This window comes from Actinoallomurus spadix, from assembly GCF_024055725.1.
Lineage (GTDB): Bacteria > Actinomycetota > Actinomycetes > Streptosporangiales > Streptosporangiaceae > Actinoallomurus > Actinoallomurus spadix.
The window spans coordinates 1-57671 of sequence record NZ_JAMXMX010000031.1; the positions used below are offsets into that span (position 1 = coordinate 1).

Annotated in this window: 45 protein-coding genes (1 of these 45 running past the window's edge); 23 read left to right on the forward strand and 22 right to left on the reverse strand. The window is 71.7% G+C overall.

Features of this window, described 5'->3' with window-relative positions; all coding sequences use genetic code 11:
- Positions 1-41: 41 nt before the first annotated feature.
- The 3 genes from NE235_RS32260 to NE235_RS32270 are packed head-to-tail and all read right to left on the reverse strand — an operon-like array spanning position 42 to position 2882.
- Entirely contained in the window at positions 42-851 is an 810-nt protein-coding gene (locus NE235_RS32260; protein ID WP_252809711.1) for an ATP-binding cassette domain-containing protein, read from the reverse strand.
- Complete coding sequence (locus tag NE235_RS32265; RefSeq protein ID WP_252809713.1) at positions 848-1858, reverse strand: ABC transporter permease; 1011 nt, start codon at positions 1856-1858, stop codon at positions 848-850. The genes NE235_RS32260 and NE235_RS32265 overlap by 4 nt, the downstream gene beginning before the upstream one ends.
- Positions 1859-1862: 4 nt before the next feature.
- Positions 1863-2882, reverse strand: coding sequence for a sugar ABC transporter substrate-binding protein (locus tag NE235_RS32270; protein WP_252809715.1), 1020 nt, complete (start codon positions 2880-2882; stop codon positions 1863-1865).
- Between the two features lie 165 nt (positions 2883-3047).
- On the opposite strand from NE235_RS32270, the gene NE235_RS32275 reads away from it, so the two are divergent.
- A complete protein-coding gene (locus tag NE235_RS32275; RefSeq protein ID WP_252809717.1) occupies positions 3048-4088 on the forward strand; it encodes a LacI family DNA-binding transcriptional regulator in 1041 nt (346 codons plus the stop codon).
- 68 nt (positions 4089-4156) lie between these two features.
- Here NE235_RS32275 and NE235_RS32280 read toward each other — a convergent pair whose 3' ends face one another.
- The gene (locus NE235_RS32280) at positions 4157-5440 is read right to left on the reverse strand and encodes an extracellular catalytic domain type 1 short-chain-length polyhydroxyalkanoate depolymerase (RefSeq protein ID WP_252809718.1); all 1284 of its coding nucleotides are present in this window, start codon (positions 5438-5440) and stop codon (positions 4157-4159) included.
- A gap of 241 nt (positions 5441-5681) precedes the next feature.
- Here NE235_RS32280 and NE235_RS32285 point away from each other — a divergent pair, with 241 nt between their 5' ends.
- Positions 5682-6149, forward strand: coding sequence for a MarR family winged helix-turn-helix transcriptional regulator (locus NE235_RS32285; RefSeq protein ID WP_252809720.1), 468 nt, complete (start codon positions 5682-5684; stop codon positions 6147-6149).
- 170 nt (positions 6150-6319) lie between these two features.
- Positions 6320-6652 (forward strand): carboxymuconolactone decarboxylase family protein, encoded by a 333-nt coding sequence (locus tag NE235_RS32290; protein ID WP_252809724.1) that lies wholly within the window; start codon positions 6320-6322, stop codon positions 6650-6652.
- A 98-nt stretch (positions 6653-6750) separates the two neighbouring features.
- Here the strand turns inward: NE235_RS32290 and NE235_RS32295 are convergent, their stop codons facing one another.
- Positions 6751-7092 carry a DNA glycosylase AlkZ-like family protein gene (locus NE235_RS32295; protein ID WP_252809725.1) on the reverse strand — a complete coding sequence of 114 codons (342 nt, stop codon included), beginning with the start codon at positions 7090-7092 and terminating at the stop codon, positions 6751-6753.
- Positions 7093-7109: 17 nt separating this feature from the next.
- On the opposite strand from NE235_RS32295, the gene NE235_RS32300 reads away from it, so the two are divergent.
- Complete coding sequence (locus NE235_RS32300) at positions 7110-8069, forward strand: helix-turn-helix transcriptional regulator (RefSeq protein ID WP_252809727.1); 960 nt, start codon at positions 7110-7112, stop codon at positions 8067-8069.
- A gap of 53 nt (positions 8070-8122) precedes the next feature.
- On the opposite strand, the gene NE235_RS32305 is transcribed toward NE235_RS32300, so the two are convergent.
- The 3 genes from NE235_RS32305 to NE235_RS32315 form a co-directional block, all read right to left on the reverse strand.
- Complete coding sequence (locus NE235_RS32305) at positions 8123-11479, reverse strand: error-prone DNA polymerase (protein ID WP_252809728.1); 3357 nt, start codon at positions 11477-11479, stop codon at positions 8123-8125.
- A gap of 65 nt (positions 11480-11544) precedes the next feature.
- Positions 11545-13155 (reverse strand): DNA polymerase Y family protein, encoded by a 1611-nt coding sequence (locus NE235_RS32310; protein ID WP_252809730.1) that lies wholly within the window; start codon positions 13153-13155, stop codon positions 11545-11547.
- Positions 13156-13286: 131 nt separating this feature from the next.
- Positions 13287-13949, reverse strand: a complete 663-nt coding sequence (locus NE235_RS32315; RefSeq protein WP_252809732.1) for a hypothetical protein — start codon at positions 13947-13949, stop codon at positions 13287-13289.
- Positions 13950-14579: 630 nt separating this feature from the next.
- On the opposite strand from NE235_RS32315, the gene NE235_RS32320 reads away from it, so the two are divergent.
- Together NE235_RS32320 and NE235_RS32325 are read left to right on the forward strand one after the other, a co-directional pair.
- Positions 14580-16688, forward strand: coding sequence for a multicopper oxidase family protein (locus NE235_RS32320; protein ID WP_252809734.1), 2109 nt, complete (start codon positions 14580-14582; stop codon positions 16686-16688).
- A 373-nt stretch (positions 16689-17061) separates the two neighbouring features.
- Entirely contained in the window at positions 17062-17301 is a 240-nt protein-coding gene (locus tag NE235_RS32325) for a GNAT family N-acetyltransferase (protein WP_252809735.1), read from the forward strand.
- On the opposite strand, the gene NE235_RS32330 is transcribed toward NE235_RS32325, so the two are convergent.
- Positions 17282-18733: a sensor histidine kinase gene (locus tag NE235_RS32330; RefSeq protein ID WP_252809737.1), complete on the reverse strand. Its 1452-nt coding sequence runs from the start codon at positions 18731-18733 to the stop codon at positions 17282-17284. The genes NE235_RS32325 and NE235_RS32330 overlap by 20 nt on opposite strands.
- Entirely contained in the window at positions 18730-19431 is a 702-nt protein-coding gene (locus tag NE235_RS32335) for a response regulator transcription factor (protein ID WP_252809739.1), read from the reverse strand. Before NE235_RS32335 ends, NE235_RS32330 begins: the two co-directional genes overlap by 4 nt.
- Before the next feature lie 108 nt (positions 19432-19539).
- On the opposite strand from NE235_RS32335, the gene NE235_RS32340 reads away from it, so the two are divergent.
- Positions 19540-21690: an MMPL family transporter gene (locus NE235_RS32340; RefSeq protein WP_252809744.1), complete on the forward strand. Its 2151-nt coding sequence runs from the start codon at positions 19540-19542 to the stop codon at positions 21688-21690.
- Between the two features lie 234 nt (positions 21691-21924).
- Positions 21925-22485 carry a GtrA family protein gene (locus NE235_RS32345; RefSeq protein WP_252809746.1) on the forward strand — a complete coding sequence of 187 codons (561 nt, stop codon included), beginning with the start codon at positions 21925-21927 and terminating at the stop codon, positions 22483-22485.
- Positions 22486-22487: 2 nt separating this feature from the next.
- Here NE235_RS32345 and NE235_RS32350 read toward each other — a convergent pair whose 3' ends face one another.
- Together NE235_RS32350 and NE235_RS32355 are read right to left on the reverse strand one after the other, a co-directional pair.
- On the reverse strand, positions 22488-24731 hold the full coding sequence (locus NE235_RS32350) for a molybdopterin oxidoreductase family protein (RefSeq protein ID WP_252809748.1): 2244 nt from the start codon (positions 24729-24731) through the stop codon (positions 22488-22490).
- Positions 24732-24906: 175 nt separating this feature from the next.
- The gene (locus tag NE235_RS32355) at positions 24907-27876 is read right to left on the reverse strand and encodes a M36 family metallopeptidase (protein ID WP_252809751.1); all 2970 of its coding nucleotides are present in this window, start codon (positions 27874-27876) and stop codon (positions 24907-24909) included.
- Between the two features lie 315 nt (positions 27877-28191).
- Between NE235_RS32355 and NE235_RS32360 the strand changes: the two genes are divergently transcribed.
- Both NE235_RS32360 and NE235_RS32365 read left to right on the forward strand, forming a co-directional pair.
- Entirely contained in the window at positions 28192-28890 is a 699-nt protein-coding gene (locus NE235_RS32360) for a response regulator transcription factor (protein WP_252809753.1), read from the forward strand.
- A gap of 123 nt (positions 28891-29013) precedes the next feature.
- Entirely contained in the window at positions 29014-30381 is a 1368-nt protein-coding gene (locus tag NE235_RS32365; RefSeq protein ID WP_308206185.1) for a sensor histidine kinase, read from the forward strand.
- On the opposite strand, the gene NE235_RS32370 is transcribed toward NE235_RS32365, so the two are convergent.
- The 4 genes from NE235_RS32370 to NE235_RS32385 are packed head-to-tail and all read right to left on the reverse strand — an operon-like array spanning position 30329 to position 35808.
- On the reverse strand, positions 30329-31873 hold the full coding sequence (locus tag NE235_RS32370) for an MFS transporter (RefSeq protein WP_252809755.1): 1545 nt from the start codon (positions 31871-31873) through the stop codon (positions 30329-30331). The genes NE235_RS32365 and NE235_RS32370 overlap by 53 nt on opposite strands.
- On the reverse strand, positions 31870-33231 hold the full coding sequence (locus NE235_RS32375) for a cytochrome P450 (RefSeq protein ID WP_252809764.1): 1362 nt from the start codon (positions 33229-33231) through the stop codon (positions 31870-31872). Before NE235_RS32375 ends, NE235_RS32370 begins: the two co-directional genes overlap by 4 nt.
- Complete coding sequence (locus tag NE235_RS32380; protein ID WP_252809766.1) at positions 33225-34262, reverse strand: alpha-hydroxy acid oxidase; 1038 nt, start codon at positions 34260-34262, stop codon at positions 33225-33227. The genes NE235_RS32375 and NE235_RS32380 overlap by 7 nt, the downstream gene beginning before the upstream one ends.
- A gap of 10 nt (positions 34263-34272) precedes the next feature.
- A complete protein-coding gene (locus NE235_RS32385; RefSeq protein WP_252809768.1) occupies positions 34273-35808 on the reverse strand; it encodes an NAD(P)-binding domain-containing protein in 1536 nt (511 codons plus the stop codon).
- 163 nt (positions 35809-35971) lie between these two features.
- Between NE235_RS32385 and NE235_RS32390 the strand changes: the two genes are divergently transcribed.
- Complete coding sequence (locus NE235_RS32390; RefSeq protein ID WP_252809770.1) at positions 35972-36445, forward strand: hypothetical protein; 474 nt, start codon at positions 35972-35974, stop codon at positions 36443-36445.
- Here the strand turns inward: NE235_RS32390 and NE235_RS32395 are convergent.
- Entirely contained in the window at positions 36396-36653 is a 258-nt protein-coding gene (locus NE235_RS32395; RefSeq protein ID WP_252809772.1) for a hypothetical protein, read from the reverse strand. The two genes, NE235_RS32390 and NE235_RS32395, sit on opposite strands and share 50 nt — an antisense overlap.
- A 51-nt stretch (positions 36654-36704) precedes the next feature.
- Here NE235_RS32395 and NE235_RS32400 point away from each other — a divergent pair, with 51 nt between their 5' ends.
- The 4 genes from NE235_RS32400 (at position 36705) to NE235_RS32415 (ending at position 47737) form a co-directional block, all read left to right on the forward strand.
- Entirely contained in the window at positions 36705-37328 is a 624-nt protein-coding gene (locus NE235_RS32400) for a class I SAM-dependent methyltransferase (protein WP_252809775.1), read from the forward strand.
- A gap of 87 nt (positions 37329-37415) precedes the next feature.
- A complete protein-coding gene (locus tag NE235_RS32405) occupies positions 37416-38264 on the forward strand; it encodes a hypothetical protein (RefSeq protein WP_252809777.1) in 849 nt (282 codons plus the stop codon).
- Positions 38265-39134: 870 nt separating this feature from the next.
- Entirely contained in the window at positions 39135-46259 is a 7125-nt protein-coding gene (locus tag NE235_RS32410) for a type I polyketide synthase (protein WP_252809779.1), read from the forward strand.
- Positions 46256-47737, forward strand: coding sequence for a flavin-containing monooxygenase (locus tag NE235_RS32415; protein WP_252809781.1), 1482 nt, complete (start codon positions 46256-46258; stop codon positions 47735-47737). The genes NE235_RS32410 and NE235_RS32415 overlap by 4 nt, the downstream gene beginning before the upstream one ends.
- Before the next feature lie 107 nt (positions 47738-47844).
- On the opposite strand, the gene NE235_RS32420 is transcribed toward NE235_RS32415, so the two are convergent.
- The 3 genes from NE235_RS32420 to NE235_RS32430 all read right to left on the reverse strand — a co-directional run bounded on the left by NE235_RS32420 (position 47845) and on the right by NE235_RS32430 (position 49496).
- Entirely contained in the window at positions 47845-48750 is a 906-nt protein-coding gene (locus NE235_RS32420; protein ID WP_252809783.1) for a TIGR03619 family F420-dependent LLM class oxidoreductase, read from the reverse strand.
- Between the two features lie 69 nt (positions 48751-48819).
- On the reverse strand, positions 48820-49176 hold the full coding sequence (locus tag NE235_RS32425) for a hypothetical protein (RefSeq protein ID WP_252809785.1): 357 nt from the start codon (positions 49174-49176) through the stop codon (positions 48820-48822).
- Between the two features lie 17 nt (positions 49177-49193).
- A complete protein-coding gene (locus NE235_RS32430; RefSeq protein ID WP_252809787.1) occupies positions 49194-49496 on the reverse strand; it encodes a hypothetical protein in 303 nt (100 codons plus the stop codon).
- Here NE235_RS32430 and NE235_RS32435 point away from each other — a divergent pair.
- The 6 genes from NE235_RS32435 (at position 49485) to pip (ending at position 53817) form a co-directional block, all read left to right on the forward strand.
- Positions 49485-50423, forward strand: a complete 939-nt coding sequence (locus tag NE235_RS32435; protein WP_252809789.1) for a helix-turn-helix domain-containing protein — start codon at positions 49485-49487, stop codon at positions 50421-50423. The genes NE235_RS32430 and NE235_RS32435 overlap by 12 nt on opposite strands.
- Positions 50414-50509, forward strand: a complete 96-nt coding sequence (locus tag NE235_RS32440; protein ID WP_252809792.1) for a DUF397 domain-containing protein — start codon at positions 50414-50416, stop codon at positions 50507-50509. The genes NE235_RS32435 and NE235_RS32440 overlap by 10 nt, the downstream gene beginning before the upstream one ends.
- Positions 50506-50604 carry a DUF397 domain-containing protein gene (locus NE235_RS32445; protein ID WP_252809794.1) on the forward strand — a complete coding sequence of 33 codons (99 nt, stop codon included), beginning with the start codon at positions 50506-50508 and terminating at the stop codon, positions 50602-50604. Before NE235_RS32440 ends, NE235_RS32445 begins: the two co-directional genes overlap by 4 nt.
- 171 nt (positions 50605-50775) lie before the next feature.
- On the forward strand, positions 50776-51240 hold the full coding sequence (locus NE235_RS32450) for a hypothetical protein (protein WP_252809796.1): 465 nt from the start codon (positions 50776-50778) through the stop codon (positions 51238-51240).
- Between the two features lie 698 nt (positions 51241-51938).
- Positions 51939-52742: an alpha/beta fold hydrolase gene (locus NE235_RS32455; protein WP_252809799.1), complete on the forward strand. Its 804-nt coding sequence runs from the start codon at positions 51939-51941 to the stop codon at positions 52740-52742.
- Positions 52743-52854: 112 nt separating this feature from the next.
- Complete coding sequence (pip, locus tag NE235_RS32460) at positions 52855-53817, forward strand: prolyl aminopeptidase (RefSeq protein ID WP_252809800.1); 963 nt, start codon at positions 52855-52857, stop codon at positions 53815-53817.
- A gap of 72 nt (positions 53818-53889) precedes the next feature.
- Here the strand turns inward: pip and NE235_RS32465 are convergent, their stop codons facing one another.
- Complete coding sequence (locus NE235_RS32465; protein WP_252809801.1) at positions 53890-54213, reverse strand: hypothetical protein; 324 nt, start codon at positions 54211-54213, stop codon at positions 53890-53892.
- A 156-nt stretch (positions 54214-54369) separates the two neighbouring features.
- On the reverse strand, positions 54370-55929 hold the full coding sequence (locus NE235_RS32470) for a nitrilase-related carbon-nitrogen hydrolase (RefSeq protein WP_252809803.1): 1560 nt from the start codon (positions 55927-55929) through the stop codon (positions 54370-54372).
- Between the two features lie 199 nt (positions 55930-56128).
- On the opposite strand from NE235_RS32470, the gene NE235_RS32475 reads away from it, so the two are divergent.
- Positions 56129-57325 (forward strand): sensor histidine kinase, encoded by a 1197-nt coding sequence (locus tag NE235_RS32475; protein ID WP_252809805.1) that lies wholly within the window; start codon positions 56129-56131, stop codon positions 57323-57325.
- Positions 57322-57671, forward strand: partial view of a response regulator transcription factor gene (locus NE235_RS32480; RefSeq protein ID WP_252809807.1) — the 5' portion only. Its footprint extends 346 nt past the window's final position; only the first 350 of its 696 coding nucleotides appear in the window; the start codon lies at positions 57322-57324; its stop codon lies off the right edge, out of view. The genes NE235_RS32475 and NE235_RS32480 overlap by 4 nt, the downstream gene beginning before the upstream one ends.

Here is a 57671-nt window from a genome sequence, read left to right on the forward strand (position 1 = left end):
CGGGCCGGTCGGATGGTTCCGGCGCCGTTCGCGGGCACCGGTCAGATCGTCACGTCTCCGTTCGCGGCACCGTCCAGGTTGCCCGGCGCCGCTCCCGTCATGATTGCAACCGTCTCGGCCATGTCCGTCTCCGAGGGGCGTACGACCGCCACCCGCCGGCCCAGGCGCTGGATGTGGATCCGGTCGGCGACGTCGAAGACCGCGGGCATGTCATGGCTGATCAGAATGACCGGCAGCCCGCGGTCGCGTACCTGCCGGATCAGCTCCAGCACCATGCCCGACTCCTTGACGCCGAGCGCGGCCGTCGGCTCGTCCATGATGACGACGTGCCGGGCGAACGCCGCGCTGCGGGCCACCGCGACGCCCTGCCGCTGCCCGCCGGACAACGTCTCCACCGCCTGTCTCGTCGACGTGATGCCGATCTTCAGGTCCTTCATGTGACCGTCCGCCTCGGCCTGCATCCTCTTGTGGTCCAGCAGCCGGAACACCCGGCCGAGGACGCCCTTACGCCGGATCTCCCGCCCGAGGAACATGTTGCTCGCGATGTCCAGCGCCGGTGCCACCGCCAGGTCCTGGTACACCGTCTCGATCCCCGCCCGCCGGGCGTCCGCCGGGCTGTGGAAGCGCACCGGCCGGCCGTCCAGCAGGATCTGTCCCTCGTCCGGGACCAGCGCGCCGGACAGCGCCTTGATGAGGCTGGACTTGCCCGCGCCGTTGTCGCCGATCACGGCCAGGATCTCGCCGGGCAGGAGCTCGAAGTCCGCGCCCGCCAGCGCGGTGACGTGGCCGTACCGCTTCACCAGGCCGTGCGCCTCCAGCACCGGGCGCGCGTTGTCCTCCACGGTGCTCACGCGCGCCTCCTTCGGGCCAGCTGGTCGACGCTCACGGCGAGGATGACCAGGATGCCGGTGATGAGGACCTGGTAGATGGACGGGACCCCGGTCAGCTGCAGGCCGTTGCGGATCACGCCGACGATGAGCGCGCCGCACAGGGCGCCGATGATGCTGCCCCGCCCGCCGAACAGGCTGACGCCGCCCAAGACCACCGCGGTGATGCTGTCGAGGTTGTCCGTCTGCCCGGCCTGGGGATCACCGACGGACGTGCGCCCGACCAGGAGGAGCCCGGCGAGGCCGTAGATCGCCCCGGCGGCGGTGTAGACGGTGAGGAGCAGGCGGCGGTCCGGGATGCCGGTCAGGCGGGCGGCCTCACGGTCGTCGCCGACCGCGTACACGTGCCGGCCCGCCGCCGTCTGGCGCAGGACGTACCAGGCCACCGCGAACAGCGCCAGCATCACGACCGAGCCGTACGTGACGTCGGTGCCGCCCAGCGGGAACGTCCGGCCGAGGAAGGTCAGCGACTTCGGCAGCCCGGTGATGGTCTGCTCGTTGGAGTAGACGTGCGTGAGGGCGAAGGCGATGTTCCACGTGCCCAGCGTCACGATGAACGGCGGGAGCTTCGCCATCGTGACCAGCGTGCCGTTCAGCACGCCGAACGCCGTGCACACCGCGACGCCGATCAGGATCGCCCAGACGCCCGGAACCCCGCCGCTGACGGCGAGCCTGGTCATGAAGATCGTGCCCAGCGCCATCACCGCCCCGTTGGACAGGTCGATGCCGGCGGTCAGGATGACGATCGTCTGGCCGGCGGCGAGCGCGCCGACCACCATGACCTGCTGGACGATGAGGGACAGGTTCGCGCCGGTGAGGAACCGGTCGGTGCGGACGGTGAAGTAGACGCAGGCCAGGAGGAGGGCGAGCAGCGGGCCCACGGCCGGCAGGGCGAGGAAGCGCGCGGCGCGGGCCGGCAGGCCGCGTCCTCGCCCGGCCTCGGCGTGGTCGGTGGCGGTGACGGTCGACATCGGCTCAGCCCCAGCAGTTGGCCAGGCCGAACTGGACGTCCTTGGAGTCCACGCCGGGCTGCGCCTTGTTCGTGACCAGGGTGACGCCGGTGTCGGTGTAGCCGCTCGTCTTCTTGCCGCTCTTGGCGAAGTCGACGATCGCGTCGACGCCCTGCGTGGCCATCTTCAGCGGGTACTGCTGCGAGGTGGCCGCGATCTGCCCGGACTGCACGGCCCGGACGCCGGTGCAGCCGCCGTCGACCGACACGATCATGACGTTCTTCTCCTTGCCGGCCGCCTTCAGCGCGGTGTACGCGCCGAGCGCCGCCGGCTCGTTGATCGTGTAGACGAGGTTGATGTCGGGGGCCTTCTGCAGGCAGTTCTCCATCGCGGTCTGGCCCTTGGCCTGGTCCCCCTGGGTGTTCTGCGCGCAGACGACGCTCGGGTCGCCCTCCTTGACGCCGAAGCCCTGCAGGAACCCGTTGTGCCGGAGCACGCCGACCGTGATCCCCGGGTTGAGGTCGAGCATGGCGATCTTCGCCGGTTTCGAGCCGAAGGCGGCCTTGGCGTACTTGCCGATCAGGATCCCGGCGTTGAGGTTGTTCGTGGCGAACAGCGCGTCGGAGGCGCTCTGTGGGTCGGTCGGGGTGTCGAGCGCGATCACCTCGATGCCCTTGGCGCGGGCCTTCTCGATGCTGGGCACGATGGCCTTGGTGTCGCTGGGGACGATCAGGATGCCCTTGACCCCGGCCGCGACCATGTTCTCCATCGCGGTGACCTGGCTGGCGTTGTCACCGTCGAACTTCCCGGCCGCGGTCATCAGCTTCACGCCCTTGGCCTGCGCCTCCTTCTGCGCGCCCTCCTTCATCTTGACGAAGAACGGGTTGGTGTCGGTCTTGGTGATGAGGCCGACGGTGATCTCACCGCCGGAGGCGGAACCCTTCGCGCCCTTGCCGCAGCCGGCCGCCACCAGCGACAGGGCGGCGACGGCGACGATCGCGCCGGTACGGCGACGGTGGCCCGAAGCCCGGACGTCACGCTTCATGCTGTTTCCTCCAACCGCCGTGGACCATGCCGCGGCAGATGACCGAGCGATTCCCCCGACGTTTCGGAAACGTTTCCTGGAAACGTTTCCGAGAATGTAAGACCCCGGCGTACGGTCTGTCCAGAGCCGCGGGCACAATCGACCGGGGCGTGAGGGGGAGGACCGGTGACACCGATTCCCGGCGGTGAGCGGCGGCGCGGCAAGGTGACGATGCGGGATGTCGCCGACCGGGCGGGCGTCGGCCTCGCGACCGTCTCACGAGTGATCAACGGTAAGCCCGGCGTCGCCGCCCACCTGGCCGAACGCGTGCGCGACGCCGCCCGGGCCCTCGGCTACCGGCACGACGTCACCGCCAGCAGCCTGCGCCGCGCCGACCGCCGTACCGGGACGATCGCCCTCGTCCTCGAGGACGTCGCCAACCCGTTCTCGTCGGTCCTGCACCGCGCCGTCGAGGACGCCGCACGTGCCGAGAGCATGCTCGTGCTGACCGGCAGCAGCGACGAGAACCCCGAGCGCGAGCGGGAGCTCATCGACACGTTCACCCTGCGCAGGGTGGACGGTCTGATCGTGATCCCCACCGGCCGCACCGACGCCGAGCTGGCGGCCGTACGGCGGCAGGGCACGCACGTCGTCTGCGCCGACCGGCTCGTCGAACTCGACCAGGTCGACACCGTCACCGCGGACAACCGGGAGGGCACCCGGGCCGCCGTACGGCGGCTGCTCGACCTGGGGCACCGGCGCGTGGCGTTCCTCGGCGACATGGCGTCGATCTGGACCGCCCGCGAGCGGCACGCGGGCTACCTCGAGGCGCACGCCGGACGGCGGATCGACGAGCGGCTCGTCCGCCGGGAGATCCGCAGCGCCGACGCCGCCGAGTGCGCGATCCACGAGCTCCTCGACGGGGACGACCCGCCGACGGCCGTCTTCACCGCGCAGAACCTCCTCACCATCGGCGCGGTCCGCGCCCTCCAGCGCCGCGGTCTGCAGGACCGCGTCGCGCTGATCGGTTTCGACGACTTCCCACTGGCCGACATGCTGCGTCCCGGCATCTCGGTCGTCGCCCAGGATCCCGCCGAGATCGGTTCCATCGCCGCGCGGCTCCTCCTCGGCCGCATCGCCGGCGGCGGCGACCGGCCCGCCCGGCACGTCGTCGTGCCGACGACCTACCTCGCCCGCGGGTCGGGCGAGATACCGCCCCGGCGGTGATCCGCCGCCCGCGGACGGCCGGGTGAACCCCGGGCCGTCCGCGGGTCCCGCCGCCCCGGACCGGCGGATCAGGTGACGATGGTGCAGGCGCCGCCGTTCAGGGCGAACCCGGCCGGCGCCGTGTTGGTGCCGCTGTAGGTGCCCTGGAAGCCGAAGCTCACCTGGGCCCCGGGGGCGATCGTGGCGTTGAAGGAGACGTTGCGGGCGGTGACCTGGGCGCCCGACTGGGTGATGGTCGCGTTCCACATGCCGGTGATCTGCTGGTTGCCGGGCCAGGTCCAGGTGACGGTCCAGCCGTTGATCGGGCTCGTGCCGTGGTCGGTGATCGTGACGTTTCCGGTGAAGCCGTTGTTCCAGGTGTTGGCGGTGTAGCTGATCCAGCAGGCGGAGTCCCCAGGCGGGGGAGTCGGAGAGGTGGGCGGTGTCGGGCCGCCGGAGTCGAGGCCGAAGAAGTGGATGGCGGCGGCGGCCATGCCGCTCATCGGGAGGCTGTGCCCGGCGCCGGAGACGCTGATCGCCTCGACCTGGACGGCGCCGGAGGAGTCGGCGAACCGCTGCCGGGTCCAGCCGGACTGCGGCGTGTCCGTGGAGGTGGGGGTGGTGCTCAGGCCGTGGACGTTCGTCCACTGCTTGACCTCTTCGGCCAGCTCGGCGTAGGAGACCACTGTGTCGGCGGTGCCGTGCCACAGCTGCATTCGCGGCCACGGCCCCTGATAGGAGGGGTTCGCCTGGCGCACCACGTCACCCCACTGCTGCGCGCTCTTGTTCACGCAGGGGGCGGAGTTGCCTCCCGGGTTGTAGGACCCCTCGTTGGGGAAGCAGGTGAACGGCACGCCCATGAACGCCGCGCCGGCCTTGAAGACCTCCGGGTAGAGAGCGGCCATGGCATTGGTCATCATGGCGCCGGAGGAACTCCCGGTCACGAAGACCCGATCGGGATCACCGTGGTATTGCCGTTCCACGTACGTCACCATGGACATCAGCGATACCGGGTCGGTGCGGCCGCCGCGCACTTTCGAGGCGTCGGACCAGTTGTCGAAGCAGTTCATCTTCTTGGACGCCGACGGGAAGATCACGATGAAGCCGTACCGGTCGGCCAGTGAGGCGAACTCGCTGGAGGAGTAGAACCCCGGCCCGGAGCCGCCGCACGGGTGCATGGCCAGCACGATCGCGGGTGCGGCGGGTGCCTGGTCGGGCCGGTAGACGTACATCTGCAGGTTGCCCGGGTTGTCGCCGAAGTCGGTGACCTGGACCAGCCCGGCCGCGGTGGCGGGGCGGGAGAGGACCAGGGCCATGACGGCGCACAGCAGCGCGGCGCAGGCGCCGGCCAGGATCGCGGTCAGTCGTTTCATTCGCCCTCCTTCGAATGGCATCGGAGGCGCGGCCGTAATGGCGCGCGCCGCATCGCCATCGGTCGCTGGAAGGTAAGGCGGCGATGAGCGGCGGTCAATGTTCTGCGCCCTCCTCGGTTGGCGGAGAGCGGCAGGAATTCGCTCCCGCCCTGCTTATCAAGGCACTTGCTATCAAGATCCTTGATATGCGCCGAGAAAGTTACATCGCGGCCGTCGCGGCCGGCCGCGATATCGTCTCCCGGTGACCGACCGCCGTAACCCCTCGGCCGCCCCGGCCGCGTCCCCGCCGCGGGTCAGCTATCTGGTCTTCCGCCTGGAGCGCCGGATCCGGGCCCGCCTGGACGAGGCGCTCGCCCGGCACGGCGTCACGACCACCGAGTACATGGCGCTCAGTGAACTCCGCCTGCGCGACGGCCCGTCGTCGGCGGAGCTCGCGCGCATCGCCTTCGTCACGCCGCAGGCGATGAGCCTGGTCGTCCGCGACCTGGAGAGACGCGGGCTGGTGCGCCGGGAGCCGCACCCGGACGGTGGCCGGGTGCTGCGCACCCGCCTCACCGCGAAGGGCCTGACCACACTCCGGAGTTGCGACCGATCGCTCGACGACATCGAGGCGGTGATGCTGGCCGGCGTCGACGACGCCGCCCGCAAGGCGCTCGCGGAGAGCCTCATGGGCTGCGCGGGGGCCCTGCGCCCCGACGCACGAAGATGATCTACAACGTAAAGGTGACCCGCTTCGACCCTCGTGGGCGCGGAGCGACCGAACCCGGATGAGTGGGTAGGGCAGAACTCGAGCACGACCGGATCGGCAGGGCCAGGCGCCCATCGCCTGATCGGCCTGGTCGACCCGCTAACGGCTGCCCTCAGTAACCGGAGACACTCATGACCGATCCCGTCTACCCGCCGGCCACGCCGGAGATCGGCGCCCGTCGCGCCCGGCTCGCCCCGGCCGTCAACGAGGCGTTCGAGAATTTCAGCCGCCAGGTGTTCGCCGACGGGGCGCTGCCGGAGAAGACCAAGCAGCTCATCGCCGTGGCCGTCGCCCACGCCACCCAGTGCCCGTACTGTATTCAGGGTCACACGCGCCTCGCGCGGCGGAAGGGCAACAGCCCGGAGGAGATCATGGAGGCGATCTGGGTCGCCGCCGAGATGCGCGCCGGCGCCGCCTACGCCCACTCCACCCTCGCCCTGCACGCCATGGGCCCGCATACCTGATCTACAACGTAAAGGCGGCTTCCTGTGGCAACGTTCGCCGCCCACCGGCGCCCTGGCCCTCGGGGACAGAGCCCCTTCCGCATCGGGACGCGGTTCGGTCATGCGGTGGACCGCAGGAAGCGAACGACGGACGCCTTCTCCAGGTCGATCCCCGGCTCGATCCGAGGTGGGATGGACCCGAACGCGTCCACCTGGACGCAGCGCGCGCCGGAGCCGCGGGTCCAGGTGGCGATGGCCAGCCCGTCGGCGATGACGGTGGGCCGGATGACGCCGCCTCCCGGCCACATGCGGGCCTGGTGGAGAGCGGGGACGGACACGTCGCGGGTGCGGTAGCCGACCAGGTAGTCGTCGTAGGCGGGCAGCAGGCGAACGTCCGGGGTGCCGGACCGGCTCGTGGGTTCCTCCACTCGCCCGGCGAGCACCGTCAGCGCGCCGTACAACACATCCCCTCACCCGTGTGCTGACCCTGCTGGAACTCCTCCAGTCGAACGCCCGGCTCACCGGGGCGGAGCTGGCAGGCCGCCTGGACACCGACATCCGCACGGTGCGCCGGTACGCCGCCCACCTGCGGGAACTGGGCATCCCCGTGGAGGCGGAGCGCGGCCGCTACGGCGGCTACCGACTGGCCCGCGGTTACCGGATGCCACCACTGGTCCTCACCAACGACGAGGCTCTCGCCGTCGTCCTCGGCCTGCTCGCGGCGGAACATCTGGGCATGGGCACGGCCGCGCCGGCCGGCGCCGGTGCGCTGGTCAAGATCGAGCGGATGCTCCCGCACGCCCTGCGCGAACCGCTCGCCGCGATGCGAGAGACCCTCTCGTTCACCGCCAACGCCGTGATCGGGCAGGCACCCGAACCCGGCGTCCTGCTGGCCCTGGCCCAGGCATCCCGCGCCCGCACGACCGTCGGGATCAGCCACCGGTCCTGGCGTCAGGAACACACCGAACGTGACCTCGACCCCTACGGCGTGGTCTTCCACACCGGCCGCTGGTACGTCGTCGGCCACGACCACCTCCGCGACGGCCTGCGGACCTTCCGCATCGACCGCATCGCCTCCGTCACCCCCCGGACCGGCCGGTTCACCGCCCCCGACGGCTTCGACCCCGTCACCCACCTGACCTCGACCCTGGCGCAGGGGTCCTACCGCTGGCAGGTCGAGGTGACGATCCACGGCCCCCTCGACGCGGTCGCCCGCCGGCTGCCTCGCTCAGGTGTGACCCTCACCCCCCAGCCCACCGGTGTCCTCGTGCACGCACGGGCAGAACGGCTGGACGGCATGGCGCACATGCTCGCCTCTCTGGAATGGCCCTTCACCATCCACCACCCCGACGAACTACGGGGAGCCCTCAAGAACCTCGCCGACCGGCTTGCCGCGGCCGCCGAACAAGGTTCGCGAACGGCGGAGCCGCCACGGTGACCCTCGCTGTTCGCGCGGTCAGCCGGGGATGGGAGGCCGAGACCGTCACGCGGTCACCGGAAGTCGCGGCTGCGGGTCAGCGTCGCGACGGGCAGCCGCTGCAGCCGGGTGGCGACGACGTTCACGGCGCCGTCCTGGCGTTCCAGGCGGCCGTGGACGAGCAGCGCCTGCGCGTGGAACGCGACGTTGCGGTAACGCTCCCAGATCTGCGGGCGGCACAGGACGTTGAGCATGCCGGTCTCGTCCTCGAGGTTGAAGAAGATCACACCGTTGGCGGTCCCCGGGCGCTGCCGGTGCGTGACGAGTCCGGCGACCAGGAGGTTCGTGCCACCCGGCACGTCCCTGACCGCGGTCAAGGGGACGACTCCCCGCTCGTCGAGGGTGGGCCGGACGTGGGCCATCGGGTGGTGCTCGGTCGTCCCGGTGGCCCACAGGTCGGCGATGGTCTGCTCGACCATGGTCATCGGCGGCAGCTCGGGCGCGGCGGTGCCCGGAGCGGTGCCGGGCAGGTGGCCGGGGCGGGTGTGGGCGAGCGCGCCCGCCGCCCACAGCGCCTCGCGGCGGCCGAGGCCGAAACAGCCGAACGCGCCGGCCGTGGCGAGGGCCTCCAGCGCCGTCGCCGGCAGCGGTACCCGGCGCACCAGGTCCTCCAGGTCCGCGTACGGCCGGTTCGCGGCGATCAGCTTCGCGGCGTCCTCGCCGAGGGTCCGCACGGACGACAGGCCCGGGCGGATCGCCGGCTGCGGCTCCCCGGGCGCGTGCGGGAGGTCCCCGGCGGGCGTGTACGGGGCCTCCAGCGTCGCCTGGTGGGAGCTGGCGTTGACGTCGACGCCGAGGACCCGCACTCCGTGCCGGCGGGCGTCGCCGAGCAGGGTCTGCGGGCTGTAGAAGCCCATCGGCTGGTTGCGCAGCAGCCCCGTGGTGAACGCCGCCGGGTAGTGCCGTTTCAGGTACGCGCTGGCGTACACGATGTGCGCGAAACTCTGCGCGTGCGACTCGGGGAACCCGAAGCTGGCGAAGCCGAGGATCTTGTCGTACACCTCCTCGGCGATCTCGGCGGAGATGCCGCGCTCGGCCATGCCGCTCAGCAGCCGGTCCCGGAGCCGCTCGACGCGTTCCGGCGCCCGCTTGGCGCTCATCGCCTGCCGCAGCGCGTCGGACTCCGCCGGGGTGAACCCCGCGCAGTCCACGGCCAGCTGCATCATCTGCTCCTGGAACAGCGGCACGCCCATCGTGCGCTCCAGCGCGTTCCTCATCAGCGGATGCGGGATGTCGGGTGGTTCGTGCCCGTTCCGGCGGCGCAGGTACGGGTGGACCGAACCGCCCTGGATCGGACCGGGCCGGATCAGCGCGACCTCCACCACCAGGTCGTAGAACGTCCTGGGCTTGAGCCGGGGCAGCGTCGCCATCTGCGCGCGGGACTCGACCTGGAACACCCCGACCGTGTCGGCGTCGCACAGCATCGCGTACACGTCCAGGTCGTCCGGCGGGATCGTGTGCAGGTCGTAGCGCCGCCCGTGGAACTCGCCGACCAGGTCGAACGTGTCGTGCAGCGCCGCCAGCATGCCCAGCCCGAGCAGGTCGAACTTGACCAGCCCGACGGCGGCGCAGTCCTCCTTGTCCCACTGCAGCACGCTGCGCCCCGGCATCCGCGCCCATTCGACCGGGCACACCTCCCCGATCGGCCGGTCGCAGATCACCATGCCGCCCGAGTGGATGCCCAGGTGCCGGGGGAGCCGCTGCATCCGGTCGGCCAGCCCGGTGACCGCCTCCGGGATGCTGTCCGGCGGCCGGGACTCCGCCGGCGAGAACTGCCGGGACCAGGCGTCCTGCTGGCCGGGGGAGAAGCCGAGCGCGCGGGCGGCGTCGCGGACGGCCATCCGCGGCCGGTACGTGATCACGTTGGCGACCTGGGCGGCCCGGTCCCGCCCGTACTTGTCGTAGACGTGCTGGATGACCTCCTCCCGCCGGCGGTTCTCGATGTCCAGGTCGATGTCGGGCGGCCCGTCGCGGCCGGGTGACAGGAACCGCTCGAACAGCAGGTTGTGCCGTACGGGGTCGACGCCGGTGATGCCCAGCGCGTAGCAGACCGCGGAGTTCACCGCCGAGCCCCGGCCCTGGCACAGGATGTCGTTGTCCCGGCAGAACTCCACGATCTCGTGCACGATCAGGAAGTAGCCGGGGAAGCCGAGCTGCTCGATGACGCCGAGCTCCCACGCGATCTGCCGGTACGCCCGCGGCGCCCGCCGCCGCGTCCCGTACCGTTCCCGCGCCCCCTCCTCGACGAGGTGCCGCAGCCAGGTCGCCTCGGTGTGCCCGGGAGGCACGAGCCAGTCCGGCAGGTTCGGCGCGACCAGCTCCAGGTCGAACACGCAGGAGCGGCCCAGCTCGACCGTCCGTTCCGGCACGCCGGGGAAGCGGGCCAGCCGCGCCGCCATTTCCGCCGCCGACCGCAGGTGCGCGGTACCGGTCGCGGGCAGCCAGGAGTCCATGTCGTCCAGGCCGCGCCGGGCCCGTACGGCGGCGAGCGCCTCGGCGAGCGGAGCGTCCCTCGGCGCGGCGTAGTGCACGTTGTTCGAGGCCACGACGCCGACGCCGACGCGCCGGGCGAGGTCGTACAGGGCGTCGTTGCGCGCGTCGTCGAGGGGCTGGTCGTGGTCGATCAGCTCGGCGAAGACGTTCTCCCGCCCGAACATCTCCACCAGCGCCCGCAACTCCGCCTCGGGGTCCGCGCCCGCGTGCACGGCGCCCTTGCGGCAGCCGGTGAGGACCGCCCAGTGCCCGCCATGCGACGCCGCCAGATCCGCCAGGTCGTAGATCGGGCGGCCTTTTTCACCACCGGCGAGCTGAGCGCGGCTGATCGCGGCGCTCAGCCGTCCGTACCCCTCGACGTCGCGGGCCAGCACCAGCAGGTGCCGGCCGCCCGGATCGGGCTCGCCCGGCGCGGCGGCGGGCAGGTCCAGGCTCAGCTCCGCGCCGAAGATCGTGCCGACGCCGGTCCCCTTGGCGGCCTCCTTGAGGCGCACGGCTCCGTACATGCCGTCGTGGTCGGTGATCGCCAGCGCCTCGACGCCGAGCCGGACCGCCTCCTCGACCAGTTCCTCCGGCGCGGAGGCGCCGTCGAGGAAGCTGTACGACGAGTGGCAGTGCAGCTCCGCCCAGCCGCGCCCGCGCACCGGCAGCCGCACGGGCGGCGGCGCGGGCAGCCCGCGCGCCGGCCGCCCGCGCGAGGTGGGCCGGTCCGCCGGCTCGGCGGTCTCGCTCGCGACGGTCTCGGCCGCGGTGGTCTCGGCCGCGACGGGCCGGTCCGCCGGCGTGGTGGTCTCGGTCTCGTTCGCGGGCGGGGGCGTGCTCCAGGACAGGCGCCGCTCGAACTGCCGCCACGGGATCCGCGGACTATCGAATCCCATGCGGGCCCCCGGCATCGTCGGCGAACCGCGTGCGCGCCGGCCGCGGGTCCTTCGGTCTCGGCCGGTCAGGCATAGTCGGCCTCGACGTACCAGCGGCCGCCCTCGACGACGAGCAGGCGCGCGCCGCCGTCGGCGGTGACGACCTGGAACCGCGCGCGGCGGCGGAACCGCGCCGGGTCCCACCAGCGTTCCCGGGCCGGCCAGGGGCCCGCCCACGCGGTCACCGGCAGGACACGGCCGTCGATCTCGATCTGGCGGGGCGGGGCGGAGACCGCGCAGCGGGCGCTGACCGTGACCGGCGCTCCGTCGGCGCCGGTCACGCGGACAGGCAGCGGGTCGGGATGGACGACCGCCGGCGCCGGATCGGGGATCCGCCCGGGCCACCGTCCCTCCGCGACGGCGGGCCCGGGCGGGAGGTCACCGACGGGGACGCGGACGACGCGTTCGCCGGGCGCGCGGCCGCCCGCGGGGTACGGCCGGGTGATCGCCTGGTGGCCGAGCATGGCCTGGACCCGCGCGGCCGCCCGCATGATGCGGTCGGAGAGCGTGACCCGGCCCCACAGCGCCTCCTGATGCCCCTCGTCCGGGACGAGCTGGTCGGGCAGGAGCCGCAGGAGGACGATGCCGCCGACGCCCTCCTCGCCGGGTGGGGTCTCCCAGGCCGACAGCTGCCAGCGGACCCGCTCGGCGACGGCGAGAGCGGACAGTGCCGCGCTTCCATCCCCGTGGCTTCGCCCCGCCGCCGCGCTTCCACCCCCGTGGCTTCGCCCCGCCGCCCCCGCATCGTGCCGCCACAGCCGGGACTGGGTACGGCCGTGGGCGTCCGTCACCTCGACCCCGATCCGTACGCAGGTCAGGGCCTCGGCGGCGAGTGCCTCGTGCAGGCGCTCGGCGAGCGTCTTGGCGGCGAAGACGACCTGTTCGGCCGCCGCGGCGGGCGGGTCGAACTCCGTCGCCACGCTCAGGTCCGCGTGCGGCGGCCGGGGTGCGGGCGGCCGGGGGTCCAGGCCGCGGGCGAGCCGGTGCGCGCGCACCTCGTCCGCGCCGAAGCGGCTCGCGACGTGCCGGGCCGGCAGCGCCGCGAACGCGCCCAGCGTGTGAACGCCCAGCCGGGGCAGCAGGTCGGTGAGCTCCGGCCGGCCCAGGACGGTCACCGGGTACGGCGCGAGGAACTCCGCCGTCCCGCCTGGTGGCACGATCATGCCGCCGTCCGCGGTGCGCGCGGCCAGTTCGGCGGCGAACAGGCCGTCCGCGACGCCCACGCCGCAGTCGAAGCCGCGCTCGACGACGGTGTCCTGGACGTGGATCCGCAGCGACTCCTCGGCCGTCTCCCGGTCGGCGCCGCCGTGGTAGCGGGCGGCGCCGCGCACCGGGATGGCGCAGACGCCGGGGCGTACGACCTCGACCCAGGGGGTGATCGTCGAGACGGCGGCGGCGACCGTCTCGAAGAGCCGCCCCTCGGCGTCGGGGTCGCGGTCGCGGATCACCAGGTCCGGGCAGTGCCGCTGGGCGTCGCGGAGCCGCTGCCCGCGGCGCACTCCGGCGGCGCGCGCCGCCGCCGAGCACGCCTCGACCCGGGCCGAGGCGACCACCGCCGCCGGGGTGCCCGCGTCCAGGCCGACCGCGGTGACCGGCCAGTCCGGGCACCACACGACGAGCACCCGCGGCGAGCTCACCGGCCCTTCACCGGGACCCGGCGTCCCAGGGCCCGGGGCTCCGGTGCCGGGAGCGGAGGTTCGCGCACGGGCGTCCGGTGTCCCGGAGTCCGGCGTTCCGGGACCCGCCGCGTTGGGGAGTGGCGAACGAGTCACCCCGCGATGGCCTCCAGACGCGCCGGGCCTTCGTGTTCGGCGACGGTCACGGCGCCGTCCGGGCCCGGCAGCCACAGCCAGACCCGGCGGCCGGGGCCCGCCGCGCCGCGTCCGGAGACCGTCACGAGCGCGCGGCGTCCGCGCAGGTGGCCGGTGCCGTCCCCGAGACCGGTCCAGTGGTTCGCCTCGACGCGCAGCCGCAGGGCCGCGCCCGCCCACGGCCCGGTCGTGACCAGCGCGCAGCCGTTCCGGCGAGCCAGTGTGGTCAGCCGCCGGGCGACGGGGGCGGGAGGCTCCTCCGGCGGCCGTACGATCACCATCGCGCACCCGTCGGTCAGCGCGGCGACCACGTCGGCCCACCGCCGGCCCGGGTCGTCGACGAGCAGGACCCGCATCGGGTCGAGGCCACCGTCCGCGCCGCCGAACGCCGCCGCGGCCGGGACGTACGCCTCCGGGAGGCCGACGACCGCGCACCAGCGGTCCCCGAGCCCGGCCGCCAGCGCGAGGGCCAGCGTGGTCGAGCCGTCGACGCCGGTGACCGTGCCGGGACGCAGCCCGCCCCCGGGGATCACCGGGCGCAGCGCAGGCAGGACAGGGACGAGGTCCATGCCCGCCAGAGGCGAGAAGCCCTCTGTGACCTGCGACGATAGCTCGCTCACCCGACCATCATCGAACATCCATTCGACTGAAAGCAAGTCGATCGCCACGCGCAACGTCGGCTTCGGCGCGTGGATGAGAACGTTCCTGTTCCGATATCTTCATGATCACGATGGATACGTCAGGCCGGGAAGGGGGTCGCGATTTTGTGACTCCCGGCGATAGTTGGCGGATCCCAATGCAGGTTGGCGATCTGAGGAATCGAGGCCGGGGCTGATGTCCCGAGTGGGCGAGAGGCTGATCGCGGTCAGAGGCGGGGAGCGGGCCGCTGACGATCGTTTCACCGCGGTCTATCCGGCCTCCAGCTGCTGGGCGTAGGGCTTGAGGGTGGGGATCAAGGCGTTGTAACCATCTTTGGGATTGCGGCGGCTGCGGTGGGGCTACTTAGTGCGATCACGCGCGGACCGATTCGGGTTTCAACGACTCGAATTGTCATCTTGGCAGGTCGATCGTTTACCGAACACCAAGATGTATTTTTGTTTGCGAACTGTAAGTGCGCAGTATAGTCCTAGCAAGCTTCGAAGACTGGATGCAGCGCCGTTCTTGTTACAGTCCAATCCTCTGAATTTCGGCCATCAGGCGAAGTGGCCAGATGGTTTGGATTTCTCTGATGGGTACGCCTTGGAGAAGATATGTCTGATTTGATGCGTCGCCGCTTTCTGCAGGTAAGTGCGATTTCCGGAGCCGTCATGATGGCTCCGATCCGGTTCATTGGATCGGCCTTGGCGCAGCCCGTACCGGGCGGAACGCTCGATCCGACCACCATCAGCAAATATGTAACCCAGCTCGTCATACCACCGGCAATGCCACCCACCCGGACACAACACAAACTCGACTACTACGAGATCGCCGTACGCCAGTTCAGGCAGCAGATCCTGCCTCCGTCTCTCCCGTCGACGACCGTATGGGGCTACGGTTCGATCAACCATCCGAATACGTTCAACTATCCCGCGTTCACGATAAACGCGCATTATCGACGGCCAGTCCGGGTCAAGTGGATCAATGATCTCGTCGACCAGAACGGCGACTTTCTGCCGCATCTGCTGCCGATCGACCAAACCCTGTACTGGGCGAATCCGCCAGGAGGCATAAAAGGCCGCGACTCCACCGGTACCAGCCAGGATCCCTACCGTGGGCCGGTACCGATCATTACGCACGTACACGGCAACCACACGTTCGACTTCAGCGATGGCTATCCTGAGGCGTGGTACCTGCCGATGGCCCGCAACATTCCGGCGGGGTTCGCACGTGAGGGCACTTTCTACGACGTCTTCAAGGCAAAGTCGCCAATAGGCGACCAGTGGGGCCCCGGCAACGCCATCTTCCAATATGCCAACAACCAGCCGGCCAACACCCAGTGGTACCACGACCATACGCTGGGGATCACCAGAGTCAACGTTTACGCCGGACCGGCAGGCTTCTACCTGCTCCGCGGCGGCCCCGGAGATCTGCCGCCGGGGCGCCTGCCCGGCCCCGCACCGCAGGTCGGCGACCGGCCGGGCAAGCGTTACTACGAGATTCCGCTGGCCGTCCAGGACCGCTCTTTCAATGACGACGGTTCCCTTTTCTACCCCAACAGCCGGGCCTTCTTCGATGGGTTCACCGGCCCGTACGCCCCGACCAGCGACGTTCCGCCGATCTGGAACCCGGAGTTCTTCGGAAACGCGATCGTTGTCAATGGGCGGACCTGGCCGGTGCAGGAGGTGGAGCCGCGACGGTACCGCTTCCGCATCCTCAACGGATGTAACACGCGCTTCCTGATCTTCAAACTGGTGTCGAACCCATTGGCCCCACGTCCCGCCCCACCGGCCTTGCCCATCTGGGTGATCGGCGAGGAAGGCGGCTTCTTGCCCGCACCGGTTCGGCTCGACCAACTGCTGATGGCTCCAGCGGAGCGAGCCGACGTGATCGTCGACTTCACCGGCCTGCAGGTCGGCACGGAGATCTTCCTGATCAACGAGGCGCCCGACGGGCCGTACCCGGGGGTGCCGAACTCGTTCGCCGATCCTGCCACGACGGGGCAGGTCATGAAGTTCAAGGTCGTGCCGCTCGTCTCCCAGGACACCAGCACTCCGCCGAGCCAGTTGAGGCTGCCGGCGTTCCACCCGCTCGGGCCGGCGACCAACAGCCGGCAGCTCTCCCTCAATGAGCAGGGCTCGGTCGACTTCCCCGACGTCAGTCCCGTTATTCAGCTGCTCGGCACAGTGCAGGACGGTGAACCGAATCCACTGAGATTTGGCGCCCCGATCACTGAGAACGTCGCGCTGAATTCCACCGAAGTATGGGAACTATATAACTTCACGGTCGACGCCCATCCGATTCACATCCATGAGGTGCGGTTCCAGGTGGTCAACCGGCAACCGATCGGTGGTGGAACACGGCCGCCGGAGCCGTGGGAGAGAGGCTTCAAGGACACCGTTATTGCGCCTCCCGGAGAGATCACGCGGGTAAAGGCGAAATTCGACCTTCCCGGTCGATACGTGTGGCACTGCCATATCCTCGAACATGAGGACAATGAAATGATGCGACCTTATCAAATCGTAGCGGGCCCGCCACCGAAACGACCGCGCTCGAAGTCATCATCCTCCCAAGGGTCATCATCGTCTCAAGGGTCATCATCGTCCCAAGGGGCATCATCACAGTCGGGTGGGCAGGAGGCCGTTTCGCAGCAGTCTCAGGACCAAAAGGTGGATATCCGGCGCAATGGCGGCGTCGTCTCGTCACACGGTGACAGCGGATGAACTGAGGAACCCATGGGGTCAGGGCGCATCCGCGGCACATCAGAGACGTGATCGAGGCAACCGACGAGTCACGCCCCCGCCGAGGACGTACGAGAACCGCATCGCGAAGTCGAACTGGCCGTCAGACGGGCGGCGGCGCTCCCGCCGCCGCCCGGTCCGCTCTCGGCCTCGGGCGTGCCGCTTTGGGGCGCGCCAACGGCATCCCCCGGGCCGGAGCTAGCGTGCAACATCGACCTTGGCCGCCAACCACATCTGGGAAAGCCCGCCAATCCTCGTTGGGAACGCTGCTGTTTCTGCGGGTCGTCGTATGATCATCCGCCACCTAACGCTGGGAGTCACAGATTTCCCGGCTCCTGTCGCGAGCGCGAGTTACATGGTCGACCCCGCGCACTCCGGGCGCGGCGTCGGCCGGGCGCTGTGCGAGTACACCCTGGAATGGGCGCGCGCGGCCGGCTTCCGCGCGATGCAGTTCAACGCGGTCGTGGAGACGAACGCGCCCGCGGTGGCGCTCTACCGGTCGCTGGGCTTCGAGATCGTCGGAACGGTTCCGCAGGGCTTCCGGCACCCGGCGAAGGGATATGTCGGGCTGCACATCATGCACCGCCCCCTCTGACGGCCGGTGCGGCGGGGCTCGGGGCCCGGGGGAGACGGACGGTGAAGGTCGTGCCGTCGCCCGGCACGGAGGTGACGCCGACGGTGCCCTCGTGGGCCTCGGCCACGGCGGCGACGATGGACAGGCCCAGGCCGGCCCCGCCGTGTTCGCGGGAGCGGGACCGGTCGGTCCGGTAGAAGCGCTCGAAGACCCGCGCGCACTGGTCCTCGGTCAGGCCGGGGCCGTGGTCGGTCACGGCGATCTCCACCGCGCCGTCGGCGACGTCGATCCGCACGATGGCGGGGGCGCCGGCGGGCGTGTGCCGCCGTACGTTGGCGAGGAGGTTGTCGAAGACCTGGCGCAGGCGCATCGCGTCGCCGAGCACCACGGTCCCCTCCGCCGCCTCCAGCCCGACAGGCCGGTCCGGCTCCACGGCGCGGGCGCCGGCCACGGCGTCCGCCGCGATCCGGGCCAGGTCCACCGGTTCCCGGTCGAGCGGGCGCCCCTGGTCGAGCCGGGCAAGGAGGAGCAGTTCGTCGACGAGCGCCCCGATCCGCTCGGCCTCCGCCTCGATGCGGGCCATCGTCTTGGCCAGGTCGTCCGGGCGGTCGGCCGCCCCGCGGCGGACCAGTTCGGCGTACCCCCGGACGGTGGCGACGGGTGTGCGCAGTTCGTGGGAGGCGTCGGCGATGAACCGCCGGAGCCGTTCCTCGGACGCCTCGCGTGCGCGGAACGCCGTCTCGATCTGGCCGAGCATGTCGTTCAGCGCCCGGCCGAGGCGTCCGACTTCGGTACGGGGCCCGGCGGGTTCGACGCGGCGGGACAGCTCGCCGGCGCCGATGGCGCGGGCGGTGTCGCTGATCTCTTCCAGGGGGCGCAGGCCGCGGCGGATCGACCGGTGCGCGAGGAGGCCGACGGCGGCCAGCGCGATGATCGAGACGATCACCTCGACGCGTGCCAGGCGATGGATGGCGCTGTCGGCGTCCCTGGTCGGGATGCCGATCAGCAGCACCCGCCCGTTCGGGAGACGGGAGACGCGGACCCGCCAGGGGTGGATGTCGCCGACCTTGAAGATCCGCGCGCCGTCGGGGTTCCGCGCCGTGACGGCCGCGGGGGCGGGGCGCGGCGGCAGCGGTGGCGCGTCGTTCGCGGCGAACGTCTGGACGACCCGGCCGTCCGCCGTCCGGACCTGCATGAGGGCCGGGATGGCCCCGCTCGCGGCCAGCGCCTGGGCCAGCGACCCGCCGTGCGGGCCGACCGGGAGGGCGCCGCCGGGGTCGGCGCGGTCGCCGATCGCGGTCTCCATCGCCCTGCCCACCGCGGTCAGCTGCCGGTCGGTCCGGTGGATGATGTCCTCCCGCAGGGTCGCGAAGCTGCCCGCCGCCGCGACCGCCAGACCGGCGGCGAGCAGACCCAGCAGGGTGAGGACGAGGCGCCTGCGCAGGGACATCATGACGGCCGGGGGAGGCGCAGGACGTACCCGACGCGGGGCACCGTGTGGATCAACGGAGGGTCCACGGCGTCGACCTTGCGGCGCAGGTAGCTGATGTAGGTCTGGACGACGCCGTCGTTGCCACCGAAGTCGTAGTCCCAGACGTGGTCGAGGATCTGCCGCTTGGACAGGACCCGCCCGGCGTTGATCACGAGGTACCGCAGCAGCTTGTACTCGGTCGGCGTGAGCTCCAGCGGCGTACCGCCACGGGACACCTCGTAGGCGTCCTCGTCGATCTCCAGGTCGGCGAAGCCGATCCGCGCGGGGTCGGCCCTGCCGGGGCGGCGAGTCCGGCGCAGCACGGCGCGGATCCGCGCGATGAGCTCCTCCAGGCTGAACGGCTTGGTCACGTAGTCGTCACCGCCGACCGTGAGCCCGGCGATCTTGTCCTCCGTGGCGTCGCGGGCGGTCAGGAAGACGACGGGTGCCTCGCACCCCTCCCGGCGCAGCCTCCGGCAGGTGTCGAGCCCGGAGCCGTCGGGCAGCATCACGTCGAGCACGATGAGGTCAGGCCGGAGCACCGCGACCTGCGCGAGGGCCTCGGCGCCCGTTCCCGCGAGGGCGGGCTCGAAGCCCTCGTAGCGCAGCGCCGTCGCCACCAGGTCGGCGAGGTAGGGCTCGTCGTCGACGACGAGGACCCGGACGGGGCGGTCGGTCACGGGCCCAGTGTCCCGCGCCGTTCTGTGAGAACGCTGTGAGAACCCTGTGACAGGGAACTCTCAGAACGCGCACACGGCACCGGAAGAGCGGGCTGTTGTGCTGACCGCATGGACCGATTCTCCCGATTCGTGTTGCGGCACAAGCTCGCCGTGACACTGGTCTGGCTCGCCCTCACGGTCGCGGGCGTGCTCGCGACCTCACAGATCGGCGGCCGGCTCACCGCGCAGAACGCCATGCCGGGCCGGCCCTCATACGAGGCGAACGCGGCCATCGCGCGGACATACGGCACCGGTGTGCGCGACCCGCTGGTGCCGGTGATCACCCTGCCCGCGGGGCGCACCGTCGACTCGTCCGGCGTCCGCGCCGAGCTCGGCCGGGCCTTCGCCGCGGCCGCCGCGGCCGTGCACGGACGCGCAGTCTCCTACGCCGACACCGGTGACCGCCGCCTCGTCGGCCGCGACGCCCGCACGACCTTCGGCCTCGTCTACGGACCGGCCCGGCAGAGCGGCATGATGGGCGGGCCGGACCTGTCCGCGTCCGTCACGGCGGCGATGCGCGCGGCGCTGCCCGACGGCGCGACGCTGCGCGTCACCGGGATGCAGCCGCTGCGGTCCGGCGGCGGCGGATCGGGCGGCGGCCCCAGCGTCCTGTCCGAGACACTGATCGGCGGACTCGGCGCGCTGGCCGTGCTGGCGTTCGTCTTCGGCTCCCTGCTGGCCCTCGTCCCGCTGCTGATCGCGGCCTGCTCGATCCTCACGTCATTCCTCGTGGTGTACGGGCTCACGACGTTCACCGACGTCAGCGTGATCGTCCAGTTCATCGTCGCGCTGATCGGCCTCGGCGTGGCGATCGACTACTCGCTGCTGCTGGTCACCCGGTGGCGCGAGGAGCGGACCGCCGGGCACCGGGGCGACGAGGCGGTGCGCCGCGCGATGGCCACCGCCGGCCGCGCGATCGTCTTCAGCGGCATGGCGGTCGCCATCGGCCTCGTCGCGATGGTCGTCCTCCCGGTCCCGTTCCTGCGCAGCGTCGGCTACGGCGGCATCATCATCCCGATCGTCAGCGTCGTCGCCGTCCTCACCCTGCTCCCGGTGCTGCTGGCGAGGTTCGGATCGGGGATCGACCGGCCCCGGCTGCGCAGGGGCGGCGGCGCCGGGCGCGGCTGGTCCGCCTGGGCGCGGGGCGTCGTTCGGTTCCGGTGGGCCGCGGTCGCCGCCTCCGGTGCCCTCCTCGTCGCGTTCGCCGTCGCCGCCCTGGGCCTGCACCTGGGCGACCCGGAGAGCGACGCCCTCGCCTCCTCCGGGCCCGCGTACGAGGGCCGGGCCGCCCTGGTCCACTCCGGCGTGCCGACCGGCGTCTTCACCCCGATCGACGTCATCGTGCCCCGGGGCGGCGACCCGGCGGCGACGGCCGCGCGCCTGACCCGGCTGCCCGGCGTCGTCGCCGCGATCGCCCCGGACACGGCCGCCTGGCGGCGCGACGGCACGGCGCTCATCGCGGTGCTGCCCGCCGCCGAGGGAGGCTCCACCGTGGGCAAGGACACGGTCCGGCGGGTCCGCGCCGCCGTGCCCGCCGGGGTCGGAGTCGGCGGCTCCGGAGCCGTCGGCGTCGACTTCGCCGAGGCCGTGTACGGGGCGTTCCCACTGATGCTGACGTTGATCGCGCTGGCGACGTTCGTGCTGCTCGCCCGGGCGTTCCGCTCGCTGCTGCTGCCCCTGAAGGCGGTCCTGCTGAACCTGCTGTCACTGGCCGCGATCCTCGGCGCCATGGTCCTGGTCTGGCAGGAGGGCTACGGGTCCAAGCCGATCTGGGGGATCGCCGCCACCGGCTCGATCACGGAGTTCGTCCCCGTGATGGTCTTCGCGTTCCTGTACGGGCTGTCCATGGACTACGAGGTCTTCATCCTCGCCCGGATGCGCGAGGAGTACGACCGGACCGGATCGACGCGGACCGCCGTCATCGAGGGCATCGGCCGCACCGGCCGGCTGGTCACGAGCGCGGCGCTGATCCTGTTCCTGGCGTTCGCCTCGCTGGCCTCCGCGCCGATCACGGACGTGAAGGTCTTCGCGACCGGACTCGGCCTCGGCGTGCTCCTGGACGCGACGATCATCCGCGCGCTCCTGGTGCCCGCCCTCGTGTCGCTGTTCGGCCGCTGGAACTGGTGGCTGCCCGGCTGGGCCGCCCGGGCCCTGCGGGTCCGCCCCGCCCCGCTGCCGCCCGAGCCCGCCCGGGAGCCGGTCCCCGCCGGCCGCCCGTGACCCGGACCCGCGTGATTCACTCCTGCCGGTGATCGGACGACTCCGGGGCCGCGAGGGCCCCGGAGTCAGGCGGGTCGGCGAATCCATCGAATCACCGGCCGATCCGCGCGTTCGACGGCCGTGTCCGGTGGGAGGGCCGGTGACGTACGCGGGACCGATGGGGGATACGACACGACCGATCGGACATGTCTGGGTAGGGCCACCGCAATGACCCATGGCCCGTAGACTGCCCGGGTGTCGCTTACCCGGATCACGCTCTCCCGCGTCCCCGCGCCACTGCGCCCGCTGCTGGTCAAGCACCGTGAGCTGGTGAAGTTCGCCTTCACCGGCGGTGTCTGCTTCCTGCTGACCGCCGGAGTCAACTACGGGCTCAAGTTCACGGTCATGCGGACGAAGCCGGTCACGGCGCTCACGATCGCGATCATCGTCGCGACGATCGCGTCGTACCTGCTGAACAGCGGCTGGTCCTTCCGGGCCCGGGGCGGCCGCCGGCGTCACGTCGAGGCGGTGCTGTTCTTCGTCGTGAGCGCCCTGGGCATCGTCGTCAACGACATCCCGCTCTACCTGGCGCGCTACGCGTTCGACCTGCAGTACCCGAACGTCAGCCATGTCGCCCAGGAGGTCTCCGACTTCCTCAGCGGCATGATCATCGGCACTCTGCTCGGGATGGCCTTCCGCTGGTGGGCCATGAAGAAGTGGGTCTTCCCGCACGAGAAGACGGCGGGTCTCGCCTCGGCGGCGAGCGTCGCGCCGGTCGCCGCCCCCGCCGACGAGGAGTCCGAGCTCGTCGCCTGAGGTCAGACGGGCTGGACCTCCACCGGAACGCCGTTGAGCACGGCGTTGCCGGACAGCGGGTCGAGGGCGAGCGGGTCGGTCACGGCGTTGACGTTGACCCCGGGATGCGCGGCGGCGACGGACATTCGGGTGCCGGGCCGCCCGTGACCCCATCCGTGCGGGAGGCTGACGACCCCGGGCATGACCTCGTCGGTGACCTCCACCTCGGTCTCGACCGTGCCGCCGGCGCCCGTCACCTTCGCCGTTCCCTTGTCCGTGAGCGCGAGGCGGCGGGCGTCCTCGGGGTTGACCTGCAGCGTGCAGCGGTTCGAGCCGCGGACCAGGCCCGGCAGGTTGTGCAGCCAGCTGTTGTTGGAGCGCAGGTGACGGCGGCCGATGAGGACCAGGCCGGTACGCCGCCGGGCGAGGCCGTCGCGGAGCCGCACGGTGTCCTCGGCGAGCGGCGGCGGGCACAGCTCGACCCGGCCGGACGGAGTCCGCAGCACCTCGGGCAGCCGGGGCCGCAGCGGGCCGAGGTCGACGCCGTGCGGGGCGTCCCGCAGCACGGCGAGGGACAGGCCGCCCGGCACCGCGCCGAATCCGTCGCCGTACGCGCCGAGGCGCAGCATGAGGTCGAGCCGGCGCAGCGCGGGGGTCTCTCCGGTGAGCAGCGGCAGCAGCTCCGCCGGGTCCCGGCCGTGGACGGGGGAGGAGGGGTCGGCGATCGCCTTGCCGAGCAGATGGGCGATGATCGGCTCGTCCACGCCGGCGTCCCGCCACGACTCGTCCTGCCCGGTGGCGTCCTGCCCCGACCCGTCCTGCCCGGACACGATGCCGATGAGGCGGGCCAGGATCGCGCACTCGTCGAGTTCGCCGTCGCGGAGCGGGAGCGCGGGCGGGGAGTAGCGCGCGGTGTTGCGCACCGCCAGGTCCCCGAACGCGATGTCGTAGTGCGGTGACCGGCTCGGCGGCGGCGGCGGGAGGATCACGTGGGCGTGCCGCGTCGTCTCGTTGAGGTACGGGTCGACGCTGACCATGAAGTCCAGCTCGCCGAGCGCGTCGCCGAGGCGTTCACCGCCGGGCAGGGACAGCACCGGATTGCCGGCCACCGTGATCAGGGCGCGCACCTGACCTTCGCCGGGCGTGAGGATCTCGTCGGCCAGGGTGGTGGCGGGCAGTTCGCCGCGCACCTCGGGCAGCCCGCGGACGCGGCTGTGCCAGCGGCCGGTCCGGAACCCGCGCCCGCTGCCCGTACCCGGCCGGCGGTGCGGGGCCAGGGGGAACATCGCGCCGCCGGGCCGGTCCAGGTTGCCGGTCAGGACGTTGACGACGTCGACCAGCCAGTTGGTGAGCGTGCCGAACTCGGCGGTGCAGGTGCCGATGCGGGCGTACACGGCGGCGCTCGGGGCGGCGGCCAGCTCGCGGGCGAGCCGCCGGATCTCCTCGGCGGGGACGCCGCAGGCGCCGGTGACGTCCTCGGGGGCGAAGTCGCGGCTCAGCCGTTCCACGTCGGCGACGCCGTCGACGCCGGGCGTGTCGGCGACGAGGCCCTCGGTGAAGAGGGTGTGCACGACGCCGAAGAACAGGTACGCGTCGGCGCCCGGGCGGATCGGCAGGTGCCGGTCGGCGAGGCGCGCGGTCCGGGTGCGGCGCGGGTCGACGACGACGAGGGTGCCGCCGCGCCGGCGCAGCGCCTTCAGCTTGCCGGGGAAGTCGGCGGCGGTGCACAGGCTGCCGTTGGAATCCACCGGGTTGGCGCCGAGCATCAGCAGGTACGACGTGCGGTCCAGGTCCGGCACGGGGATGGCCATGGGGTCGCCGAACAGCAGGCCGCCGGCGACGTGCTTGGGCATCTGGTCGACGGTGCTGGCGGAGTAGAGGTTCGTGCCGCCGAGGGCCCGGGCCAGCGGACCGGCGTACAGGCCGCCCGCGAGGGTGTGGACGTTCGGGTTGCCGAGGTACAGGGCGAGCGCCTGCCGGCCGTGGCGCCCGGTGACCGCGCCGAGGCTGCGGCGGACCGCCGCGAACGCCTCGTCCCAGCCCGCTTCGCGCCAGTCGTCGCCGTCGCGGATCAGAGGGGAGCGCAGCCGGTCGGGGTCGTCCTCGAGCTCGCCGATGGTGGCGCCCTTAGGGCAGATGAAGCCGTGGCTGAAGACGTCGGCGTGGTCGCCCCGGGCGCCGGTGATCCGGCCGTCGGTGATCGTCAGCTCGAGGCCGCAGGTGGCCTCGCACAGGGGGCAGATCCGGTACGCGGTCGTCTCGGACATCGGCCCTCCGCAGCGCTGGGTCGTTTCCTGCGACCTTAGGCCCGCCGAACAGAAATTGGAACCCGATTCGGTTTGGCGGACCGGACCGCGGGAACCCAGGGCTGCGGGGTGGCGGAACGGCGACGGGCGCCGGCGGACCCGCGGAGGCGGGTTCACCGGCGCCCGTACGCGCGTGTCAGCGGGCGAAGACCTGGAGGTCGGCCGCCCGGACCTGCCCGGAGTAGGGGCTCGCGGTGGCGCAGTCGGTCGGGACGTTCGGGTCGGTCGTCTGCTGTCCCGCGTAGTCCGGGCCGCCGGTGCACTGCGAGGCGGTGACCTCGAGGCGCAGGTGCGTGGCGGTGGTGCGCGGGATGGTGAAGGACCGCAGGGTCAGGTCGGGCGCGACCGGGCGGGGCCGGACGGACGGGAAGGCGTCCTTCGCGCTCGTGAAGACGGTGCGGTAGTCGGCCGCGTTCGAGCAGTCGGCCGTGGCGGAGGCGGTGCAGGCCAGGACCTTGAACGAGCGCAGCGCGGTGAACCGGTTCTGGGAGCCGGTGTCGCCGCCCGCGTCCTTGGGGTCGGCCGGCCGCAGCAGCGCGCTGACCTGGATCCGCCGCACCTGCTGCGGCGTGCCGCCGGCGAGCCGTACGGTGACCCCCCGGCCCGCCACCGGGGTGCCGGCCGCGGCGAGCGAGGCCCACGTGGTGCCCTCGTCGTCGTCGATGAGGGCGCCGAGGTCGACGCCGTCCCCGGTCGCGGTGGCGCCGTTCGCGGCGGAGGCGAGGTTGCGCGGCAGCCGGACCCGTACGGTGTGGTGGGAGCCCGCCGTGACCCGCGCGGTCTTCCGGGCCAGGCCGTGCCCGGGCGCCTGGGCGACGATGCGGTACCGGCCCGCCACGATGGCCGCGGTGTCCGTGCGGTCGGTGTCGGTGTCGGTGTCGGCGATCGGGACCGCGCGGCCCTGGTAGTCGCCCACGAAGAAGCGGGCGCCCGGCACCGGCCTGCCCGTCTCGTCGACGGCCTCGAACCGGACGGTGGCGTTCTTCGCGCTCGGCGAGGCGAAGCTCGGGGTCGCGTCCGCGTCGGCGTTCGTGTTGCTGGCCGCGCCGTCGCCCATGCCGCGCGCGGCGAAGGCGTTCCACAGCAGGGCCTGGTTCGCGCCGCCGAACCGCATCCGGTCGGCCGTGAGCATCGCGTCACGTGCGTCGAGCATGGTCACGTCACCGCGGGCCATCAGCAGCCACGCGTCGAAGACGAGCTGGACCCAGCGGCGGTCGCCGGGGCAGGAGGCGACGGGGGTGCGTCCCTCCGCGCAGGACCTGCGCAGGGCGGCGGTTCCCTTTCCGTAGCGGTCGAGGAACGCCTGCCGGATGTCGTAGTTGACGGCGTTCCAGATCTCGCCGTCGGCGTGGACCTCCGGGCCGGTCAGGTCGAATCCGAGGTCGCTGTAGTTGAGCGGGTTCTTCGCCAGGTCGTAGTCGCGGATGCCCCGGACCTTGTTGCCGGTGACGTACTGGCCGGTGACGGACTCCTTCTGGCCGGCGGGCACGAGGCCGTTCGCGGCGAGGTACTCCATCGAGACCAGGTCGGACCAGGACTCGCCCATCGCGCCGGCCTGGTAGCCGGTGAGCCGGTTGTCTGGCCCGGCCACCATCCGGTTGGAGATCGCGTGGGTGTACTCGTGGCCGATGACCGACATGTCGTAGTCACCGTCGACGCAGGGGGAGTAGAAGGAGCCGGCGATCGCCTGCCACAGGTACATGTTCGTCGTCGGCGCGCTCCCGTCGGGCGGCGTGGCCTGGTTGGCGTTGTCCCGGATCAGGCTGGTGGCGACCCGTGCCCCGGACTGGGCGTTGCCGTGCTCGGGGTCGCCGCCGAGGCCGCCCTTGCCGAAGTCGTCGTCCTGCAGGTTCCAGGCGTTCTCGGTGAAGCCGAGGTTGTAGGAGAAGTCGTGCATGCGGTTGTGCATCGCGAGGAGGTTCGCGTCGGCCGCGTCGATGTCATTGCGCCCCGGGCTGTCGAAGACGCCGGGCGAGCACTTCTCGGCGTACCACTGGTTGGTCCAGGGGTAGGTGTACCGCCGGTCCGGGCGGGGGGTGGCGAAGCCGTTCAGGTTGAAACCCGTGCCGGTGGCGTTGTTCCACGCCTCGGCGGCCCACTCGTTGTTGCCGCGCGTCGTCTGCGTGGAGGTGGTCGCGCTCACGCCGGGGTCGACGTCCCAGGCGAGCGGGGAAGCGGGGTTCGCGACGACACGGTCGCAGCCGGCCGCCTTCGTGCGGCACCACGTCTCGCGGGTGTCCTTCGTGCGGTAGTCGGCCGGCGGGTTCGCCGGGAACGCCTTCCACCGCGGGTCGTCGGTCTCGTCGTCCACGTTGTCCTGGCGGATGAGGACCTCGCCGGTACGGGCGTCGACGTAGCTGGTGTAGGACCGCACCCCGTCGGGCGCGTCGTCGTTGAGGGACACCTCGTAGGCCGCCCGCGCGCCGCCGGCCGGCATCGGCACCGCGACGAGCTTGACGCTCTGCGTGCCCTTCAGCCCGCCGGCCGCGTACCGGCGCCAGCCGCCGGCGGTGTCCCGGGCGGTCACGGTTCCGGCGTCGAGGCGCACGTCGCGGGCGGCGGCGCGTACCGCGTCCGTCTCGGTGAGCGTCGCGGGCTCCGGCGCCGGGGCGTCCGGCGCGAGCGACGAGCTCACCTGGTAGATCTTGCCGCCGGCGACACCGACGACCGCGAGGCCGTCGTGGCCGGCCGGCAGGCCGCCGAACCGCTGGCGGAACAGCACGGCGGCGCCGGTGCCGATCGGGTTCGTCGCCACGACATCGAGGGAGCCGACCGCCTGCTGGGACAGGCCGAGCAGGTCGCGGTGCTGCGTGAGGTAGGTCCGCGCGGCCGTCACCGGGTCGGCGGGCAGGCCGGTAGCCAGGGCCGTGGTCCCCTCGGGTACCAGGCCGGCGGGCGTGCCCAGCCGGTTCCAGCGGGCGGCGACACGCTTCCGCAGGGCCAGGTCGCGCTGCGTGCCCGACGGGGCGCGGCCTCCCGGGCGGGCGTCGCGGTCGCCCGCTCCGTGGTGTTCCGTCTGGATGCGCGGCCCGGGTGAGCCCGCGGCGGCCGGCCGGGCGGCGGCGACCGCGCCCTCTCCGAGCGCGAACAGCGCTCCTACCGACATCACCGCGATCAGCCGATTGGCCCTTGCGTGTCTGCGCCAGTTGCGCACGGCACACCGCCTTTGGGGTGTTTGGGGCAATTGCGGCGTGAGCCTAAAGCGCCAGTAAAAGTCGAGTCAATGAAATGAAAGGCACGATCCAGCAACGCTTGTGATTACTCGCAGTAAGGGCGTCATCTGCCCTGATGTCAGGGGGTGACGAGGCGATGGGGCCGGTGCGGCGCAACGCGAGACGGTGGGCGTCCCGCTCTTGTGGCGGCATCCACCAGGATCTACGGTTTTCCCGAGTCCTGACCAAGATCCTCTCCGGGATGACACATGCTGTCAGTGATCGCCGAGGCCCCCTCGCGGGACGCGGCACGCGCCCGTCTCCTGCTCGTCGAGGACGACGACGAGCTCAGCGAGATGCTGCTCCGGCTGTTCACCGAAGAGGGGTACTCGGTCGACGTGGCACGCGACGGCCAGCGAGGCCTGCACCTGGGCCTGAGCCGGTCGTACGACGCGATGATCATCGATCGGGGGCTGCCCGCGATCGACGGCCTGGACCTGCTGGCCCGCCTGCGCCGCCGCGCGGTCGCCACCCCGGTCCTCATGCTCACCGCGCTCGGCGCCGTCGCCGACCGGGTGGCCGGCCTGGACGCGGGCGCCGAGGACTACCTGGTCAAGCCGTTCGAGGTCGACGAACTGCTGGCACGGATCCGCGCCCTGCGCCGCCGCCACCGCGACAGCGCGCAGGTCCTGCCGCTGGGCGCCGGCCGGTTCGACCTCGCGACCAGGGTCGTGACCCTTCCGGACGGCGCGCAGGTGACCCTGTCGGGCCGCGAGTACGAGCTGCTGCGCGTGCTCACGAGCCGCCCCGACCAGGTGCACACGCGCGCCGCGCTGCGCGAGCGCGTCTTCGACGCCGCGCCGGCGGAGTCCATCGTCGACACCTACGTGTACTACCTGCGCACCAAGCTCGGCCGGACGGTCGTCCGCACCGTACGCGGCGTCGGCTACCGGGCGGGCGAACTGTGACCCCACGGCCGGGCGGGGACCCGTGACCCTGCGACCGGGTGAGGGCCGTGACCGTACGACCGGGGGAGGACCCGTGACCGTACGACCGGGGAGGGCCGTGGCCGCACGCCCGGGCGAGGCGCCGTGAGAGCCGCGGACCTGGAACGGCGGCTGCTGGTCCGCGCCCGCGCCGTCATCACCGCGCAGGTGGCCGGGGCGGTGACCCTCGTGGTGGCCCTCGTCGGGATGCTGGTCTACTGCGTGACGATCGAGGGCCAGGAGTCCTCCGCGCGGCGCGACCTGGCCCTCGCGGTCGACCGGGCCGACATCGCCCACCCCCCGCCCTGCGTCTGGCTGTTCGAACTGCGCGGGAACGCCCTCACCACCTCGCCCGGCGCGCCCACGGCCCTGCCCGTGCGCTCGGTGCTGCGCCGCGTCGCGGCCGACCACCGCACCAGGGCCGGGCGGGTCACGGTGGGCGGCCGGTCCTATGCCGTACGGACGGCCGTCCGCGGCGGCGTGGTCCGGCAGGCGGCCATCGACCTGCGCTACCAGATGGAGGAGCGCCGCCGGCTGTACGGCGCGCTGGCCGCGGCCGAGGCGGCCGGGCTGCTGGCGGCGCTCTTCGTCGGCCAGCTGCTCTCCCGCCGGGCGATCGCGCCGCTGGGCGAGGTCCTCGCGCGCCAGCGCCGGTTCGTCGCCGACGCGAGCCATGAGCTGCGGACGCCGCTGACCCAGCTGCACACGCGCGCGCAGCTGCTGCAGCGGCGGTTGCGTCCCGGCGGCGACCCGTGCGATCTGGCGGCCGACCTCGGGCGCATGGTCACCGGCACCCGCCGGCTCGGCGAGGTGATCGACGACCTGCTCCTGTCGGCGCAGCTCCGGCAGAACCGGCGGCCGTTCGGCACCGTGGACCTCGAAACCCTCGCCGACGACCTGGCCGCCGCCGAGAGCGCCCGCGCCGAGACGCGGGAGGCGACCGTCGAGGTCCGGGGCCGGGGTCCGGGACCGTACGCCGTCCGGGGCGTCGAACCCGCGCTGCGGCGCGTCGTCACCTCGCTGATCGACAACGCCTTCGGTCACATCGCCCCCGGCGGGCACATCACGGTGACGCTCACCCGGAACGACGGCATGGTCGAGCTGGAGGTCCGCGACGACGGCGTCGGCCTCGATCCGCGGGACGCCGAGCGGCTGTTCACCCGGTTCGCCCGCGGGGAGCACGGGACCGGGCGCAGGTTCGGTCTCGGGCTGGCCCTCGTCCGCGAGATCGTCGACGGCCACGGCGGCACGATCGAGGTGGACGGGCGGCCCGGCGCCGGCGCGGCCTTCACGGTCCGGCTGCCCGCCGCAGCCCGGACCGCCGACGCCGAGGCCGGACCCCGGGCCACCCGCCCCGAGACCGGACCCTGGCCCCACCCCGAGGCCGAGGCCCGGCACGCTCACGCGGAGCACGCCGACCTCACCCCGTCTCCGCCTCCACCAGTGGCCGCCCCGCGGTCTCCATTCCGGTGAGCCACAGCACGAGCGCCGCCGCGCCGACGGGCACCGCGACCAGGAGCGCCATCGTGGGAAGCTCGGGCGCCGAGGTCAGCAGGAGCGGGCCGAGCATGCCGCCGATCTTGCCCGCCGCCGCGGCGAGGCCGCTGCCGCCCGCGCGCAGGGCGGTCGGATAGACCTCGGTGGAGTACGGCGACAGCAGCGCGATCATGCCGCCGGCCCCGGCCAGCAGCGTGATCAGCAGGACGAGGAGGAGCGCCCGGCCCCGGCTCGCGTCCACGCCGAGCACCGGGAACAGCACGAGCACCCCGCCGGTGATCGCGGCGTAGCAGAACATCGTCCGGCGGCTGCCCCACCGCCCGTACAGGTAGGCGGCCAGGGCGGTGTTCGGCACCGCGAACAGCGAGGAGAAGAACAGCAGCCCGCCCGCCGAGTGCTTGCCGCCGGCACCCAGGAACGTCGGCAGGAACGTGATGAAACCCCAGTTCACGATGCCCCAGCCCAGGCCGTACAGGGTGATGGTGGCGGTGCGCCGGCGGAACGGCGGCACCACGAGCGCGCGGATCCGGGACCGGAACGAGGACCACGCGGGCGGCGTCACCGGCGCGGCGGCGGAGGCGCGGGTCGTGATCCCGTACCGCGCCATCACCCGCGACGCCTCCTGCTCCCGGCCCACCGACAGCAGGAACCGCGGCGACTCGGGGATCCAGCGGCTCAGCAGGAGCAGCAGCGCGCCGGTCGGCGCGCCGAGCACCCATAGGATCCGCCAGCTGAAATGCGGGACCAGCAGGGCGGACGCGCCGCTGGCCACGAGGTACCCCAGCGCCGCGCCCAGCCCGCTCTGCAGCACGATGAGCCCGCCGCGCCGCCGGGCCGGGATCGACTCGGCCATCAGCGAGTACACGGTCGGCAGCATGCCGCCCGCCGACGCGCCCATGAAGAAGCACATGACGAGGTTCCAGCCGAGGTCGGGCATGAAACCGCAGATCGAGGTGGCGATGTAGATGATCGAGGACAGCAGGATCGTCGACCGGCGGCCGAAGACGTCGGCGAGGAACCCCCACAGCACGGAGCCGGTGACGGTCCCCGTGATGGCCACGAAGGGCAGCGACGCCGCCTCCCGCGTGCTGATCCCGTACTCCTTCGCCATGCCGGGCACCACGAAGCCGAGCGAGGCCGGCTTCATCGTGTCGACGACCAGGCCGACCGTGAGCACGGCCACGAGCAGCCAGTGCGCGCGCGTCAGCGGCGCCTCGTCCAGCGCGGCGTACGGCACGGCCGAGGCGCCCCGCGCCCGGGCGGCCCGTTCCTCCCGGCCGGGCAGCAGCGCCCAGGTGCACAGGGCGAGGCCGAGCACGATGAGCGTCATGCCGAGCGACATCGTCCGGCCCATCGGCATCCCGGCCATCATGTAGTGGTCGTGCCGCATCATCACGTAGTCGGGGACGTGCATCAGCACGCCGGCCGTGACCAGCAGCGCGCCGATCCAGAAACCGTGGCGTTTCACCGTGTCCTCCCGGTGACGGGGCAGGCCGGGCCGGCCTCCGCGAAGTGGCGTTCGCACAGCCGTTCCCGGCGGGCGTCCCAGACCATGAAGGCGCCGAGGACGAGCTGGACGAGGCTGCGCCAGAGGTCCTCCCAGCGATCCCGGACCCGCATGGCCGCCAGCCGCGCCGCCCGCCGTCCGCCCGGGACGGCCGCGTCGCGGGGGAGCAGCAGGCAGGGGCCGCGGTTCGGCACGGACCGGGTGTGCGCGGCGGAGGTCCGCAGCGCGAACCGCCGGACGACCTCGCGGGCCGCGACCCGCATCGTGATCGGGGTCAGGCGCCAGGCGGGGCAGGGCCGGTTCGCGGCGATCCCGAACGGGATGAAGTCGGCGTCCCGCGCCGACAGCGTCTCCCAGCGCTCGGGGCGGAACTCGTCGCCGTCCTCGAACCGGGCGCGGTGGAAGTCCGGATACGAGAACAGGAGCACCGAGCCCGCCGGGATCGTCGTGCGGTCGTCGACCTGGATCTCGCCCGAGGTGACGCGGTGCGCGATACCGAACAGCGGGTACAGCCGCAGCGTCTCGTCGATCACCCGCTGGACGTACCGGTCGTCGGCGTCGCGCAGCCGTTCCTGCACGTCCGGATGGGACGCCAGCACCATGAGCAGGTGCGTCATGGCCTCCGACGTCTGCACGACCGCGGTGTTGAAGAAGGTGCCCTGCAGGTACAGCGCCCGTTCGCGGGCCGACAGGCCCGCCGGCAGCGGGTGGCGCACGTCGGCGAGGCGGCGTTCCAGGTAGTCGGTCAGCCGCGCCCGCCGGTCCATGTGCCGCAGCCCGCAGCACTTCAGCGCGGTCACCACGTCGTCGGCGTTGGCGACGATGAGGTCGCGCGCCTCCGGCGGGCACGGCTCGCCGAACACCAGCTCGTAGTAGAACTCCGCCCAGATCGGCATCACCAGGTCCCGGAGCCGTACGGTCGTCATGCGGTCGATCCCGCGCAGCCCCCGCTCGGCGCACCGGGCCGTGAGCTCCTCCGCCCGCGCGGTCGGCATGGCCAGGTACGCGCGCGTCGTCCGGGCGACCTCGTCGTAGAGCGGCCCGGGTTCGAGGTGTTCCTGGTGGATGTGCGGGCCGGGCGCCAGCCAGTACCAGAACAGGTCGGACAGGGCCGCGCCTCTGCTGCGGCCGTCCGCCGCCGGATGGGCGTATACCTGCTTGAACCGGGACACGTCCACCAGCGGGCCGGGAACGGGGACGCCCTCGTCGCCGTTGACGCGGGCGAAGATCCACACGCGGAGCGCGACGATGCGGCCGGGCAGCCAGTACGGCAGGCCGAGCAGGACGAGGGCCGCGACGGCCAGGACGATGATCAGCATCGGACGTACGTCCTGTCGAGGTCCCGGACCGACGCGCAGCCGCACTGGACGAGGGCGTCGTCGACCTCGTCGCGGATCCGCTCCAGCACGCCCTTGACGCCCTGCTCGCCCTCGGCGGCCAGGCCCCAGACGACCGGGCGGCCGATCGCCACGGCGCTCGCGCCGAGGGCGAGGGCCTTCAGCACGTCGGTGCCGCGCCGGATCCCGCCGTCCATCAGCACGGGCAGGCCGCCCGCGGCGTCCACGACCTCCGGGAGGACGTCGATCGTCGCGGGCACCGTGTCGAGCTGGCGGCCGCCGTGGTTGGACACGATGAGGCCCGCGACGCCGGCGCCGGCGGCGAGCCGGGCGTCCTCGGCGCGCAGGACGCCCTTGAGGACGATCGGCAGTTCGGTGACGTCCCGCAGCCAGGCGATGTGCTCCCAGGAGATCTCCGGGGACATCGCGATCTGCCGGACGTGCCCGGGAGAGTCGCCGATCCGGAGGTTCTCGCAGTACAGGCCGTCGGGCAGGTCGTGGAATCCGTTGCGGCCGTCGCGTTCGCGCCGGCCCAGGGCGGGGGAGTCGACGGTGACGACCAGGGCCCGGCAGCCCGCCGCCTCCGCCCGCCGGACGATCGCCTCGGTGAAGGCGAGGTCGGGTTGGACGTACAGCTGGAACCACAGCTTCGCGTCGGGCGCCTCGGCCGCGATGTCCTCCACCGCCACGGTCGCGGCCATGCTCACGATCATGATCGTGTCGGCGGCGGCCACCGCCCGTACGGTGGCGCGCTCCCCGTCGGGCGCGGCGAGCCGGTGGAAGGCGGTCGGCGCGACCAGCACCGGCATGGACGCGCCGGTGCCGAGCAGGGTCACGCCGAGCTCGCGCCGCGCGCCGCCGCGAAGGATACGGGGGAGGAGCGCGAGGCGGGCCAGCGACGCCTCGTTCGCGCGCAGCGTGACCTCGTCGCCCGCGCCGCCCGCGAAGTAGTCGTAGTGCACGGGGTCGAGGCGCTCGCGCGCCACCGCCTCGTACTCGCGCAGGGTCCGCACCGGTCGTCCCTCAGGCCGGCACGGTCGCGTTCTGGGCGGCGAAGAACGCCCGCAGCGGCGCGCGGTGCGTGTCCGGTGAGTCCCACTCGTTCTCGAGGTTCTCGGTGATGTGGTGGGTGGCGACGAGTTCCCCGCCCCGGTAGTGCCGCACGATCGGGTGGAGGTAGTGACCCTCGTCCGCCCGGCCGGCGTCGCTCTGTGAGATGCGGCGGACCGAGATGTCGAACGGGTCGTGCTTGTCGTGGTCCGGGCCGTAGTCCAGCGTGATCCGATAGTGGTCGGGCAGGTCGACGTGGTCGAACGGCATCTCCTCCAGGTACCGCGCGTCGTTCCCGTCGATGGCGATCACGTCGGCGAGGAAGCCGAACTGCTGCCACAGCGCCGACGTGCGGTTGACGCGTTCGAGCACCGCGTCGGCGAGCGCGTCGGGAGTGTTCGGCAGGGCCCGGTGCGGCCACTCCACGTCCTCGTACCTGCTCTCCAGGATCCGGTGCAGGGCGCGCACGCTGTACCGGAAGCCGTGGATGAACCCGCTCGTCCCCTTCTTGAAGTCACGGGACTGGGTGATGGTCCCGGCGAAGTACAGGTCGGGGACGTTCACCGACTCCCACGCCGTCGTCAGGGAGGGGAACCGGTCGCGGATGATCAGCTCGGGCCGGCACGTCTCGTCGAAGATGGAGGCGTCGAAGCGGAAGCCGGTGCACACGATCACCCGGTCGTACGGCACGTCCTTGGTGACCTCGTCCGCGCGGGCGAAGCTCACGGTGACGAGGTAACCGCCGTCGTCCCGCCGCTCGATGTTCTTGACGGTCCCGTCGAGGATCGCGTTCTGCGCCTTCAGCTGGTAGCTGTCGAGGAAGTTGTTGTTGACCGCGCGCAGGTGCCCGACGAAGTGCGTCTGCCACGCCAGCCGTACGGAGTGCGGCCCCGCGACGTGGATCACCGCGGCCTTCTCGATCAGGTTGTCCGCGGTCTCGAACGCCGAGTTGCCCTTGCCGAGGATCAGCACCCGCTGGTCGGTGAAGTCCGCCGGGTCCACCGACACGTCCGTGTACAGCTCCGCCGTCTCGATGCCGGGGATCGGCGGGACGTACGGCTGCGAGGGCCCGGTCGCCGCGATCACCCGCCGGGCCCGGTGCACGTCCCCGTTCGCGGTGCGCACGCCGAAGCCCTCGTCGTCGCGGGTGACGTGGACGACCCGGCTGTCGCAGGCGATCCGCAGCTTCGTCGCCTCGGCGAAGTCGCTCAGGTAGCGCACCATCTCGTCGGCGGGCGGGAAGTACCGCTCGCTGTAGCGGGTGAACAGCAGTTCCGGGTCGTCGGACAGGAGCGAGTTCCAGTCCATCCGCAGGTTCAGCTCCGGGTCGGTCCACCCGGTGTGCACCTTGTTGTTGGAGATCAGCATCCGGTGCCGGGGGAATGTCCTGAAGAAGTGGCCGGGAGTCGGCCCGGCCTCGAGGATCAGGTAGTCGCGGCCCGCCTTCTCCAGCAGGTATCCGAGCTGCAGCCCGGCAGGTCCCGCTCCGATAACCAGGTAGTCCTTCACCGCGTCACCTCAGTCGTTCGATCAGGGGTCGGACGCGGCAAGCATGGGCTCGCGAATCTCAAAACTTCTTCAGAGGCGGCCCGGCCGTGTCCGCTCCCGGCCATCGGGAAACCGAAGGCGTCGCGCGGAGCGTCCTCCCGGTATGCGGGTCAGGACGCTCGTCATGGGCCTCACGCTCGCGGCGACCGGCTGCGGCGTGGGCCCGAACTGCGCCGCGATCCTCCGGGCCTCGGCCGTCGTCTTCATCGTCGAGGGGGATCGGCCGGCGGAGGCCGGCGGCACGGTGACCGTGTGGGCATGCGTCGGCGACGTGTGCCGGACGTTCTTCGACCTGCCCGCGACCGGCGACCTCAGGGTGCTCGTGGCGAACCCGCGCCTGACGAGACCCGTCACCGTGCCCGTCGCCCTGCGCGTCTACCGCTCCGGGAACCGCCTGGTCTTCGCCGGCACCCGCCGGGTCCGTCTCCGGCGGGATTCGCCCCACCCGGGCCTCTGTGACACCGGCATCTACACGGCGACGCTCGTGGCGTCGAGATCCGGCGGCCTCCGGATCGCGCCGACACCGCAGCCACCGACCCCCGGCCTGGTCACTCCGGCCCCGAGCCGGCGGCGCCATGGGACTCCCGGGCGGCGATGAGCGGGCCGATCACCCGCGTGCCTTGGCCGACGCCCCCGCCCGGCCCGGGGAGCTGGGTCGTGTTGTGCACGGTGAGCGGCTCGCCGCAGTGCGCGCAGGCGGGTACCGCATGGGTGTCGTGTCCGCAGTCGAGATGGTGGATGCGAGCCGGTGGTCCGGCGGGCTCGGCGTACCAGCGGTCGCCCCAGTTCATCAGGGCGAGCAGCACGGGGTACAGCTCCTCCCCCTTCCTCGTCGCACGGTAGTCGTCGCGCGGCGGGTGCTCCTGGTAACGATCGCGGACGAGGACCCCCTCCTCGACGAGGCGGCGCTGAGCGAGTGCGGCTTCGACGTCACCGCCGTCGACCCGTCACCCACCGCGACCGCCCTGGCACGGGAGAGGAGCGGCGCCGGCCGTGTTCTCTACGAGACGGCCGCGGCCGAGGACCTCGGACACGAGGACGGGGCGTTCGACCTCGCCTATTACGCGGACACGTTCGAGGTGACATCCGACCTCGACCGCGTCGTCGAGCAGGCCGCACGCGTCCTGCGGCCCGGCGGAGTGCTGTGCTACGACACCGTGACCCGGACGGTGCCGTCACGGATCGTCTATCTCGGCGCCTTCCAGGGCATCCCGCAGACCCGCATCATGCCCCGTGGCCGATACGCCGCCGCACGCCTGCGCCCACCCGCCGAACTGGCCCGCGTGTTCGAGCGTCACCACCTGCGCAACGAGGACGTCTGCGGTTTCAAACCGGCACGCCCGCGCGACCTGGTGACCGCGGTACTCGCCCGTCGGCGCGGCCGCATCACCGACGATGACATCGCCGCCGCGTGCCCGTTCGTGCTGGACCCGGACCACCGCCCCGCCGTCACCTACCTCGGGCACGCCCGCAAGCGGTGAGCCGGCGGACGCCCATGCGCCTCACTGTCACGAACCGGTCATGCCACGTAATTGCCAATGGGTGATCTTGAGGGTAAAGGTGGCGTCATGTCGCGTCACATGCACTTCGTTGGAAGCCTGCCGCCGGACGTGTGCGGTACCCCTCGCCAGGCCATGGAGTGGATCACCGGCCGGGTCGGCGGCCACCGGCTGACCGCGCTGCCCTGCGACCTCGACCCCGACTGGATCGTCGCCTACCTGCGGAACATCGCCGCGCGGCCGGCGTTCGAGATGAAGCGGCCCGGCGAGTACACCGGTTACGAGGACATGCGCCGGTACGGCGTCCGGCGCGGCCACGAGCTCCAGCCCGCGGACGTGTCTATGGACCGAGAGGACGCGCTACGCGAGATGCTGGAGGCGTTCCGCGCGCTGCGCGCCGAACGCCCCGAGCTCGCGGACGTCCGCCTGCAGCTCAGCCTGCCGAACCCGCTCGACCTCGCGATCTTCGTGTTCGAGGGCCGGCCGTGGCTGGCGCTGCGGTACCTGCCGGTGTTCACCCGGGCGCTCGTCGAAGAGGTGACCGCCTTCGCCCCCGTCGGAGGCCGGGACGTCGTCTGGCAGTTGGAGACACCGTCCGTCCTGGTGGGCATGGACATGGCGAAACGGCTCCCGGGCGGCCGGTCCCTCGCCGCGCGGCTGCTCGCCCGCCAGGTCGCCGGCCTGCTCACCCGCCTCCCCGCCGAGACGGACGTGATCCTGCACCTGTGCTACGGCAACCTCGGCAACACCGAACTCGTCGCACCCCGCGACCTCGGGCCGGCCGTGACGTACCTCAATCACCTGGCTCCCGCGCTCCGCCGCCACGGCCTGCGGCCTGGGACGCCACACCACCGAGCAGGCCGCGAAGGCGGTCGAGGCGATGGCCGCAGCGGCCGACGCGGTCTCGCGCTGACCTGAGACCGGGCGCCGTCCCGTCAGGACGGCGCCCGGGCCAGCAGGTCCTCCATCACCGCCAGCTGCTCATCCGGGTGCGTCCGCATCGCCCACAGCACGTGCGCCGCGCCCAGCGCCCATACCCGGCCCAGGTTGAGCGGCGTCCGCCTCTCGCGCGGCTTGGCGGTGACGAGAATTGGCTGGACCGCACATCGAACTGGACGCGACCCACGCGATCGACGGCCGGCATATCAGGGCCGTCGCCTTCCAGGCGTGCGCCTGGAGTGCGTCCGGCGCGTCCTGGGCGGGGCCGGTGCCGGCGGCAGAGCGCTCGTCGTCGAGGTAACGCTATGTCGCCTCCTGTCGGCCCTGGAGACGCGCTGGTGATGCGGACCCGGGCGACCGCCTCGTCGCCAGGGTGCCGGCCCTCACGTGCGGCCAGTAAGCAAAACGGTCATAAGAGTCGAAATCGGACTAATTGCATGGATCATAACGTGACCGCCAGGAAGTATATAAAGAGTGCATGGGGGTGCTTGATCGACATGATCGACGGGAGTAGCATCAATCGCGCTTCTCGTTCGCGGGAAGTGGTCACGTCAGTCAGTCTTGAATGATCGGCAGTTCCCTGGACATCAATGCATCGTTGACTCGATGCGGTTCTGAGTCATCGCATCGGTTAACTCCGCAGTCATCATCCGGCTGAAAGCCGCGCCCTCTCGTTGATCACGAGTTCCTGTCGACCATCGGTGGTTCACTGCCGCCGTCACATGGTCATGAGGTTCCGCCGGTCGGTGCGCGTCCGCGACTGCCACGACGCGCTGCTCTCCGTCATTCTCCGGTTCCGCATGGACGGCGGATCACAGTCCGTCTCCAAACCGCAGTAGGAAGATCTCCTTGCACGCACTCACGCACGAAGCCGACGTGACCGCCCTGCGGCCCGGACCACAGTCGGCCGGTGATGACGCCGATGGGGCCGTTCGGTCCGCTCCCATAGCGCTGATCGGAATCGGCTGCCGCTTCCCCGGCGGGATCGAGGATCCGCGTGGCTTCTGGGAGCTGCTCGCATCCGGTACGGATGCCATCGGTGACATCCCCCCGGATCGTTGGCACGCCGACGCCTTCTTCGACCCCGACCCGGGGACGCCGGGCCGCATGATCGTCCGTCAGGGCGGCTTCCTGCGCTCGCCCATCGACCGCTTCGATGCCGGATTCTTCGGCATGACGCCGAGAGAGGCCGCCGCGCTCGATCCGCAGCAGCGGCTCTTGCTCGAGGTCACCTGGGAGGCGTTCGAGGACGCCGGGCTCCCCCCGAGTTCGACCGCGGGAGCCGACGTCGGAGCCTACATCGGTGGGTTCACCTTCGACGCCGCGACCCTGCAGCTGTCTGACGCGAACCGGGACCTGGTCAGCGGCTCCACGCCGACCGGAGTGAGCATGACCATGCTGGCGGCGCGACTGTCGTACGCCTTCGACTGGCGTGGGCCGTCGCTGACCATGGACACCGCTTGCTCTTCGTCACTGGTGGCGTTCCACCAGGCGTGTGCGGCGCTGGCGCGCGGCGAGTGCGACCTTGCGGTGGCCGGTGGCGTGAACGTGATGACCAATCCGGTCACGACGATCCTGATGTCGAAGGGGCAGTTCCTGTCCCCGGACGCCCGCTCCAGGTCGTTCGACCACCGGGCCAATGGTTACGCACGCGGTGAAGGCGCGGGCATCGTCCTGCTCAAGCCGCTCGCCGCCGCCGAGCGCGACGGCGACCACATCTACGCCGTGGTGCGCGGGTCCGCCGTGAACCAGGACGGCCGCACCCCTGGGATCACGGTGCCCAACGCCGAAGCGCAACGTGCCGTGATCCGGCAGGCGTGCCGGGTCGCCGGAATCCATCCCGCCTCGGTCGGCTACTACGAGGCGCACGGTACGGGCACCCCCGTGGGGGATCCCATCGAAGCCACGGCGATCGGTGACGTGCTCGACGGCTCGGAGCGGACGCACTGGATCGGCTCGGTGAAGTCCAACATCGGTCACACCGAGGCGGCGGCCGGCGTGGCAGGGGTGATCAAGGCGAGCCTGTGCCTCGAACGCGGCGTCATCCCGCCGAACCTCCATTTCGAGCGGCCCAATCCCAGCATCCCGTTCGACAGGTTGCCGCTTCGAGTGCCCACGGAGATGGTCCCGTTCCCCGACCATGGGGGACCACGACGGGCGGGCGTCAACTCCTTCGGATTCGGCGGCACGAATGCGCACGTCATCCTCGAGCAGGCCTCCCGCGGCCCGTCCACCACGCGGCAGGAGACCGATGATGGGTCCCCGCGGCTGCTGGTCCTGTCGGCGCGCAGCCAGGAGGCCCTGCGGGCGCTCGTCGACGCGTACGCGGCGATGCTGGAGGCCCCGGAGGCACCGGCCCTGAGCCGGGTGTGCCGGGCGGCCGCCCGGCAGCGAGAGCATCACCCCCTGCGGACGTTCGTCGTGGCCGGTGACCCGGCGGAGGCGGCGAAGGAACTGCGGAGGCTGGACGTCGCTCCACGCCGCGCGGCGCGGGGTGGAGCGGCCTTCGTCTACACCGGCATGGGGCCACAGTGGTGGGGGATGGGCCGTGAGCTGCTCCGCGAGGAGCCCCGCTTCGCCCAAGTCGTCGCCGAGTGCGACGAGATACTGGCACGCTTCGGGCTGTCGATCGCCGAAGAGCTGATGCGCGAGGAAGCGGAGTCTCGGCTGACCCGGACCTTGTACGCGCAGGTCGCCAATTTCGTGGTGCAGGTGGGACTGACCGCGCTGTGGCGTGACCGGGGGATCGTGCCCACGGTGATCGTGGGCCATAGCGTCGGCGAGGTGGCCGCCGCCTACGCGGCGGGCGTCTACTCGCTGGAGGACGCGCTGACGATCGGCTTCCACCGCGCGAACCTGCAGGCACGGCTCGCCGGCCGCGGCACCATGGCCGCGGTGGACGTACCGGCGGACACCGCGCGGTCCTTCCTCATCGACGGGGTCGACGTGGCCGCGATCAACAGCGCGAGCGCGACGACCCTGTCCGGCGACCCGGACGCCATGAGCGTCGTGACGGAACGGCTGGAGGCGTCCGGCGCGACCGTGAGGGCGCTGCGGGTCGAGGTGGCGTACCACAGCCATCAGATGGACGAGATCCGTGAGCCGCTCCTCACGGCGCTCCGGGGGATCCGCCCGGGCGCGGCTCGGATTCCGCTCCTGTCGACGGTGACGGGTGAGCATGTGACCGGGACCGAACTGGACGCCGAGTACTGGTGGCGGAACGTACGTCAACCGGTCCTGTTCGCCGCGGCTTTGCGGCGACTGCTGACGTCGGCGCCCGGGATCATCCTGGAGATCGGGCCGCACCCGGTCCTGGCGTCGGCGATCGACGAGGCGCTGGCCGAGCGCGGCGATGACCTGGTCAGGCTCGCCTCGCAGCGCCGGGACCGCCCGCAGCGCCGGCATCTGCTGGAGACCCTCGGGAACATGTACGCGGCCGGCGCCGAGCCCGACTGGGAACGCGTCCATCCCGGTCCGCGCGAACACCTCGACTTGCCGCGCTATCCCTGGCAGCGAGAGCACCACTGGGTCGAGTCGGCGGAGTCCCGGACGGCGCGGCTGGGCGCCGGCGGTCCGCGGCTGGCCGGGCGGCCCGTCCCGGCCGCCACGCCGACCCGGGACGTCGAACTCTCGGCGGCCGAGTTCCCGTACCTCGCCGACCATCGGATCGGGCGGACCGTGATCTTCCCCGGCTCGGGGTACCTCGAGGCGGCGCTGGCTATGTTCTCCGGCGACGAACCCTGTTGTTCCCTCGAGGACGTGATCTTCCACCGCCCGCTGGCTCTTCAGCCGTCCACGCTCGCGACGCTCCGAATCGGTTATGACCCCGTACGACGTCTCGTGACGCTGCACAGCCGCGGGCAGGGCGATGATGCCACCTGGACCCTGCACGCACAGATGCGTCATCCGGACCTGGCCCGACCACGGTCACCGCGGCCACGCACCGAGGGGCCGGCGGATCTGACACGGTCGCTACCGGAGTACGGCCATGACGAGGTGTACGCGCTCCTGGACGGCAGCGACCTGTCGTACGGTCCGGCGTTCCGCGCGGTCGACCGGTTGTGGTGCCGGGAGGAGACCGGGGAGGTATTCGCCGAGCTCAGGGTCGACACCGTCGACCCCGAGGGGTATCGCCTGCATCCGGCGCTTCTGGACGCCGCCCTGCAAGCGATGATCGCCGGTGCCCTGCAACTGGCGGGCGGCGTACAGGCCGCCACCTACGTGCCGGCGCGCATCGCCGAGCTCCGTTTCTTCCGTTCACCGGGAAGGCGACTGTGGCTGCACGGGCGGGACCGCCGCAGCATGGTCGCCGGGCGGCTCGAATGCGACCTGACGCTCATCACCGACGACGGCGAGGTGGTCGCGGAGGTGATCGGGCTGCGTGCGCAGCGACTGGCCGAGGACGGTTCTCAGCAGCGCACCCGGCCGGAGGAAACGTACTACGAGCATCTGTGGCGTCCTGAAACGCTCGATGCCACCGGCGGCGCCGAGGGCACCTGGATCGTCGTCGGTTCGTCCACGATGGGCGAGGGACTGGCGCACGGGCTGAGCGAGCGGGGTGGCACCGTCCTGCGCGCCGAGCCGGGGGAGGAGGACTGGCTCGAGCGGGTCGTGGCAGGCGTCTCAGGCACCTCAGGCGGATCGCCGTGTCGCGGGGTGGTCTATGTTCACGACCCCGCGGACGACCCGACGGCGGATGACACGCAGGTGTGCTCGTCAGTGGCCACCCCGCTGCGGCTGGTGCAGGCACTGCCGGCCGTCGCCGTGCCGCTGTTCCTCATCACCTCCGGCGCGCAGAGCGTCGACGCCGGTGACGCCACGACCGATCCGTTCGCCGCGGCCCTGTGGGGGTTCGGCCGGGTGGTCGACGCCGAGCGGCCGGAGCTGCGCTGCCGGCTCATCGACGTGGACTCCGGGGCGTGCGGCGGCGCCGGCCGCGTCGCCGAGTCGGTGCTCGACGAGCTCGCCCATGACGGTCTGGAGGAGGTCGCGCTGCGCGGCGGCACCCGGTACGTCCGCAGGCTCGAGCGCGCCGGCGCGCGGTCCCCGATGCACCACGTGAGCACCCGTACCGATGCCACGCCGGTACGCCTTCGCGTCAGTGAGCCCGGCGTCGACGGCCTCCGATTCGCCGCCGGCGCTCGGCGGGCCCCGGGGCCCGCCGAGGTCGAGATCGAGGTCGCCTACGTCGGGCTCAATTTCAAAGATGTTCTGAAGGCGACGGGGCTCATGTCTCCGGAGGCGATGGAGGGCAGCCTCTCGCAGGAGACACTCGGCCTGGAGTGCTCGGGTACCGTCGTGCGCGTCGGGGAGGCCGTGACGGACCTGCGGCCCGGGGACGAGGTGTTCGCGCACGGCCGCGATCTGTTCGCCTCCCACGTGACGCTCGACGCGGTCCGTGTCGTCAAGAAGCCGGCGGCGCTGTCCCTGGCGCAGGCCGCGTCGCTCCTGCCGGCGGTCACCGCCTACCTGTCCCTGGTTCGCCTCGCCGGAGTACGCAAGGGAGATCGGGTCCTCATCCACTCGGCCAGCGGCGGCGTCGGGCTGGCCGCCGTGCGGATCGCCACTCGGCTCGGCGCGGAGGTGTATGCGACCGCGGGCAGTGAGGAGCGCCGGGAGTTCCTGCGCCGGGAGGGCGTGGCCGGGGTGTCCGACTCCAGGTCGACGTCGTTCGCCGACGACATCCTCCGCTGGACCGGCGGCGCCGGTGTCGACGTCGTCATCAACGCGCTGGCCGGGGAGATGCTGCACAAGAGCGTCGGCCTGTTGCGCCCGTTCGGACGCTTCGTGGAACTGGGCAAGGCCGATATCGCCGCTGACCACCCCCTGGGCCTCGCCCCCTTCCACCGCGCGTTGTCGTTCCATGCGTTCGACTACGACCGGATGATGCTGCTGGAGCCCGAGCTCGTTCGTGATTGCATGCGCGAGCTGGCCGATCTCTACGAGAAGGAGACGTTCGCTCCGCTCCCGGTCACCGAGGTACCCGCTGGAGAGGTGGACGTGGCGTTCCGGATGATGGCGCGCCGCGACCACATCGGCAAGATCGTCGTGCGCGTCGCAGGGGAACCGGTGACGGTGCCGGCGTCGACCATCCAGGACTCGCCGATCCGGCCCGACGCCACCTACCTGATCACCGGGGGCCTGGGCGGCCTGGGCCGCACCGTCGCGCGCTGGCTGGCCGACCGCGGCGCCCGGCACCTCGTACTCCTCGGCCGGCACGGCCTCGCCACGCCCGAGGCCGAGCAGGTGGTGACCGAGCTGACCGGCGAGGGAGTCGAGGTCCGCGTCCAACAGGCCGACGTCGCCGACGGCGACCTGATGAAGCGCGTCCTCGGCCGGATCCGGGCCGAAATGCCGCCCATCCGCGGCATCGTCCACGCCGCGGCGGACTTCGACGACGTGGTGCTCTCGGAGACCGACGCCACGCGCCTGATCACGGCGACCAAGCCGAAGGCCGACGGTGCCTGGCACCTGCATCAGGAGACGCAGGCGGAAAGTCTCGACTTCTTCGTGCTCTTCTCATCGGTAGCGGCGCAGATCGGAGCCGCGGCGGCCGGCGCCTACGCGACCGCCAACGAATTCCTCAACGCCCTGGCACGTTACCGGCACGCCCGCGGTCTGCCGGCCATCAGCGTCGGCTGGGGAATGATCGATGAGGTCGGTGTGGCGGTCAGCCGGAACGGCGCCGTAGGGGACGTCCTTCGCCGCAACGGCCACATCGGCATGCCGCCCGAGCGGCTGGTGACCGAACTCGAGACGCTGCTGCGAACCCGTCCCGTCGAAGTGTCGGTGGCCGACATCGACTGGCGACGCTGGGCGCGGGCCAATCCCCAACTGGCCCCGTTGCCGCGCTACTCCGCGCTGGTGCCGGCGGGCGCCCTGGACGATGATGGGCACGCGTCGGCGTCGCAGCGCCTGCGGGACGCCACTCCCGAGGAACGTCTCAGTCTGCTGCCCGCACTCGTTACCCCCCTCCTGCAGGAGATCACCGGCCTGTCCGCCGAGCAACTCGACGACCAGCAGGCCGTCGACATCGATTCTCTGGTCGCGGTCGAACTGAGAGTCCTCCTGCGGAACAATCTCGGCGTATCCGTACCGGCGATGAAGCTCCAACGGAACCTGACGGTGGCCGGGCTGGTCGGACTGCTCGCCGAGGAGCTGGACAGACCCCCCGCCTCCACCCCTCGGCCGCCCGCGGGCATCACGACCCATGACTTCTTGTCATCGGATGGACTCACCATCTACGGCCACCTCAGCCTGCCCGCGGGACCCGGCCCGCACCCGGCCGTCGTGGTGTGCACCGCGGGCGAAGGCGGGGCCCTGGACGACGCGGGCAACTATGCCCACCTCAGCGAACACGCGCCGCTGCGCGCGGCAGGGTTCGCCGTCTTCACCGTCGACCACCGCGGGGCGCCGGGACACGGCGCGGACTACAGCGCACGCGCCGAGATGGGAGGCCGGGACGTCGACGACATCATGGCGGCGGCCCGTCACCTCGCGGAACTACCTGAGATCGACGCCACGCGGCTGAGCATCGTGGGTACGAGCCGGGGTGCGTACTCCGCCCTGCTGGCGTTGTCACGCGGCCCGTCACTGTGGCACCGGTCCGTGCTCATCATGGGCCTGTACGACCCGGCACTCCTGGTCGCGGCCGAGCGGTCCCGCCCCGGCGCCCTGCTGCCGGCACGCGCGCAGGCCGAGCCGGGGGACGTGGAGACCTACTTCGCGGCTCCGCAACGCCGTCCCATGAGCCGACTGGGCGCGGTCACGGCGCCATTGCTCATCGTGCACGGCGACGCGGACGAGGTCGTGCCTCTCACGCAGGCGGTCCGTCTGGCCGACCGGGCACACGAGTTGGACGTGCCCGCGCGGTTGATCACGGTGCCCGGGCTCGGTCACGACAGTGACCACGCGGACGAGGTATGGGCCGGACTATGGCCTCAGATCACCGAATTCCTCAAAGAGGGCCGATGATGACCGTTGACGTCATTCGCACCGAGGCGCTGGTCATCGGGGCCGGCATCTCCGGCCTCGGCCAGGCCGTCGAGTTGGCCAAGGCGCGTGTTGACTTCCTGATCCTCGAGAAGGCACACGACGTCGGCGGAACCTGGCGCGACAACACCTATCCCGGGGCGTCCTGCGACGTCGAATCCCACCTCTACGCCTACTCCTACGACCGGAACCCCGACTGGAGCTCCACCTACGCCGGGCAGGCCGAGATCCTCGCCTATCTGCAGGGCATCGCCCGGCGCCGTGGGCTGCTGTCACGGATCCGCTTCGGTACCAGGGTGACCGGGGCCCGCTGGGAGGCCGCCGCGGGTGAATGGACGGTCTCCACCGCGGCCGGTACCACCTACGTCAGCCGTTTCCTCATCCTCGGGGTCGGTGGTCTCCATGCCCCGCGCATCCCCGAGCTGGCCGGTGCCGAGACCTTTGGCGGGCACGTCTGGCATTCCTCGAACTGGAACCACGAGGTCGATCTGACCGGCAAGCGCGTCACCCTCGTCGGGGTGGGGGCCTCCGGGGTCCAGATCGTCCCCCACCTCGCCGAGCGTTCCTCTGAGTTGACGGTCTTCCAGCGCTCCGCCGCCTGGGTGCTGCCGAAGGCCGACGTTCCCGTCTCCGAATGGCGCCGGCGGATGTTCCGTCTGCTGCCCTGGACTCAGGCGCTGTACCGGCTCAGGGTCTATCTACGCCGGGAAAAACGGGGTTTCGGGTTCCACCACCGCCCGGACGCGCTGAGGGTGGCCGAACCAGTGGTGATCCGTCAGATCGAGACCCATATCGATGATCCCGAGCTGCGGCGGAAATTGATCCCGGACTACCGCTTCGGTTGCAAGCGGGTGCTCTTCTCCAATGAGTACTATCCAGCGCTGAACCGCCCGAACGTGCGCGTCGTCACCGGACGGCCGGTGGCCCTGAAACCGGGCGCCGTCATCGATGAGGAGGGAACGGAGCACAGGACCGATGTGATCATTTACGCGACCGGGTTCGACGTCCTCGGCTCGTTCGACCGGATCCGCATCGAAGGCCTCCGGGGCCAATTGCTCGCAGACGCCTGGCGTCCCGGCCCGCGTACGTACAACGGTGTCGCCGTGCCGGGTTTCCCTAACATGTTCATCATCCTCGGACCCCATGGCGCGGTCCCGTACACCGGAGTCGTGGTCAACGTCGAGGCACAGGCGAGGTATGTCCTCCGCGCGATCCGCGCGACTCGATCGGCTCGTGCGGGAGCGCTCGTCGTCCGGCCGGACGCCGAGCAACGCTTCCAAGAGGAGATACGAGAAAGATTCCAGCACACGGTGTGGAGCGTCGGCGGTTGCCGGAGCTGGTATCAGAGCGATGGTCCGAGCGGAACAGTGCTCTGGCCCGACTCCACGTTGCAATACCGCTGGCGACTGCGCAGAGTGCGCCAGCGCGATTACGACTTCATTGCTCCGGCCACCCTATGAAGCCCCGATCTTTTGCGGCGTACCTCCTCACGTCCGCGGACGGGCGAGGTGATGGCCGCCGCGGCCGACCTCGATCAGCGCTGACGTGACGTCCGGGCGTCGTTCCGTCAGGACGGCGCCCGGTCCAGCAGGTCCTCCAGCACCGCCAGCTGCTCGTCCGGCTGGGTCCGCATCGCCCACAGCACGTGCGCCGCGCCCAGCGCCCGCACCCGGCCCAGGTCCTCCAGCACCTGGTCCACCGATCCGGTGAGCGGCGTCCGCCTCTCGCGCGGTTTCGCGGTGAGGGAGCCGTTGACCCGTACGACGAGGGGCAGCGAGGCCGGGTCGTGCCCGGCCTTCTCCGCCGCCCGCCGGAACGTCGAGACCGTGTCCTCCAGCTGCTCCCACGTCATGACCACCGGGTTCAGCCCGAGCCCCAGCCGCGCGGCACGCTCCACGGCCGCCGGGGCGACGACGCCGGCGAGCAGCGGCGGCCCGCCCGGCCGCACGGGCTTGGGCCCGATCTGCGACTCGGGGATCGTGTAGAACTCCCCGTCGAACCGCACGGGGTCCGGCCCCCACACCGCCCGCATCGCCGCGACGTGCTCGGCGAACCGCGCGCCGCGCCGCTCCCGCGGCACCCCGGCCACTGCGAACTCGTGCGCCATCCACCCCTGCCCGAGCCCTGCGACGACGCGCCCGCCGCTCAGCACGTCCAGGGTCGCGAGCCGCCGCGCCAGCACGACCGGAGGGTGCAGGGGAGCGGCGAGCACGCTCGTGCCCAGCCGGATCCGGCTCGTCCGCGCCGCGAGGAAGCTCAGCGTCTCCAGCGGGTCGTAGACGACCGCGTACGCCGCGGGCAGCGGCGCGGGCGGCGCGAACCCGCCGTACGCGACCGGCTCCAGGGGACGCAGCAGCCGCTCGAACGTCCAGACCGCGCCCAGCCCGATCCGCTCGGCCCCCTCCGCCACCCGCACCACCGTCTCGGGCGACGCCCCCGGCCCGTACGAGGGCAGGTTGAGCCCGAAGTCCATTCGCCACCCCCGTCGGCCGCGCAGGAAACCCCCCTCCCCGGGCTACGTACCCGGGCGCCCACGGTCCGATCACCTGGCCCTCCTCTGCCCTCCCTCGACGTACGCGCGGAGTTGCTCGGCGGTCATGCGGTCGAACCGGGACAGCGCCACCCCGAGGAAGTGAAGCTGGTCCAGGTCGGTGGTCGCGACGTACATGGTGCCGCCGTGCCATTGCCACAACGGGACGCCGTTGACGTTCGCGGCGGCCGACCAGCCGGGAGGCGCCGGAAGGCCGGCGGGGACGCGCTGCGACAATCTCAGGCTCAGCGCCGCCGCGGCCGGATATCTGCGGATGAGCCGGTCGAGTTGCAGCAACTCGGCCGACGCCGAAGGCGTTTCCTCGGTCAGAGTTCCGACCAGCTCCCGGAGCGTGGAAAGCGAGCACATCAGCCCTTCTTCGGGTGTCATCGCCGGCGTACCTGAAGGGAGACGACGTTTTTGATCGCGGCGACGAGGTCGTCGACTTCGTCGGTGGTGAGAATCCGCGTTCCGTCGCGGAGGTGAGTGATCGGCTTCCCCCAGGACCAGTACCACCGGAGGACGCCGTTTCCGTCCGCCTGGCAGGTGACCTCCTCGGACAGGAAGTGGTCCGCCGCGATGACCAGCACCGTCCGCCCGTGCTGCTCCGCGTCGAGGCCGGCCACCTGACAGGCCTGCGTCAGCCATCGCGCGTACGCGGATATCTCCTCGGCCGTGTGTTCTCTCATTCCCGGATCCCCTTTCTCTCGAAGGGCACCCAGAATCGCCGCGGCCTGCTTATGATCGGAACATTTTCAAGCCTTGGTCACGTCAAGGCCATGAGGGGGCTGCGCAAGATATTGCGCGTTATGGTCCGGCGAAAGGGGACAAAAATGGGCAGGATGCCAAGCCCGGCACTGATAACGCTCGGCCGTCAGGTACGGCGATACCGCGACGCCGCCGGACTCCGCCAGCGCGAGCTGGCCGACCACCTCGGCTACAGCGAGCCCTGGGTCAGCGCACTGGAGACCGGCCGGCTGCTCCCGAAGGCCGATCAGGTCGCGGCTCTCGAGACCGCGCTGCACATCCCGTCCGGCGTGCTCCTGGAGGTCTGCCGGCAACTCGACATCGACCCGACACCCCAGTGGTTCCGCGAATGGCGCGACGTGGAGACCGACGCCGACGTCCTCCGATGGGTCGAGCTGTCGAACGTCCCCGGCCTCCTCCAGACCGAGGACTACGCGGCCGCCATGCTGGGCGGCGACAAGGCAAGCGTGGCCGCGCGAATGGAACGCCGCCAGATCCTCACCAGAAGCGATCCGCCGCCACCAATTCTGCACTTCGTGCTAGACGAAGCCGTCCTTTATCGGGGATACGGGGGACCGAAAGTCATGCACGACCAATTAATGCATATCGCCGACTCCGTCGGACCTCGTATCACGATTCAAGTTGTACGCTCGGAGATGAACCCTGCATCAGCAGGCGCGTTCATCCATGCGACCGTGGACGGGCGCGACGTGGCGTATCTGGAGACGGCGGTGCGCGGACTCGTGACCAGCAGCCAGGAGGACCTCAAAATCCTCTCGAACGCGTGGGAGTCCGTCCGGTCGTTCGCGATGCCACAGCACGAGTCGATCGATCTCATTCGCAGGACGGCGGAGGAACGATGGAGCTGATCACCGACTGGCGGAAGTCGAAGCGCAGCGCACAGAACGGCGGTGCGTGCGTCGAGGTGGCCGTGGCGGAGAAGGCGACCGGATGATGGGGCCGATCGCCGACTGGCGGAAGTCGAAGCGCAGCGGGGAGAACGGCGGCGCGTGCGTTGAGGTGGCCGTGGCGGAGGAGACGACCGGCTGACCGTGCGGGCCATGGCACACGGCACCTGCCGGGCGGATCCCGCCTGAGGCCCTGAGGCCGAGGTCGATCGACGGTCTGCGGGGAGTCGCGGCGAGCGTGGTTTCGGAAAGGGAGACCCTTCATCGGGTCATTCCGGATCGAATGGTGGCCGGTGTGCACGATGATACGTGCATGCGTCGTTTCCTGATCACGACCGTTGCCGCGCTCGCGGTGACGTCGGCCTGTTCGAGCGGGTCCCACCCGGCCAAGTCGACCGGCGCCGCGCGCGCGAACTCGCCGAAGCCGAGCGCCGCGACCGAGTCGGCGGTCAAGGCCAACATCCCCGGTTTCTCCGGGCCGGTCGAGTCGTCCAGCGGTGTCAAGCACGTGTTCGGCACGTGCCTGAAGTCCTGGTACTCCCAGGCGAGATCCGGTACGCGGGTCCACGTGGCGTACCCCGGACCGGCGAACATCAGCGTCGACCTGCTGATGGCGGATCACTCCGAGCCGCCGCGCGAGGCGCACCAGCAGTTCACCCTGGCCCAGGGACAGCAGACGAAGGACCTGCGCTTCCCGGCGATCCCGCACGCCGGATTCCCGCAGATCACCGTCACCGCCGGCGGCAAGACGCTGACCTGCGACGCCGCGAAGCACTGAGCGCCCGGTCAGGCGACTCCCAGACTTGCCTAGAAGGGGCTCGCGGACGACCGCGCGTCTCGGCGTGGCACTGACCGCCGAGCCGAAGTGCCGAGCGGCGCGGCTCTCGGCGCGCAGGAGCCAGGCGGGGACCCGCATCACCGTCGAGCTCCATCGCCGGCCCTCCCATCGCAACTGCGCCGTCTATAGCGGCGAGACGTGTCATCGCCTCTATAGACGGCGCAAGAGCGACGTACCGCAGGTGGCATCCGGCCACCGTGATCCGAGGTGCCGTCCCAGCGATGCGACGCCACGGCCTTCTCCGATTCGGCATGGCCGGCATTGTGCTACGGCCGCGCGGAGACGGAACCGTCGGAGTCGCCGCCGCGAACGGACCCAGTGCGGCGCGCCGAACGCCGGTCACCGGGCCGCGGGGGCCGGTCACCAGGTCGATCGTGAGGCGGTCACCCGGTTGGTCGGGACGCAGGCCAGGAGGACGGCGCGCTCCCGAGGCCTTCACGCGGCGCGGCATCGGGCCGGCCGGCGTTCGAGCATGGGTCGAGGCGGCGGGCGGCTGACCGTGCGCAGGGATGGCGACCGGTTCACCCTGATCGCCGAGCTCCCCGTCCCGCTACTCAACGATCAGGTGCCCGACGCGATGGTGGCCGCCTGCGCCCCGAGTTGATCCTCGCATCATGTGAATGGTGCAGGATGCGGTCATGCGAACGACCGGAGAGACACTGCACCACGTCGAGTTCGGCCAGGGCATCCCCGTGCTGTTGGTTCACGGGTTCACGGTCGACCACCGTCTCATGCTGCCGCTGGAGCCCGCGTTCACCGATCGACCGGGATGGCGCCGCGTCTACGTGGACCTGCCCGGGTCAGGGCGGTCGCCGCGGCTGCCGGCTCCGGTCACGGCCGATCGTACGGCGGCGGCGCTCCTGGCCTTCATCGACGAGGTGATCGGCCGCGAGCGCTTCGCTATCGTCGGCATGTCGTTCGGCGGCCAGCTCGTCCGGCATGTCATCGCCGAGCTCGGCGGGCAGGTGACGGGCATGTGCCTGATCGCTCCCGTTGTCGCGCCGCCTGGGCGACGCGACCTGCCGGCGCGGCAGGTGCTCGCTCGCGACGACGGGCTCCTCGCGTCCCTCGACCCGGACGACCGGGCCGACTTCTCCGAGGTCGCCGTCTGGCAGACGGCCACGGGATGGGCGGCGTTCCGGGACCACGCACTGCCCGGCCTCCGCGCCCACCACCGGGGCGACGCGCAGGCGCTCTCCGAGGCGTACATGCTGTCCGTCACTCCGGAGACCCGCTTCACCGCGCATGACGGCCCGCATCTCCTCATGACGGGCCGGCAGGACCACGTGGTCGGCTGGCGGGACCAGCTGGCTCTGCTCGAGCACTATCCCCGTATGACGTACGCCGTGCTCGACGGATGCGGCCACAACGTGCACCTCGACCGGCCGGATCCGGTCAACGCGCTGTTCGGGTCCTGGCTGGACGCCATGGCGGTCGCCTGACGCGTCAGATCCAGCCGGCCTCGGTCGCGATTCACGGCCACAGCGCAGAGAGCAGCGCGCGTCCGGGCCCTCCATCGTTCTTGATCATTTATCGGCGTCCCGCGGAGGAATGATGCTCTACCCGGAGATCGAGCCGTACGACCACGGGATGCTGGACGTCGGCGACGGGCACCGCGTCCACTGGGAGGTCTGCGGCAACCCGGACGGCAGGCCGGCCGTCGCGCTGCACGGCGGGCCGGGCTCGGGATGCGGGCCGTGGTGGCGCCGGTACTTCGACCCCCGCGCCTACCGGATCGTGCTGTTCGACCAGCGCGGCTGCGGCCGCAGCACGCCGCACGCGAGCGCCCCGGTCGTCGACCTGAGCACCAACACGACCGGCCACCTGATCGCCGACATCGAGCTGCTGCGCCGGCACCTGGGCATCGACCGGTGGCTGGTGCTCGGCGGCTCCTGGGGCGCCACCCTCGGGCTGGCCTACGCCGAACGGCATCCCGACCGGGTCAGCGAGCTCATCCTGTTCGCGGTCGGCATGACGCGGCGCCGGGAGGTCGAGTGGATCACCCGGGACGTCGGCCGGCTGTTCCCCGCGCAATGGGCGCGGTTCCGCGACGGCGTGCCGCCCGCCGACCGGGACGGCGACCTCGCCGAGGCGTACGGCCGGCTGCTGCACGACCCCGACCCCGCCGTCCGTGAGAAGGCCGCGCGGGACTGGTGCGCGTGGGAGGACGCCCACGTGGCCGTACGGCCGGACCACCGCCCCGATCCCCGCTACGACGACCCCGCCTTCCGGATGTGCTTCGCCCGGCTGGTCACCCACTACTGGCGGCACGCCGCGTTCCTCGACGACGATGCCCTGCTCCGTGGCGCGGAACGCCTCGCCGGGATCCCCGGCGTGCTGATCCACGGCCGCCTCGACGTCAGCAGCCCGCTGCAGGCGGCCTGGGAGCTGTCCCAGGCCTGGCCGGACGCCGAGCTGGTCGTGGTCGGCGACGCGGGGCACGGCGGGGGCGGCATGACCGACGCCATCGTCGCGGCCACGGACCGCTTCGCCGGCATGCCGGGGGAGGCGCGGTGACGCGGCCTCAGACGCTCCGGTGACGCCGGCGTCAGCGGGCCCTGGGGCGGCGGTACGGCCCGGAAAGGTGGTTCAGCGGCCGATGATGATCGCTCGCTGGCGAATACTGCAGAAATGCCGCTTCCTGCAGACGACATTGTTACGAATGATCTTCGAGAGGACATTCGCGTCGGCGACCTGCTGTATCCCGCGGAGGTGCGTAGGGCTTCGAATGGCGTTGGCGCTGGCGTTCTGGTGACCGTTCCCGATGTGGTTGCTGTCTCCGGAGAGGGCAACGGCCGGCGCGCCGCGGAGAACCTGTTCCGCTTCCGCATCGGTGGTCATCGACATGCCGAGAGTCGCGGCGAGGCCAAGGCCGATGAGGGCGATGGGGCGGCACGCTGTATTCGCTCTCATAAGCCCTTCCTTTCACAGACGCGCTGGACGGAACGCCTCTGCGGAGTCAGCCGTTACGCGAAGGCGGAACTCTCGGTGTCCGGACATCCGGTGCGTTCGGCTACCTACCCGATGCCCCGGTCGGGAATGCGCTGAGCCGACTCTCGTTGCAGATGGTTACCCCCGCTTTGCCGCTGAGCGGTCGACCGGGTGACGGCGGATCCGGAGGCGGTCACCGGGCAGCCGGCGGTACGGGCGGACCATCCCGAGGACCGTCAGCGCGGCGACGGTGAGGAGACAGAGCCAGGCGAAGGCGTCGCCGACCAGGTCGTACACGGTCGTCACCCCGCGCGTCGGCACGTCGGCCACCATCGTCTGCCGGTCGGTCGTGAAGTAGCCCGCGGTGGCGAGGACGTTACCCCGGTCGTCGAACGCGGCGGACAGTCCCTCGGCGTCCTGGCGGACCAGGGCGTACCCGCCTTCGATCGCGCGCAGGGCGGCCTTCTCGGTGTGCGGCCGCCCGTACTCCCGCCAGTCGTGCGCGGGGACGAGCATGATGTCCGTGCGGACGCGCATCAGGTCGGGGAAGTCGGCGTCGTAGCAGATGACGTTCGCGATCCGGCCGTACGGCGTGTCGACGACCGGCACGTGCCCGTCCCCGGGAGTGAACGTCTCCGAGCCGGGAATGGGGTGGGCCTTCTGGTACGTCCACAGCACCGTGCCGTCCGGGCCGATGAAGACCGTCTCGTCGCGCCCGTAGGCCGGGGCGGCCGTGCTGTACACGCCGAGTCCGATCTCCAGATAGACGCCCGACCTGCGCGCCTCCTGCCGTGCCTTCGCGATGGCGGCGGACTCGTCCGCCTCCAGTGTCCTGACGCCCTCTTCGGGCCAGACCACGATTCTGGCGCCGGCCCCGGCCTCGCGGCGGGTCGTCGCCAGCAGGTCGTCCTCCACCGCGGTCATGGCGGGCCGGAGTGCCGAGGGCGGGGCGGCGGCGACGTCACGGCGACCGCCGGGCATCCGCTGGAGCGCCGCCTGCAGGGCCTCGGTCGCCTCCCGGCTCGGGCTGACCCCCGCGATCCGGACCGTCGCCCCGCCGCCGGGCGAGAACGCGAGCCGCGCGCCGCCGCCGAGGAGGATCGTGGACAGCACGGCCCCGTACACGACGGCGCTGCGGGCCGACCGCAGGGAGGGCCGCTCCCAGCACCGGTTGACGGCACTGGCGGCCCAGGCGATCAGGAAGCCGATGCCGTACGAGCCGATGATCGAGGTGACCTGCAACAGCGGCAGGTCGCCGTACTGGGTGACGGCGCGTGAACCGTACGCCGTGCCGAACGGCGACAGCAGCGTGATGAGGAACTCCGACCCTGCGATCGCCGCGGGGAACGTCAGCACCGACATCCACGGGCGTAGCCGGCCGGCGAGCAGCCGGTCCAGCAGGAACGGCAGCGTCTGCACCAGGCTCAGGCCGGCCGCTCCGGCGATGATGACGGCGTTGAAGCCCATCGCCGACTCGTCGATCCAGAACACGGCCGCGGCGAGGTTCGCGAGCAGGATCCACGGGGCCGCCGACCACGCGCGGCCGGTACGGGCGAAGCGCAGCAGAAGGACCGGTGAGATCCAGGCGGCGAGGGGGATGTCCCACCGGCCGCCGACCGCGAACGGCATCGCGGCGGTTCCCAGGATGAGGAGCGCGTAGCGCGCCCACGTCGGCGTCTCGCGCCGGGCATCGTCCATCTCGTGACTTCCGTTCCACGGGGATTCGTCCGCACGTCGTGCGGGAGCGCCGTTCACCGGCCGTGCTCAGAACGCTATGAGCGCCCGTCCGCCCGCCGCCTCGTCCTCGTCGCCGATTCCTCGCCGATCCGCGCAACTTTGGATGCGTCCGCCAGGAAGAGTACGTGACCTCGAGAACGGCATACCGTTGCGGTCAGAGATGACGACCTCCATGACGGCCGGCCTGCGCCGGACACGCGAATGGCTGACCGACAGGCCGTGGCTGACCGACCTGGCGCTGGGCGGCGGGCTCACCGCGTTCGACGTGGTGACGTTGTCGGCCAGGACACCGGCGCCGAGCGTGGTGGGCCTGGCGCTGTGGGGGCTGCAGACCGTTCCGCTGTTCTGGCGGCGGCGCCACCCGCGCCTGGTGCTGACGGTGATGACGATCGCCTTCGCGGCGTTCGAGGCGGCCGATCCGGTCCCGGGGAAGACGCCGGGCCCGTACTTCCTGATCTTCGGCGTGTTCGCGGTCGCCCGCCGGGCTCCGGCACGGGTGAGTCTGGCGTGGACGCTGCCGGCCCTCGCCGTCGCGGTGACGGCGGACCTCCTCACCGGCCGGTCCGGGCCGCCCCGTCTCGACTCCCTCGAGCCGATCACCGCGACGACCTTCGTCGCGTACCTTCTCGTCGCCTGGCTCCTGGGGTACGGCGCGCGGCGGATCGACCTCGACGCCCGCCGGCTCCGGGACCTCAACGAACGGCTCCGCGCCCAGCAGGAGATCAACGCGCGTCAGGCCGTCGTCACGGAGCGGGCGCGCATCGCCCGCGACCTGCACGACGTCGTCGCGCACCACGTCAGCGCCATCGCCGTGCAGGCGCGCTCCACCGAAGAGATCGTCCAGGACGATCCGCGGCTCGGCCGGCGGGGCGTGGCGCGCATCGCGGAGACGGCCGACACCGCGCTGGTCGAGATGCGCCGCATTCTCGGCCTGCTCGCCGCCGAGCCCGAAGGCGTCGGCCCGGAACCGTCCCTCCGCAACGTCGACCGCCTCATCGAGGCGGCCGAGGCGACCGGCTGCCGCGTCACCGCGGCGCTCGACGCGCCGGCCGACGCGGTGCCGGCCGCGATCCAGGTCTCGGCCTACCGGATCCTGCAGGAGGCCGTCACGAACGTCTTCCGGCACGCCGGTCCCGTCGACGTCCGGGTCGCGGTGCGCGTCGACGGCCGCCGCCTGACGATCGAGGTCGAGAACGCCCCGGCCGCCGCCGGCCACCGGCCGGTCCCGGGGTCCGGTCGCGGGCTGCTGGGCATCCGCGAGCGCGTCACGGCCTTCGACGGGACCCTCGACGCCGGTCCGCGCCCGCTCGGCGGGTGGCGGGTCCACGCCACGCTTCCGCTCCAGGGGATTCGATGACCATCCGGGTGCTGCTCGCCGACGATCAGGAGATGGTACGGGCGGCGCTGCGGGCCGTCATCGATCGCCGCGAGGACCTGTGCGTCGTCGGGGAGGCCGCCGACGGGGACCAGGCGGTCGACGCCGCGTTCCGCCTGCGGCCCGACGTCGTGGTCATGGACGTCCGCATGCCCGGGACGACCGGGGTCGAGGCCACCCGACGCATCCTCACCGAATGGGCGTACGAGGACGCGCCGCCACGGGTCCTCGTGCTCACGACCTTCGACCTGGACGAGTACGTGCACGCCGCCCTGCGCGCCGGCGCCTCCGGCTTCCTCCTGAAGAACAGCCCGCCCGACCAGCTCGC

Coding starts and splice junctions, on each gene's coding strand:
- NE235_RS32340 (WP_252809744.1), top strand. CDS start 19,540: ATGGACCGATTCTCCCGATTCGTGTTGCGGCACAAGCTCGCCGTGACA.
- NE235_RS32280 (WP_252809718.1), bottom strand. CDS start 5,440: ATGAAACGACTGACCGCGATCCTGGCCGGCGCCTGCGCCGCGCTGCTG.
- NE235_RS32425 (WP_252809785.1), bottom strand. CDS start 49,176: ATGTGCTCGCTTTCCACGCTCCGGGAGCTGGTCGGAACTCTGACCGAG.
- NE235_RS32470 (WP_252809803.1), bottom strand. CDS start 55,929: ATGGACGATGCCCGGCGCGAGACGCCGACGTGGGCGCGCTACGCGCTC.
- NE235_RS32465 (WP_252809801.1), bottom strand. CDS start 54,213: ATGAGAGCGAATACAGCGTGCCGCCCCATCGCCCTCATCGGCCTTGGC.
- NE235_RS32430 (WP_252809787.1), bottom strand. CDS start 49,496: ATGAGAGAACACACGGCCGAGGAGATATCCGCGTACGCGCGATGGCTG.
- NE235_RS32270 (WP_252809715.1), bottom strand. CDS start 2,882: ATGAAGCGTGACGTCCGGGCTTCGGGCCACCGTCGCCGTACCGGCGCG.
- NE235_RS32440 (WP_252809792.1), top strand. CDS start 50,414: ATGGAGCTGATCACCGACTGGCGGAAGTCGAAGCGCAGCGCACAGAAC.
- NE235_RS32290 (WP_252809724.1), top strand. CDS start 6,320: ATGACCGATCCCGTCTACCCGCCGGCCACGCCGGAGATCGGCGCCCGT.
- NE235_RS32390 (WP_252809770.1), top strand. CDS start 35,972: ATGGGCCTCACGCTCGCGGCGACCGGCTGCGGCGTGGGCCCGAACTGC.
- NE235_RS32355 (WP_252809751.1), bottom strand. CDS start 27,876: ATGTCGGTAGGAGCGCTGTTCGCGCTCGGAGAGGGCGCGGTCGCCGCC.
- NE235_RS32475 (WP_252809805.1), top strand. CDS start 56,129: ATGACGACCTCCATGACGGCCGGCCTGCGCCGGACACGCGAATGGCTG.
- NE235_RS32265 (WP_252809713.1), bottom strand. CDS start 1,858: ATGTCGACCGTCACCGCCACCGACCACGCCGAGGCCGGGCGAGGACGC.
- NE235_RS32375 (WP_252809764.1), bottom strand. CDS start 33,231: ATGCTGATCATCGTCCTGGCCGTCGCGGCCCTCGTCCTGCTCGGCCTG.
- NE235_RS32420 (WP_252809783.1), bottom strand. CDS start 48,750: ATGGACTTCGGGCTCAACCTGCCCTCGTACGGGCCGGGGGCGTCGCCC.
- NE235_RS32360 (WP_252809753.1), top strand. CDS start 28,192: ATGCTGTCAGTGATCGCCGAGGCCCCCTCGCGGGACGCGGCACGCGCC.
- NE235_RS32415 (WP_252809781.1), top strand. CDS start 46,256: ATGATGACCGTTGACGTCATTCGCACCGAGGCGCTGGTCATCGGGGCC.
- NE235_RS32405 (WP_252809777.1), top strand. CDS start 37,416: ATGTCGCGTCACATGCACTTCGTTGGAAGCCTGCCGCCGGACGTGTGC.
- NE235_RS32330 (WP_252809737.1), bottom strand. CDS start 18,733: ATGATGTCCCTGCGCAGGCGCCTCGTCCTCACCCTGCTGGGTCTGCTC.
- pip (WP_252809800.1), top strand. CDS start 52,855: ATGCTCTACCCGGAGATCGAGCCGTACGACCACGGGATGCTGGACGTC.
- NE235_RS32450 (WP_252809796.1), top strand. CDS start 50,776: ATGCGTCGTTTCCTGATCACGACCGTTGCCGCGCTCGCGGTGACGTCG.
- NE235_RS32305 (WP_252809728.1), bottom strand. CDS start 11,479: ATGGGATTCGATAGTCCGCGGATCCCGTGGCGGCAGTTCGAGCGGCGC.
- NE235_RS32455 (WP_252809799.1), top strand. CDS start 51,939: ATGCGAACGACCGGAGAGACACTGCACCACGTCGAGTTCGGCCAGGGC.
- NE235_RS32445 (WP_252809794.1), top strand. CDS start 50,506: ATGATGGGGCCGATCGCCGACTGGCGGAAGTCGAAGCGCAGCGGGGAG.
- NE235_RS32350 (WP_252809748.1), bottom strand. CDS start 24,731: ATGTCCGAGACGACCGCGTACCGGATCTGCCCCCTGTGCGAGGCCACC.
- NE235_RS32325 (WP_252809735.1), top strand. CDS start 17,062: ATGGTCGACCCCGCGCACTCCGGGCGCGGCGTCGGCCGGGCGCTGTGC.
- NE235_RS32320 (WP_252809734.1), top strand. CDS start 14,580: ATGTCTGATTTGATGCGTCGCCGCTTTCTGCAGGTAAGTGCGATTTCC.